Source organism: Polynucleobacter sinensis (genome assembly GCF_001595985.1).
GTDB lineage: Bacteria > Pseudomonadota > Gammaproteobacteria > Burkholderiales > Burkholderiaceae > Polynucleobacter > Polynucleobacter sinensis.
Genome location: NZ_LOJJ01000002.1, coordinates 169,743 through 225,926, shown reverse-complemented (window position 1 = coordinate 225,926; position 56,184 = coordinate 169,743). Strand labels below are relative to the sequence as shown.

The 56,184-nt window shown below is 42.2% G+C and carries 64 protein-coding genes (2 of these 64 running past the window's edge); 51 read left to right on the top strand and 13 right to left on the bottom strand.

What is annotated here, in order from left to right:
- Both glyA and nrdR read left to right on the top strand, forming a co-directional pair.
- Positions 1-606, top strand: partial view of a serine hydroxymethyltransferase gene (gene glyA, locus AOB49_RS03250; protein WP_062307876.1) — the end only. Its footprint begins 639 nt before the window's first position; only the last 606 of its 1,245 coding nucleotides appear in the window; its start codon lies off the left edge, out of view; its stop codon occupies positions 604-606.
- Positions 607-638: 32 nt separating this feature from the next.
- Positions 639-1,085: a transcriptional regulator NrdR gene (gene nrdR, locus AOB49_RS03245; RefSeq protein WP_046329561.1), complete on the top strand. Its 447-nt coding sequence runs from the start codon at positions 639-641 to the stop codon at positions 1,083-1,085.
- Here nrdR and AOB49_RS11980 read toward each other — a convergent pair.
- Positions 1,069-1,221, bottom strand: a complete 153-nt coding sequence (locus AOB49_RS11980) for a hypothetical protein (RefSeq protein ID WP_156471319.1) — start codon at positions 1,219-1,221, stop codon at positions 1,069-1,071. The two genes, nrdR and AOB49_RS11980, sit on opposite strands and share 17 nt — an antisense overlap.
- 136 nt (positions 1,222-1,357) lie before the next feature.
- Here AOB49_RS11980 and AOB49_RS03240 point away from each other — a divergent pair, with 136 nt between their 5' ends.
- Both AOB49_RS03240 and AOB49_RS03235 read left to right on the top strand, forming a co-directional pair.
- Entirely contained in the window at positions 1,358-1,660 is a 303-nt protein-coding gene (locus AOB49_RS03240; RefSeq protein WP_062307873.1) for a type II toxin-antitoxin system RelE/ParE family toxin, read from the top strand.
- Complete coding sequence (locus AOB49_RS03235; protein ID WP_062307870.1) at positions 1,661-1,963, top strand: addiction module antidote protein; 303 nt, start codon at positions 1,661-1,663, stop codon at positions 1,961-1,963.
- A gap of 49 nt (positions 1,964-2,012) precedes the next feature.
- On the opposite strand, the gene adk is transcribed toward AOB49_RS03235, so the two are convergent.
- The 6 genes from adk to AOB49_RS03205 all read right to left on the bottom strand — a co-directional run bounded on the left by adk (position 2,013) and on the right by AOB49_RS03205 (position 6,020).
- Positions 2,013-2,678, bottom strand: a complete 666-nt coding sequence (gene adk, locus AOB49_RS03230; RefSeq protein ID WP_062307866.1) for an adenylate kinase — start codon at positions 2,676-2,678, stop codon at positions 2,013-2,015.
- Positions 2,679-2,782: 104 nt separating this feature from the next.
- Positions 2,783-3,538, bottom strand: a complete 756-nt coding sequence (kdsB, locus tag AOB49_RS03225; protein WP_062307863.1) for a 3-deoxy-manno-octulosonate cytidylyltransferase — start codon at positions 3,536-3,538, stop codon at positions 2,783-2,785.
- Between the two features lie 16 nt (positions 3,539-3,554).
- Positions 3,555-3,743 (bottom strand): Trm112 family protein, encoded by a 189-nt coding sequence (locus AOB49_RS03220; RefSeq protein WP_062307861.1) that lies wholly within the window; start codon positions 3,741-3,743, stop codon positions 3,555-3,557.
- Between the two features lie 19 nt (positions 3,744-3,762).
- Positions 3,763-4,863: a tetraacyldisaccharide 4'-kinase gene (gene lpxK, locus AOB49_RS03215; protein ID WP_062307857.1), complete on the bottom strand. Its 1,101-nt coding sequence runs from the start codon at positions 4,861-4,863 to the stop codon at positions 3,763-3,765.
- Between the two features lie 39 nt (positions 4,864-4,902).
- Positions 4,903-5,358 carry an ExbD/TolR family protein gene (locus tag AOB49_RS03210; RefSeq protein ID WP_062307855.1) on the bottom strand — a complete coding sequence of 152 codons (456 nt, stop codon included), beginning with the start codon at positions 5,356-5,358 and terminating at the stop codon, positions 4,903-4,905.
- Positions 5,355-6,020: a MotA/TolQ/ExbB proton channel family protein gene (locus AOB49_RS03205; RefSeq protein ID WP_062307852.1), complete on the bottom strand. Its 666-nt coding sequence runs from the start codon at positions 6,018-6,020 to the stop codon at positions 5,355-5,357. The genes AOB49_RS03210 and AOB49_RS03205 overlap by 4 nt, the downstream gene beginning before the upstream one ends.
- A gap of 314 nt (positions 6,021-6,334) precedes the next feature.
- Here AOB49_RS03205 and xseA point away from each other — a divergent pair, with 314 nt between their 5' ends.
- Positions 6,335-7,546, top strand: coding sequence for an exodeoxyribonuclease VII large subunit (gene xseA / locus AOB49_RS03200; RefSeq protein WP_062307850.1), 1,212 nt, complete (start codon positions 6,335-6,337; stop codon positions 7,544-7,546).
- A gap of 129 nt (positions 7,547-7,675) precedes the next feature.
- On the opposite strand, the gene murB is transcribed toward xseA, so the two are convergent.
- Positions 7,676-8,716: a UDP-N-acetylmuramate dehydrogenase gene (gene murB / locus AOB49_RS03195; RefSeq protein WP_082784038.1), complete on the bottom strand. Its 1,041-nt coding sequence runs from the start codon at positions 8,714-8,716 to the stop codon at positions 7,676-7,678.
- A 119-nt stretch (positions 8,717-8,835) separates the two neighbouring features.
- On the opposite strand from murB, the gene AOB49_RS03190 reads away from it, so the two are divergent.
- The 7 genes from AOB49_RS03190 to AOB49_RS03155 all read left to right on the top strand — a co-directional run bounded on the left by AOB49_RS03190 (position 8,836) and on the right by AOB49_RS03155 (position 13,535).
- Positions 8,836-9,321, top strand: a complete 486-nt coding sequence (locus AOB49_RS03190) for a YajQ family cyclic di-GMP-binding protein (protein WP_062307848.1) — start codon at positions 8,836-8,838, stop codon at positions 9,319-9,321.
- Positions 9,314-10,237, top strand: a complete 924-nt coding sequence (xerD, locus tag AOB49_RS03185) for a site-specific tyrosine recombinase XerD (RefSeq protein ID WP_062307845.1) — start codon at positions 9,314-9,316, stop codon at positions 10,235-10,237. The genes AOB49_RS03190 and xerD overlap by 8 nt, the downstream gene beginning before the upstream one ends.
- 56 nt (positions 10,238-10,293) lie before the next feature.
- A complete protein-coding gene (gene plsY, locus AOB49_RS03180; protein WP_062307843.1) occupies positions 10,294-10,929 on the top strand; it encodes a glycerol-3-phosphate 1-O-acyltransferase PlsY in 636 nt (211 codons plus the stop codon).
- Positions 10,926-11,297 (top strand): MAPEG family protein, encoded by a 372-nt coding sequence (locus AOB49_RS03175; protein ID WP_062307840.1) that lies wholly within the window; start codon positions 10,926-10,928, stop codon positions 11,295-11,297. The genes plsY and AOB49_RS03175 overlap by 4 nt, the downstream gene beginning before the upstream one ends.
- Positions 11,298-11,348: 51 nt before the next feature.
- Positions 11,349-12,188, top strand: coding sequence for a GTP cyclohydrolase I (gene folE / locus AOB49_RS03170; RefSeq protein WP_082784037.1), 840 nt, complete (start codon positions 11,349-11,351; stop codon positions 12,186-12,188).
- Between the two features lie 378 nt (positions 12,189-12,566).
- Complete coding sequence (locus AOB49_RS03160) at positions 12,567-12,875, top strand: high-potential iron-sulfur protein (protein ID WP_062307835.1); 309 nt, start codon at positions 12,567-12,569, stop codon at positions 12,873-12,875.
- Between the two features lie 120 nt (positions 12,876-12,995).
- Positions 12,996-13,535, top strand: coding sequence for an HPP family protein (locus tag AOB49_RS03155; protein ID WP_062307833.1), 540 nt, complete (start codon positions 12,996-12,998; stop codon positions 13,533-13,535).
- Positions 13,536-13,553: 18 nt separating this feature from the next.
- Here the strand turns inward: AOB49_RS03155 and AOB49_RS11975 are convergent, their stop codons facing one another.
- Positions 13,554-13,700, bottom strand: a complete 147-nt coding sequence (locus AOB49_RS11975; protein ID WP_156471318.1) for a hypothetical protein — start codon at positions 13,698-13,700, stop codon at positions 13,554-13,556.
- A 94-nt stretch (positions 13,701-13,794) separates the two neighbouring features.
- Here AOB49_RS11975 and AOB49_RS03150 point away from each other — a divergent pair, with 94 nt between their 5' ends.
- The 6 genes from AOB49_RS03150 (at position 13,795) to fcl (ending at position 19,976) form a co-directional block, all read left to right on the top strand.
- Entirely contained in the window at positions 13,795-15,321 is a 1,527-nt protein-coding gene (locus AOB49_RS03150) for a mannose-1-phosphate guanylyltransferase/mannose-6-phosphate isomerase (protein WP_281177801.1), read from the top strand.
- Positions 15,318-15,815: a glycosyltransferase family 2 protein gene (locus AOB49_RS03145; protein WP_062307831.1), complete on the top strand. Its 498-nt coding sequence runs from the start codon at positions 15,318-15,320 to the stop codon at positions 15,813-15,815. The genes AOB49_RS03150 and AOB49_RS03145 overlap by 4 nt, the downstream gene beginning before the upstream one ends.
- Positions 15,809-16,300 carry a hypothetical protein gene (locus AOB49_RS03140; protein ID WP_062307828.1) on the top strand — a complete coding sequence of 164 codons (492 nt, stop codon included), beginning with the start codon at positions 15,809-15,811 and terminating at the stop codon, positions 16,298-16,300. Before AOB49_RS03145 ends, AOB49_RS03140 begins: the two co-directional genes overlap by 7 nt.
- A gap of 111 nt (positions 16,301-16,411) precedes the next feature.
- Positions 16,412-17,809, top strand: a complete 1,398-nt coding sequence (locus tag AOB49_RS03135) for an O-antigen ligase family protein (protein ID WP_062307826.1) — start codon at positions 16,412-16,414, stop codon at positions 17,807-17,809.
- 60 nt (positions 17,810-17,869) lie between these two features.
- Positions 17,870-19,000, top strand: coding sequence for a GDP-mannose 4,6-dehydratase (gene gmd, locus AOB49_RS03130; RefSeq protein ID WP_062307823.1), 1,131 nt, complete (start codon positions 17,870-17,872; stop codon positions 18,998-19,000).
- Positions 19,001-19,013: 13 nt separating this feature from the next.
- Positions 19,014-19,976, top strand: a complete 963-nt coding sequence (gene fcl / locus AOB49_RS03125; RefSeq protein ID WP_062307821.1) for a GDP-L-fucose synthase — start codon at positions 19,014-19,016, stop codon at positions 19,974-19,976.
- A 24-nt stretch (positions 19,977-20,000) separates the two neighbouring features.
- On the opposite strand, the gene AOB49_RS12220 is transcribed toward fcl, so the two are convergent.
- The gene (locus tag AOB49_RS12220; RefSeq protein WP_216634621.1) at positions 20,001-20,882 is read right to left on the bottom strand and encodes an alpha-1,2-fucosyltransferase; all 882 of its coding nucleotides are present in this window, start codon (positions 20,880-20,882) and stop codon (positions 20,001-20,003) included.
- Between the two features lie 41 nt (positions 20,883-20,923).
- Here AOB49_RS12220 and AOB49_RS03115 point away from each other — a divergent pair, with 41 nt between their 5' ends.
- Genes AOB49_RS03115 through AOB49_RS03050 form a run of 14 tightly spaced genes read left to right on the top strand, consistent with a single transcriptional unit; the run spans position 20,924 to position 33,872 of the window.
- The gene (locus AOB49_RS03115; RefSeq protein WP_062307815.1) at positions 20,924-21,919 is read left to right on the top strand and encodes an EpsG family protein; all 996 of its coding nucleotides are present in this window, start codon (positions 20,924-20,926) and stop codon (positions 21,917-21,919) included.
- 10 nt (positions 21,920-21,929) lie between these two features.
- The gene (locus AOB49_RS03110; protein WP_062307813.1) at positions 21,930-22,925 is read left to right on the top strand and encodes an FAD-binding oxidoreductase; all 996 of its coding nucleotides are present in this window, start codon (positions 21,930-21,932) and stop codon (positions 22,923-22,925) included.
- Between the two features lie 10 nt (positions 22,926-22,935).
- A complete protein-coding gene (rfbF, locus tag AOB49_RS03105) occupies positions 22,936-23,706 on the top strand; it encodes a glucose-1-phosphate cytidylyltransferase (protein WP_062307810.1) in 771 nt (256 codons plus the stop codon).
- Between the two features lies 1 nt (position 23,707).
- Positions 23,708-24,793 carry a CDP-glucose 4,6-dehydratase gene (gene rfbG, locus AOB49_RS03100; protein ID WP_062307808.1) on the top strand — a complete coding sequence of 362 codons (1,086 nt, stop codon included), beginning with the start codon at positions 23,708-23,710 and terminating at the stop codon, positions 24,791-24,793.
- A 4-nt stretch (positions 24,794-24,797) separates the two neighbouring features.
- Positions 24,798-26,123, top strand: coding sequence for a lipopolysaccharide biosynthesis protein RfbH (gene rfbH, locus AOB49_RS03095; protein WP_062307805.1), 1,326 nt, complete (start codon positions 24,798-24,800; stop codon positions 26,121-26,123).
- Positions 26,124-26,134: 11 nt separating this feature from the next.
- Positions 26,135-26,662, top strand: a complete 528-nt coding sequence (locus AOB49_RS03090) for a dTDP-4-dehydrorhamnose 3,5-epimerase family protein (protein ID WP_216634619.1) — start codon at positions 26,135-26,137, stop codon at positions 26,660-26,662.
- Between the two features lie 2 nt (positions 26,663-26,664).
- Positions 26,665-27,510: an NAD-dependent epimerase/dehydratase family protein gene (locus AOB49_RS03085; protein ID WP_062307801.1), complete on the top strand. Its 846-nt coding sequence runs from the start codon at positions 26,665-26,667 to the stop codon at positions 27,508-27,510.
- A gap of 18 nt (positions 27,511-27,528) precedes the next feature.
- Positions 27,529-28,254 carry a class I SAM-dependent methyltransferase gene (locus AOB49_RS03080; protein WP_062307798.1) on the top strand — a complete coding sequence of 242 codons (726 nt, stop codon included), beginning with the start codon at positions 27,529-27,531 and terminating at the stop codon, positions 28,252-28,254.
- Between the two features lie 5 nt (positions 28,255-28,259).
- Positions 28,260-28,991 (top strand): DUF5672 family protein, encoded by a 732-nt coding sequence (locus AOB49_RS03075; protein ID WP_062307796.1) that lies wholly within the window; start codon positions 28,260-28,262, stop codon positions 28,989-28,991.
- On the top strand, positions 28,992-29,990 hold the full coding sequence (locus tag AOB49_RS03070) for a glycosyltransferase family 17 protein (protein WP_062307794.1): 999 nt from the start codon (positions 28,992-28,994) through the stop codon (positions 29,988-29,990).
- A gap of 2 nt (positions 29,991-29,992) precedes the next feature.
- A complete protein-coding gene (locus tag AOB49_RS03065) occupies positions 29,993-30,682 on the top strand; it encodes a DUF3431 domain-containing protein (RefSeq protein ID WP_062307791.1) in 690 nt (229 codons plus the stop codon).
- Entirely contained in the window at positions 30,679-31,938 is a 1,260-nt protein-coding gene (locus tag AOB49_RS03060) for an oligosaccharide flippase family protein (protein WP_062307789.1), read from the top strand. Before AOB49_RS03065 ends, AOB49_RS03060 begins: the two co-directional genes overlap by 4 nt.
- Positions 31,913-32,938 (top strand): O-fucosyltransferase family protein, encoded by a 1,026-nt coding sequence (locus tag AOB49_RS03055; RefSeq protein WP_156471317.1) that lies wholly within the window; start codon positions 31,913-31,915, stop codon positions 32,936-32,938. The genes AOB49_RS03060 and AOB49_RS03055 overlap by 26 nt, the downstream gene beginning before the upstream one ends.
- Before the next feature lie 43 nt (positions 32,939-32,981).
- A complete protein-coding gene (locus AOB49_RS03050) occupies positions 32,982-33,872 on the top strand; it encodes a glycosyltransferase family 2 protein (protein ID WP_082784035.1) in 891 nt (296 codons plus the stop codon).
- 21 nt (positions 33,873-33,893) lie between these two features.
- Here AOB49_RS03050 and AOB49_RS03045 read toward each other — a convergent pair whose 3' ends face one another.
- The 3 genes from AOB49_RS03045 to AOB49_RS03035 are packed head-to-tail and all read right to left on the bottom strand — an operon-like array spanning position 33,894 to position 36,826.
- Positions 33,894-34,823: an NAD-dependent epimerase/dehydratase family protein gene (locus tag AOB49_RS03045; RefSeq protein WP_062307782.1), complete on the bottom strand. Its 930-nt coding sequence runs from the start codon at positions 34,821-34,823 to the stop codon at positions 33,894-33,896.
- A gap of 8 nt (positions 34,824-34,831) precedes the next feature.
- Positions 34,832-35,707 carry a glycosyltransferase gene (locus AOB49_RS03040; protein WP_062307779.1) on the bottom strand — a complete coding sequence of 292 codons (876 nt, stop codon included), beginning with the start codon at positions 35,705-35,707 and terminating at the stop codon, positions 34,832-34,834.
- Positions 35,708-35,746: 39 nt separating this feature from the next.
- The gene (locus AOB49_RS03035) at positions 35,747-36,826 is read right to left on the bottom strand and encodes an MraY family glycosyltransferase (protein WP_062307776.1); all 1,080 of its coding nucleotides are present in this window, start codon (positions 36,824-36,826) and stop codon (positions 35,747-35,749) included.
- Positions 36,827-37,348: 522 nt separating this feature from the next.
- Here AOB49_RS03035 and AOB49_RS12135 point away from each other — a divergent pair.
- From AOB49_RS12135 to AOB49_RS02945, 19 genes are all read left to right on the top strand, one after another.
- Positions 37,349-37,519, top strand: a complete 171-nt coding sequence (locus AOB49_RS12135) for a hypothetical protein (RefSeq protein ID WP_172793391.1) — start codon at positions 37,349-37,351, stop codon at positions 37,517-37,519.
- Between the two features lie 68 nt (positions 37,520-37,587).
- Entirely contained in the window at positions 37,588-37,860 is a 273-nt protein-coding gene (locus AOB49_RS03030) for a hypothetical protein (protein ID WP_156471315.1), read from the top strand.
- Between the two features lie 610 nt (positions 37,861-38,470).
- On the top strand, positions 38,471-39,529 hold the full coding sequence (locus tag AOB49_RS03025; RefSeq protein WP_172793390.1) for an MraY family glycosyltransferase: 1,059 nt from the start codon (positions 38,471-38,473) through the stop codon (positions 39,527-39,529).
- 164 nt (positions 39,530-39,693) lie between these two features.
- Positions 39,694-41,586 carry an SLBB domain-containing protein gene (locus AOB49_RS03020; protein WP_062307768.1) on the top strand — a complete coding sequence of 631 codons (1,893 nt, stop codon included), beginning with the start codon at positions 39,694-39,696 and terminating at the stop codon, positions 41,584-41,586.
- Between the two features lie 41 nt (positions 41,587-41,627).
- Positions 41,628-42,578, top strand: coding sequence for a Wzz/FepE/Etk N-terminal domain-containing protein (locus AOB49_RS03015; protein ID WP_062307766.1), 951 nt, complete (start codon positions 41,628-41,630; stop codon positions 42,576-42,578).
- Between the two features lie 571 nt (positions 42,579-43,149).
- Positions 43,150-44,487 (top strand): oligosaccharide flippase family protein, encoded by a 1,338-nt coding sequence (locus AOB49_RS03010; protein ID WP_172793389.1) that lies wholly within the window; start codon positions 43,150-43,152, stop codon positions 44,485-44,487.
- Complete coding sequence (locus tag AOB49_RS03005; protein WP_062307761.1) at positions 44,484-45,353, top strand: class I SAM-dependent methyltransferase; 870 nt, start codon at positions 44,484-44,486, stop codon at positions 45,351-45,353. The genes AOB49_RS03010 and AOB49_RS03005 overlap by 4 nt, the downstream gene beginning before the upstream one ends.
- A 27-nt stretch (positions 45,354-45,380) precedes the next feature.
- Complete coding sequence (locus AOB49_RS03000; RefSeq protein WP_062307759.1) at positions 45,381-46,217, top strand: class I SAM-dependent methyltransferase; 837 nt, start codon at positions 45,381-45,383, stop codon at positions 46,215-46,217.
- Positions 46,217-47,077 carry an FkbM family methyltransferase gene (locus AOB49_RS02995; protein ID WP_062307758.1) on the top strand — a complete coding sequence of 287 codons (861 nt, stop codon included), beginning with the start codon at positions 46,217-46,219 and terminating at the stop codon, positions 47,075-47,077. The genes AOB49_RS03000 and AOB49_RS02995 overlap by 1 nt, the downstream gene beginning before the upstream one ends.
- Positions 47,059-48,099 carry a glycosyltransferase family 4 protein gene (locus AOB49_RS02990; RefSeq protein WP_156471314.1) on the top strand — a complete coding sequence of 347 codons (1,041 nt, stop codon included), beginning with the start codon at positions 47,059-47,061 and terminating at the stop codon, positions 48,097-48,099. Before AOB49_RS02995 ends, AOB49_RS02990 begins: the two co-directional genes overlap by 19 nt.
- Positions 48,100-48,166: 67 nt before the next feature.
- Positions 48,167-49,078: a glycosyltransferase family 2 protein gene (locus AOB49_RS02985; protein ID WP_062307753.1), complete on the top strand. Its 912-nt coding sequence runs from the start codon at positions 48,167-48,169 to the stop codon at positions 49,076-49,078.
- 123 nt (positions 49,079-49,201) lie between these two features.
- Entirely contained in the window at positions 49,202-49,846 is a 645-nt protein-coding gene (locus AOB49_RS02980; protein ID WP_062307750.1) for an acyltransferase, read from the top strand.
- A gap of 45 nt (positions 49,847-49,891) precedes the next feature.
- A complete protein-coding gene (locus AOB49_RS02975; RefSeq protein WP_062307747.1) occupies positions 49,892-51,235 on the top strand; it encodes a hypothetical protein in 1,344 nt (447 codons plus the stop codon).
- A 76-nt stretch (positions 51,236-51,311) separates the two neighbouring features.
- Complete coding sequence (locus tag AOB49_RS02970; RefSeq protein ID WP_062307744.1) at positions 51,312-52,490, top strand: glycosyltransferase; 1,179 nt, start codon at positions 51,312-51,314, stop codon at positions 52,488-52,490.
- Positions 52,491-52,576: 86 nt separating this feature from the next.
- The gene (locus AOB49_RS02965; protein ID WP_062307740.1) at positions 52,577-53,218 is read left to right on the top strand and encodes a class I SAM-dependent methyltransferase; all 642 of its coding nucleotides are present in this window, start codon (positions 52,577-52,579) and stop codon (positions 53,216-53,218) included.
- Positions 53,219-53,259: 41 nt separating this feature from the next.
- Positions 53,260-54,327, top strand: a complete 1,068-nt coding sequence (locus tag AOB49_RS02960) for a glycosyltransferase (protein ID WP_062307738.1) — start codon at positions 53,260-53,262, stop codon at positions 54,325-54,327.
- Positions 54,320-54,838 carry an acyltransferase gene (locus AOB49_RS12430; protein ID WP_062307736.1) on the top strand — a complete coding sequence of 173 codons (519 nt, stop codon included), beginning with the start codon at positions 54,320-54,322 and terminating at the stop codon, positions 54,836-54,838. Before AOB49_RS02960 ends, AOB49_RS12430 begins: the two co-directional genes overlap by 8 nt.
- Positions 54,838-55,572: an FkbM family methyltransferase gene (locus AOB49_RS02950; RefSeq protein WP_082784034.1), complete on the top strand. Its 735-nt coding sequence runs from the start codon at positions 54,838-54,840 to the stop codon at positions 55,570-55,572. Before AOB49_RS12430 ends, AOB49_RS02950 begins: the two co-directional genes overlap by 1 nt.
- 6 nt (positions 55,573-55,578) lie before the next feature.
- Positions 55,579-56,184 carry the 5' portion of a glycosyltransferase WbuB gene (locus AOB49_RS02945; protein ID WP_082784033.1) on the top strand. 621 nt of this gene lie beyond the right edge of the window, so the window shows 606 of its 1,227 coding nt (coding positions 1-606); the start codon lies at positions 55,579-55,581; its stop codon lies beyond the right edge, outside the window.

Genomic DNA, 56,184 nt, shown 5'->3' with positions numbered 1-56,184 from the left:
CCAAATCCAGTACCCCATGCTGATATCGTGACTTCAACTACCCATAAGAGTTTGCGCGGCCCTCGTGGCGGCATCATCTTGATGAAGGCTGAGCATGAGAAAGCCATTAATTCTGCTGTATTTCCTGGTTTGCAAGGTGGTCCTTTGATGCACGTGATTGCTGGTAAGGCAGCTGCGTTTAAAGAGGCGTTAGAGCCTGGCTTTAAGGATTACCAAAAGCAAGTAGTCGCAAATGCTAAAGCCTTGGCTGAGACCTTGATTGAGCGTGGCCTGCGCATTGTTTCTGGTGGTACAGATTCTCATGTGATGTTGGTTGATTTGCGTGCCAAGAAAATGACTGGTAAGGAAGCTGAGCGCGTATTGGGTGAGGCACACATCACTTGTAATAAAAACGGTATCCCAAATGATCCAGAAAAACCGATGGTGACTAGCGGAATTCGTTTGGGTTCACCAGCAATGACAACGCGCGGTTTTAAAGAAGCTGAGGCACGTCAGGTGGGTAATTTCATTGCGGATGTTTTGGATAATCCAAATGATCCAGAAAATATCGCCAAGGTGCGCGCGCAAGTTGCCGAGTTGACTAAGCGTTTCCCGGTATACGGCTAAGAGTGAATTTCTAGAGCTAAAGAGAGTATTCATTGCGCTGCCCTTTTTGTCACAACGACGATACCCAGGTATTAGATACTCGGGTATCTGATGAAGGCGATACGATTCGCCGCCGCCGCCGTTGTGCTAAATGCGATAAACGATTTACGACCTACGAACGTGTTGAGTTGGTTCTTCCGGCAATCGTCAAAAAGAATGGCAGTCGCGTTGAATACAGTCACGAAAAATTAGTGAGCTCAGTTAAGCTTGCCTTGCGTAAGCGTCCTGTCTCCTCGGATTCTGTTGATGAATCCATTGCTCGTATCGAAGAAAAATTACTCAGCTTGGGCGAGAAAGAAATCCCAAGCGAGCGTGTTGGTGAATTAGTGATGCGTGAGCTTAAACGCTTAGATAAAGTCGCATACATCCGCTTTGCTTCTGTCTATAGAAGCTTTGCAGATATTGAGTCCTTTGAGAGCGCGCTCAAAGAGTTGAAGTAGGGGTTTTGAGGTCTGGATCTCTCAACTTTGATTTCTTGGTTTTTCCTCCAGTCTGTTTGATAAATTCTTCCAGGTCTTTTGTGGCTAGCGCTCCACAGCGGTAAAGACCATACATGGTTTCGCGAATTTCACGCATGATTCTGCTATCTGATTTTTGATCTGCGATAGTTCAAATTTAGCATCAATAAGTCATCCTCTGAATTGAAATAAATAGCTATTTCCATTGGGTGGTCTTTGAGCTTATACTGTAATTGATTGATTACAATTTAGCCATGTATAAAATCAAAAAAATGGCTGAGTTCGATGTTTGGTTTTCTGAAATACGTGATTCTTTGACTCAGCGCAGGTTGGGGGCTAGGCTACGCAAAGTAGCTCTAGGAAATTTTGGTGATATTGCTCCAATAGCTGATTCAAAAGGAATCTGGGAGATGCGTGAGCACTTTGGAGTAGGTTGGCGTATGTATTACGTTAAGCGTAATCAAGTGGTAGTGGTTATGTTAGGTGGAGGCTGCAAGGCTAGTCAAACTGCAGACATAAAAGCTGTCAAAAAATTACTGGAGTCACTGGAGGATTAAATGACAAAAAAGAAAAAGATAAAGATAGGTGATTTACCCGACTTTGATGTTGTGGATTACTTAAAAACGGATGCGGACATTGCGGAGTACCTAACAGTGGTTTTGGAGGACGGCGACCCCGCTTTATTTGTCGCCGCAATTGGTGATATCGCAAGGGCAAAAGGAATGACTGATATTGCTAAAAAAAGCGGGGTTACTAGGGAGTCTCTTTATAGAGCCCTAAAGATTGAGGCTCGCCCAAGATTTGAGACTGTCACAAGAGTAATACATGCTCTAGGTATGAAGTTGAGTGTGCATGCTTAAATAAAAAAAGGACTGCATTGCAGTCCTTTTTGCTTTTGCAGAAAAGAAATTATTTCAGTTCAGCAAAGATAGAAGCAGTGATATCTTCAACGCTACCTGTTCCGCTAACTTTACGATAGGCTGGAGCTTTTACTTTGTCGGCAGCATTGCTTTGGGTTGCCCAGCTTGAGTAGTACTCAACTAGTGGACGAGTTTGGTCGTTGTAGACCTGCAAACGTTTGCGAACAGTTTCTTCTTTGTCGTCATCGCGCTGAATCAATGCTTCGCCAGTGACATCATCTTTACCCTCGACCTTTGGCGGGTTAAAGGTGACATGGTATGTACGACCTGAAGCAGGATGAACACGACGACCACTCATGCGATTAATGATCGCATCAAAGGGAACATCGATTTCGAGAACGTAATCGATTGGTACGCCAGCATCTTTCATGGCTTGCGCTTGAGGAATGGTTCTTGGGAAGCCATCAAACAAATAGCCCTTGCTGCAATCGGGTTGAGTTAGGCGGTCTTTAACCAAGCCAATAATGATGTCATCGGAAACGAGGCCGCCTGCATCCATAATTTTTTTGGCGGCGATGCCAAGTTCGGTTCCAGCCTTCACGGCGGCACGCAACATGTCACCGGTTGAAATTTGTGGAATGCCAAATTTTTCGCAAATAAATTGAGCCTGTGTGCCTTTACCAGCACCCGGTGCACCGAGCAGAATTAACCGCATTGTTTTCCCCTTAGAAGACCTACATTGTCCCGTATTTTCCCCGGTTCATTTGTGACTAATTCCTAGGATTATCCCCGAGAAGCCTGCGGGCTCCGGATTCTGGCTTAAGCGGCCAAGATGCGGCGAACGCGCTCCAGATCCTCAGCAGTATCGACCCCAGCTGGCGGGGCTTCGCTAGCGGTATAGACGGCAATTCGATAGCCATTCCAGAGGGCGCGTAGCTGCTCTAAGGCCTCTGCTTGCTCTGGTGGGGCTGGCTCAAGACGGGTATATGCCTGTAAAAAGTCCGCCCGGTAGGCATAAATGCCTAAATGGCGTAAGTGGGTGATATTTTGGCTTGACTGTGGATCGCGTACAAAGGGGATGCTGGCTCTCGAGAAATAGAGTGCCTCACCGGATCGATTGAGAACCACTTTGACAACATTGGGGTTGCTAATTTCTTCGGCGTGACTGATGGGGACTGCCACAGTGGAGATAGCACATGCAACGTTGTCAGCCAAGGTTTGGGCAACCTGATTAATGAGTTCCGGAGGAATGAGTGGTTCATCGCCTTGAACGTTCACCACCAGGGTGTCTGCCGGCAGTTTGAGTAGTTGTGCCACTTCTGCAATTCGGTCAGTACCAGTGAGATGATCAGCGCTAGTTAACAAGCACTCAATACGATGTTCATCACAGACTGCTTGAATTTCGGCAGAGTCAGTAGCAACGACGACGCTTTGTGCCAAGGACTCTTGGGCGCGTTCAGCAACCCGAATCACCATGGGCTTGCCGCCAATATCAGCCAACGGTTTACGTGGCAAGCGGGTCGATCCCAACCTTGCCGGAATAACGACTAAAAACTCGGGAGGCTGATTACTCATCTGATATCAATGGGACTTAACTCAATTTACTGCATTCATCGGCGGAGAGGCTACGCGCCTCTTCAACTAACATTACTGGAATGTCATTACGAATTGGGTAGGCTAAGCGATCGGCTTTGCAAATGAGTTCATGCTGTTCGTTATCCAAATGCAGAGTACTTTTGCATAAAGGGCAAACCAAAATATCTAACAAGCGCTTATCCATGTCTTCTCTTTGCTATTTTTTATAAAGTGTATCGATTTGGATCGGGTCTTTGCAAAATCGACTGCAACCAATCTGCTAATGCATTTGGAATCTCTAGGCTCATTGGAACAACCCAAATACGCTCATCGCCTATTGAGGCACATTTTACGGCATCCTTTTCTGTGATGAGGATGCATTCAGCATGAATGGCAGAGAAAAATTCCGCAGTGAAGGTGCTGTGATCTGGCAAGCCAATGCATTTACCCGCAATGCCGTGTTGGAGTAAATCGTCAAAAAAGCTTTTTGGATTACCAATAGCTGCCACAGCGGTAATTTTATTTGGTAGATAGGTGTCAGCGATGGCCTCAAAAGACTGCGTATGACTTGGGTCTATGAGTTGATAGGGCGTTCCTAGTTGGCTGCTGAATGTAAATGCGCGGCGGCCCAAAAAATAATCGTTGCTTGCGCTTGGGACTGCATTCTTAGTAGTCATTAAGGTCGCATCACGATCTCGTGTGGCGCTCTCTCGTAGGGGGCCAGCTGGTAATAAAAATCCATTGCCTTCACCGCGTTGATCGCGCACTACGAATTCAATATCACGACCGCCCTCTCTGGCGGGCCAGCGAGCCAGGCCGCGATGTTGCAGGCCATCATCACTAATAATGACATTGACTGCGGGATGCGCCTTCAGGAGTGAGTCAATACTTTGCACCCGTTTTGAGTGCACCCAAATCGGAAATCGATCCTGGGTACGCTTAGCAATCAAAACAGGCTCATCACCTACTAATGCAGGATTGGAATTGCTATGCACATGAATGGGTTTGCTTGAAGAAGATGCGCCATATCCTCTGCTGATAATTCCGGGTGTCCACCCCATGCGCGCCAGACGTTCTGCAAGAGCAATAACGATAGGTGTTTTACCAGTGCCGCCAACGCGAATGTTGCCAACAATGATGACGGGTACCGCTTGAGGTTTGCGACTGGTAAAGCCTAAGTCATAGATGAGATCAAGGCCGCGATTGATTAAGCCGTAGAGCCAAGATAAGGGCCACAAGACTAGGCTTGTTGGGCCACGCCTCTCCCAAAAATGAGGAGCCTTATTCAAATGAAGTAGGCGAGAGGTGTGTTTGCTTGAGGACATTAAGTATTGATGAGAAAAATCATAAATGCTGATTGTGATTTATTTCTTAGTTTGGCTACTAAAAACAATATTAGATAAATTGGCATCACGTGCCGACTCTAAGGCAGTCATCACTGCTTGATGCGGTGCTCTCGTATCTGCATCGATATTGACTTGAATGTTGCCATCTTTGGAAGCATTTTGATTTAACGCATTAAGTGTATTGCTCAGTTGATTACGATCGGTCACTTTGCCGTTAATAGCAAAACGCCCATCTCGACTGACTGCAATATGAATTTGTCTCACTTCTGTTTGGCTGGTGCTGCCATTAGCGGTTGGTAGAGTGATGGCTAATTCCTGATAGCGCGTGAAGGTGGTGGAGATCATCAAAAAGATCAGCACTACTAGCAGCACATCGATAAACGGAATCAGGTTGATCTCAGGCTCTACGGGAGCGGGGCGCGTGCCAAGTGAGAAGCGTCCTGATGGTTGGGATCTCAGTGCTAACCAGTTCATTTTCCAGCGACCGAATTAGTATTAATATTGTTGGCGTTGTTAGGGTAGAGCTTTTTAAATAACTGGCGGGTGAATTCTTCACACTCGAGCTGACGCTGATTTGCCATCGCCCGCAAACCACGCCAAGCTGCTAAAGCAGGGATGGCGATCAATAAACCAAAGGCAGTGTTGTAGAGCGCCACAGAAATTCCATGTGCGAGTTGTTGTGGACTACCAGCGCCACCATTGATTGCGCCTTGGCTGCCAAAGATTTCAATCATGCCAACTACAGTACCAAAAAGACCTAGCAAGGGGGCAACGGTTGCAATGGTGGCTAGAGCGCCTAAATAGCGATCTAGCTTTAACCAAGTCGCTTGAGCGCTTGCTTGTAATTCTTCTACGGCGTCATCTGCGCAATTGCCAGCAAGCTTTTCCCGTAAAACACAGGCAAAGAGTGAGCCTATGGGTGAAAGCTGGCTTAATGCAGCAATTTCGTTATTGGAGATGGTTTTTTGCTGAGAAATAGCATCAGCCGCCCCAAATATGGATTCCAGGCTATCTTTGGGAAATAGATGAATTTGGCGCAAATACCAAGCCCGCTCCAGAATGATTGCTAGCCCGATGATCGAGATAATGAGTAGTGGCCAAATGGGCCAGCCGGCAGACAGTAAGATTGAGTACATAAGCTCAGTACTTTAGCTGAATTGATAATGGGTTTTCACAAAGGGGTCCTGTGGATAACTCTGTGCAAAACTTTTCAAGATGTGCGTTGTAAGTCCTTGATTAACCGTGAAATCGTGTATTTTGGGGGCATCTAGCTGTAAATGAGCCATAAAATTTATTTATATAAATCAATGACTTATATTGATATTGTTGGATTTATGAGACGTTTTGGGTCAGTAATTACTTACTTATGGGTAATAAAGTGAGGATGTATCAGCTTCTGTGGATATTTATTTGTCGCTAGGCCTTATGGTTGCGTAAAAGAAGAGAAAAAATGTCGGAAATATCAAGGGAAATTCTGAGTGTTGGCGATCTAAACCGTGCCATTGCGAGCTCTTTGGAAGAGCGCTTCGATGCTGTTTGGGTTAGCGGGGAGATTTCCAATTTCAAAGCTTATGACAGCGGCCACTGGTACTTTTCCCTTAAGGATGAGGAAGGGCAGATTCGGTGCGTCATGTTCCGGGGTCGCAATGGGCAGGTTGGGTTTATGCCCCAGTCTGGCGATTTAGTGGAAGTTGCTGCCAACGTCGGATTTTATGTTCCTCGGGGCGATATTCAGCTCACAGTTCAGAGCATGCGCCGCGCCGGCATGGGTGGACTATATGAAGCTTTTCTCAAGCTCAAAGCCAAATTGGCTAAAGAGGGTTTATTTGATGCTGAGAACAAACGCCCTATCCCTAGTCATCCCAGAGCGATTGGTATTGTTACCTCGCCTCAAGCAGCCGCACTCAAAGATGTCTTGAGCACACTGGCTAGAAGAGCGCCACATATCCCCATCGTGATTTACTCAACCTTGGTGCAGGGGCCAGATGCACCCCCTGGAATTATTGCTGCCCTCAAAGCTGCTGAACAAGAAAATGTGGTTGATGTCATTTTGTTGGTGAGAGGCGGTGGAAGCATTGAAGATCTCTGGGCATTTAATGATGAGAAGCTGGCTTACGCAATTGCGCAATCACCAATCCCCATTGTCTGCGGTGTTGGCCATGAAACCGATGTGACGATTGCGGACTTTGTTGCCGACTTGCGGGCGCCAACACCGACTGGTGCAGCGGAACTTGCGGCTCCGAGGCGCGATCAAATGCTGCAAGAATTAGATGCCATCATGCAAGCACTCTTGCAAAGAGTAAGCCAGCGTGTGGAGCGAGAGGCGCAAACCTTAGATCAACTGGCATTGCGATTAAGTCATGCTCTACCAAACCCTGATCGTATGCGTGAGCAAATTACCAGTTGGCAGCAGCGACTCAATCAAGCATGGGCGGTTCGTGTAGAGGGTTGGAAGCGTAACCAAGGACACTACCAATCCCAACTTGAAATGCTCAACCCCCAAAGAACATTAGAGCGAGGGTATGCGGTAATTCTGAGTAAAGAAGATCAGGCGATGCATGCGGTGCGTAATCCCAAGGAGCTTAATACGACAGATGCATTCCAGGTGCGTTTAGCTGAAGGTCAACTGGACGTTCAGTTTTCTAGGATGGATCCAAAGTAATAAATAACCATTTTTCGTTTGTGTCAATCGTATAGCTATGATCTATGGCGAGCAAGAAAGTTAGGCACACCAAAGGTGAAGCCAGTACACGTTGTTCTAAACCTTGCTTTGGCCTAAATTGTGCTGTTGTCAAAAAATATTTGGCTCAATCTCAAGCTCCACACCAAAGACTTCTTGTACCTTTACTTGAATCGATTTTGCTAGCTGGAGAATATTCTCAGCTGTGCCATCGCCATGATTCACTAAAACTAAGGCTTGGTTTTCATAAACACCAACAGGTCCAATGCGTTGACCTTTAAAGCCGCACTGATCAATCAACCATCCTGCTGCTAACTTACGTTTACCAACCCCCTCTGGATAGGAAATAAGTTTGGGGTGCTGTTCAATGAGATGTTTGTATTGAGCCTCGCTAATGATGGGGTTCTGAAAAAAACTTCCCGCATTGCCAATGACTTTGGGGTCAGGCAATTTCTTTGATCTGATAGCGCAGACCGCATCAAAAATCTCTTGAGCGCTTGGTGTCGGATCGGTATCTGAAAATTGCTTTACTAGATCAGCGTATTGCAGTCGCGGCTTCCAAGCTTGAGGGATTTTAAAAGCGACCTTTGTCACGATATATCGATGGGGATTTTGTTTAAAGTAGCTATCGCGATATGCAAAATGGCATGCCTCTTTCGAGAGAGTGACAAAGGCATGGGCCACAGAATCAAATGCTTCGATGCTATCAATGTAGTCGGCAATTTCTGCGCCATAGGCTCCAATATTTTGAATGGGCGCGGCACCAACTGTTCCTGGAATAAGGGCGAGATTTTCTAGGCCCGGAAGATTTTGCACCAGTGTCCAGGCTACAAAGTCATGCCAATTTACCCCGGCACCTACTGTAATGACAGTGTGATTTGCGTTTGACTGGGTAATGTCATGTCCTGGAATATTCATTAGGAGGGTTACGCCAGATAGCACTCTAGGCAAAATGACATTGCTACCCCCGCCGAGGACTCGCCAAGGCAATTTTTTCTCGCTAATTTGCTGCATGAGTCCCGGGATCTGTTCCGCTGCACTGATTTCATAGGCCAATTCGGCATAGACCTCAAACCCAAAGGTATTGCGCTGCTTGAGCGCCATATTGGGCATCAATTTTGGTGGGATGGGCGCATTTTGTGCGGAGTTCATGCCACAATCTTATTCGCAATCGTATTTACTGCGGTCTTTCCTCTGAAAATTGCCGAAAGCCCCAGTAGATTTGCCAGAATAAAGTAGCCAAGATTATCAAGATTACCCAAGGAGTTGATATGCCATCATTTGACGTTGTATGCGAACCTGACATGATTGAGTTGAAAAACGCAATCGAGCAGTCCAATAAAGAAATTACCAATCGTTTTGACTTCAAGGGCTCTGATAGCCGTGTTGAGCAAAAAGATGAGACTCTGATCTTGTTTGGTGATGACGACTTCAAATTAGGTCAGGTGCGCGATGTCTTGATCAGCAAGATGGCCAAACGTAATGTGGATGTCCGCTATCTCAAAGATGACAAAACTGAGACTATTGGTGGCGATAAGCGCAAGCAGACCATGAAAATTCAGAAGGGCATTACGTCTGAGCTATCTAAGAAGGTGGTGCGTATCATCAAGGATAGCAAGATCAAGGTGCAGGCCAGTATTCAGGGTGATGCAGTCCGTGTCACTGGCGGTAAGCGTGATGATTTACAAGAAACCATGGCCTTGCTCAAGAAAGAGGTAACTGAAGCGCCTTTGGGCTTTAACAACTTCCGTGACTAAAGATGCGTTAAAGATTGCGCCAGCAAGCCAGGAAGCCATTGAGCGCTTTTGCGATGCTTGTTGGCTTGAAGATGGGTTGGCTCAAAATAGTTTGTCGGCCTATCGTCGCGATCTTTTGCTATTAGCTCAGTGGCTCTTTCAAGACTCTGGCGCTGATCTCTATAGCGTCACAGAAAAAGATCTCACCGCTTATATTGCGCATCGACGCTCTGATAAGGCCACAACGGCTAATCGGAGATTGACTGTATTTAAACGTTTCTATCGCCATGCACTACGCATGAACTTGGTCAAGAGCGATCCCTGTATTGGTTTGCGTGCCGCCAAGCAAGCCTTACGTTTTCCTAAGACCTTAAGCGAAGATCAGGTCACTGCATTGCTGAACGCTCCTGATGTTGAGACACCTTTGGGATTGCGTGATCGCACCATGCTGGAATTAATGTACGCCAGTGGCCTGCGCGTCTCCGAGATTGTTTCTTTAAAGACGGTTGCCTTGGGACTTAATGAGGGTGTGATCCGAGTTGTGAATGGCAAGGGTGGCAAAGAGCGCTTAGTTCCGTTTGGTGGAGAAGCGGGTCAGTGGTTGCGTCGTTATTTAGCTGAGGCGAGAACACCATTACTGGAGGGTAAAACCTCAGAGGCAGTATTTGTAGGGCGGCATACGGGCACAGGGTTAACTCGGCAAGCCTTTTGGGCTCTCATTAAGCGTTATGCCACGATTGCCAACATCCCTGTGGCCTTGTCACCTCATACCCTGCGCCATGCATTTGCTACGCATTTGCTCAATCATGGGGCCGATTTAAGGGTGGTGCAGTTGTTGTTAGGACATGCCGACATTTCTACGACGCAAATCTATACCCATGTGGCAAGGGAGCGTCTGAAGACGATTCATCAGCAGCATCATCCTAGGGGGGCATGAGATGCATGTTGCACCAGGCGATTATCTAATGTGCAATAAGTGTTTAAGATAGCAATATGAATTTCACCATAGATCTTTTATTAATTCCAATCGCCTATTTGATTGGTTCTGTTTCATTCGCAGTGGTGGTGAGTAAGTGCATGCGCTTACCCGACCCTCATTCTTATGGTTCAGGTAATCCAGGCGCTACTAATGTGCTGAGAACAGGTAATAAGTTGGCTGCCGTCTTGACTCTCATTGGCGATGCTTTGAAGGGTTACTTCGCAGTGATGTTGGCGCGCGTTCTTCTAGGCGATGAGTCGTTAACTTCTACCTTAAATTCGTGGCTGTTGTGCGGGGTAGTGCTTGCTGTGTTCTTGGGGCACCTCTTTCCGATATTTCATGGTTTTAAAGGTGGCAAGGGTGTTGCTACTGCCTGCGGTATTTTGTTTGGCATTAATTGGATTTTGGGATTAGCCACATTAAGTACGTGGATGATTGTGGCCATGTTCATGCGCTATTCTTCACTTGCTGCCTTGGCCGCCGCTGTCTTTGGCCCAATCTACTTTGTATTTTTGTTTGGGTTTCAGCCGATGGGTATCGCGCTATTGGTGGTTTGCTGTTTGTTGATCTGGCGTCATCACAGCAACATTAAAAATCTCATGAATGGCACTGAATCCCGTATTGGATCTAAGAAGAAAGCGCAATCATGACAATTGCATACTGGTGTGTTCTTTTCATGGGATTATTTCCGTATGTAGCGGCTGGGATCGCTAAAAAAGGCTTTGAGGGGTATGACAATGCAGCACCGCGTCAATGGCTAGCACAGCAGACAGGATTTAGAGCGCGCGCTAACGCTGCACAAGCCAACCTCTTTGAATCTCTCCCATTATTTTTTGCTGCAGTAATCATTGCATCGATTGCTAATGCACCTCAATACAGAATCGATCTGCTGGCACTGGGCTTTGTTCTTGCAAGAGTAGCTTACTTAATTTGCTATGTTGCTAACTGGCCTACAACGCGATCCATTGTTTGGTTAGCTGGTTTGGCTTGTGTTGTAGCAATTTTCTTTCAGATCTAATTCGTAGCAATAAGTCACAACTGAACACTATAGAAATCACGAGACAACACGATGGCCACTAAAAAATCCTCAACAAAGACGACAAGCAAAGCTCCGGTTAAAAAGACTGTCAGTGCAAAGCCTGTTCAGAAATCCTCCCCTTTAACCAAGGCGGCAAAGCAAGTAACAGAGCAGGCAACAAAGCGGGTAACAAAGAAGGCAAATAAAAACGATAGTGGCACACCCTTATCTGTGGTGATTCGTCGGCGTATCGAAGCCCAGAAAGCGCGTTTTCATGCAAATGACAATATTGCCGCTTTTATTAAGCCAGGTGAGTTAGAGGGCTTGGTTGATGAGGTTGCAGAAAAAATGCAGGCAGTTCTTGAGAGCTTGGTGATTGATACGGAGAGTGATCACAATACCAAGAACACAAGTCAACGTGTAGCGAAGATGTTTGTTAAAGAAGTATTTAATGGCCGCTATATCGAGCAACCAACCTTAACTAAATTTCCTAATGTCAGCCGCTTAAATGAGTTGATGATTATTGGCCCTATTACGGTTCGCAGTGCTTGCTCTCATCACTTATGTCCCATCATGGGACGTATTTGGATTGGCGTATTGCCAAGTAAAGAATCTGCTTTGATTGGTTTATCGAAATACTCACGCCTAACTGAATGGGTAATGTGTCGCCCACAAATTCAGGAAGAAGCGGTAGTGGAGTTGGCCGATATGCTGGAGAAAAAAATCAAGCCAATCGGTGTAGCAATTGTGATGGACGCAGATCACTTCTGTATGCAATGGCGTGGCGTCAAAGATCGTGATTCCAAGATGGTCAATAGCGTGATGCGTGGAGCTTTCTTGAAAGACTCTAATTTGCGCAGAGAGTTTTTATCACTTCTGGATAAAAGATAAATTGAAGATAAGAGTCTTTGCTAGCCTATGCTTTCCCTTAATCTTATTGGGTTGCTCCTCATATCCTGATGTCAACCAGGACCCAGCCAAAAACAATAAGGCAACTTTTCAGCGTGATGCGCTCGATTGTGCGCAAGCCTATCCTGAGACTAGTTCTGGCACTCATGTTAGGCAACGTGTTAGTTGCATGAATCTCAAAGGTTGGCGTTAAGTCGATCAATAGCTGAACTAATTTCATTGATTTATTCTTTGAGAATAATTCTCAAGTAAATATTCATTTAAATCAATGGTTTAGCATGCCTATGGTCGAGTAATTTCATCTGCTCTATGATCCACTCAGATGCAAATTTTTGTTCTACCTTACTCACTGGAGTCCATATGAAAAATAGTCGTCGCCAATTTATGATTTTGTCCGCTGCTGGTGCTTGTACATTGGCCTTGAACGGTAAAGTTCAAGCTCAAGCAATGGTTGCAGAAACTGATCCACAAGCTGCAGCTTTGGGTTACAAGGCGGATGCCTCTAAAGTAGATAAGGCAAAGTTCCCTAAGTATGCCGCTGGTCAAAAGTGTGATAACTGCGCTTTATACCAAGGTAAAGCGGGTTCAGCTGCTGGCGGTTGCTCATTGTTTGCTGGTAAGCAAGTTGCTGGCCCGGGCTGGTGCTCTGCTTACGCTAAGAAGGCTTAATTGTTCTTCAAGGCTTGATGCGCTCTTTTTGAGAGCAGTCAGTCAAGATTGCCACCTTAGGGTGGCAATTTTTTTGCCTTTTGATTGCCTTACTTCCTAGAGGTTTATCATCTTCCCAGGATGAAACATACCCTTAAGTACTACCTAAAACATTACGCCTTTTATTTGGGTGGGGATCAGCCTCGTGTTGCTTGGGTGGAGAGGATTCGGTCTGTTTTTGGGGCATTTATTGGTTTGATGTTAGCGCTCACTCTCGCTAAGTACCTTGGTGAGCTTAGTGGGTTAGATGAGTGGCTTATGGCCTCCTTGGGCGCAAGTGCCTTACTTGTTTTTGCCCTTCCACAGAGCCCAATGGCTCAACCTTGGGCGGTAATTGCTGGCAACACTCTTTCTGCCTTGGTCGGAATTTCAGTCATTCATCTGGTGGGTGAGCCTTTAATAGCAATGCCATTAGCTGCTAGCTTGTCTATTCTGGGAATGTTCGTTTTACGCTGCTTGCACCCGCCAGCTGCTGCTGTGGCTTTAATTGTGGTGTTGGGTCACGTGATGCATTACCGCTATGCTTTCTTTCCGGTAATGGTTGATTCAGTGCTGCTGGTCTTGGCTGGGGCGGTTTACAGTAATTTGACCGGTAAACGCTACCCCAATAGACCAGGTTGATGCTTTTAAGGCTTTAGCTTACTTTCGCTTGGTAGCTGCAATTGAGGCTATACAGTCCTTAATGCCGTAGTTGTGATATTTGCCCGCATTTTCCTTTTTTAAGGACTGGGCGCACTCAACAACGGAGTTACGGACGTTGATTTTTGGGATGTTATTTGAGCTCATAGTGAAATATCTCCTAATATTTTAGTTATCGGTACTATGTACCAAATGACATTCTAATAAATCTGAGTGAATCTGATAAGCCTATAAAATTGGTATGAATTTTTATAAAAACGAGAGCTATCTTTATCTTATGACTCAAGTCACCCCAGTTATTCTCTGTGGCGGATCAGGCACTCGTTTGTGGCCTTTGTCACGTGCGGGCTTTCCTAAGCAGTTTTTGGTGCTTTCTGGGGATGATTCGAATCAAAGTCTATTTCAGCAAGTGGTTGAAAGAATTAATGCAATTGCGCAAATCGATTCTGTAAGTCTGATTTTGGGCGATACATTAATTGTGACCAATGAAGAACATCGCTTCTTAGCATTGGATCAATTACGAGAATTAAAGGCAATTAACGCCAGCCTACTACTAGAGCCTGTCGGGCGTAATACTGCTCCCGCATTAACATTGGCTGCCTTTCAGGCTGCCAATGATGTAGATCCAATTTTAGTGATTACGCCAGCGGATCAAACGATTAAAAACAAAGTTGCTTTTATTAAAGCGCTACAAGATTGCGTCGCTGTTGTTGATGCGGACGCTACCAAGCAAACAATTGCAATTTTGGGAATTACTCCTACCGCACCAGAAACTGGATATGGCTATATCAAGCGTCAAGGTCAAATCGGTGAGCATCGAGAATATGCTGTTCAAAAGTTTGTAGAGAAGCCCGACCTGAAAACTGCACAAAGTTATTTGGAGGATGGGAGTTATCTCTGGAATAGCGGCATGTTTGTAATGCGAGCAAGTGCATGGCTTGCAGCGTTGAAAGAATTCCGTCCGGATATTTTTGGGGCTACTGAGACGGCATGGGTTGCCAGAACGATAGACCAGTCTGGTGAAACTGCATTTATTCGTCCCGATAAAGAAATCTTCAAAACAATTCCAAGTGAGTCCATTGACTATGCGGTGATTGAAAAATGCCCAGGATCAGAGAAGTTCAATGTGAAGATGATCGAGCTTAATGCAGGCTGGAATGATCTTGGTGCGTGGGATGCGGTCTGGCAAGTGGGCAAGCAAGACGAATTTGGTAATGTGACCTCGGGCGATGCAATGACGAGCAATACGAAGAACTCATTGATTCATTCGAGCGGAAGATTAGTCAGTGCAGTCGGGGTTGAGAATTTGATTATTGTGGAGACCGCGGATGCAGTGCTGGTTGCCGATAGAAGTAATAGTCAAGATGTAAAAAATATCGTGACCCAGTTGGAATCGCAAAAGCGGGAAGAAAAAAATCTTCACCGTAAAGTGGCAAGGCCTTGGGGCTGGTATGACAGTGTGGATGAGGGTGAGCGCTTTAAGGTCAAGCGTATCCAGGTTAAGCCAGGCGCAAGTCTTTCATTGCAAATGCACCACCATCGTGCTGAGCATTGGATCGTAGTGAAAGGTACAGCAGAGATTACTAATGGCGATCAAGTCATTACGCTGACGGAGAATCAGAGTACTTACATTCCTCAAGGACAAACCCATCGTCTCGCAAATCCTGGTAAATCGCCATTGGAGATTATTGAGGTGCAATCCGGCAGTTATTTAGGTGAAGACGATATTGTGCGGTTTGAAGATAACTACGGCAGGAGTGGTGGGTGACCTTTCCTTTTGCCTCGGTCATTTTCTTGACGTACAACCAAGAGCATTTTGTTGAAGAGGCTTTTCTTAGTCTGTTGAATCAAGATACTGACAATATTGAGATTATTGTCAGCGATGACTCTTCCAGCGATGACACCTGGGGAAAAATTCAGAAAGTTGCTAGTGAATATCAGGGTCCTAAAAAGATCATTCTTGCGCGCAATCCCACTAATGTTGGCATTGTTACTAACTATGCCAAAGCCTTTGAAAAATCATCCGGTGAATTGATTTTCATGGCTGCCGGTGACGATATTTCATTGCCGGAAAGATGTTCACAATCAATTCGTTTTTGGATGGATGGTCGTCAAAAATATGATTTGGTTGCTGCCGATGCTTTAGATATGGGATATGACGGAACAGTTTTGGGTTTTAAAGAAAATAGTGATCTTGAGCACTGGACAATAGAAAAGTGGTTTGAGAGAAGACCTTATTTTTTTGGGCAAGTCACATGCTGACTAGAAGGCTACTAAGCCTAGCGCCATTAAATAATCAACTTCCCTATGAGGATCAGTGTTTAGTGTTTAGAGCCATCTTGATGGGCGGCGTGGCGCGCTTACCAGTTCCCTTGATCTCTCACCGTCGCGGTGGAATGACTCAATCAGTCAACTTTAAATTTGCTCATAGAAGGGCGGAAATTGCTCGTGATATGGCAAGGGAGATTTTGGAATTACAGCAATTCTTAAGCGATGCGATTGTTCTCGGTAAAAAATCACTAGTAGAGTCATTGATTGCTAAGAAGTCAGCCTATTGCTATGCACTTTTGCGACTGTTTCAGAATCCTATGTCGCTAGCATCGTTAAAGCAGTTTTGGGGTGATAAAGCCGTCTCAGTAAAAGATAAGCGTCGTTATGCCCGTTACTACTTGCTTTACCCAGTACTTGCAGTGGCTCATGCGGCGAGAGATTTCATTCGCATTCTTAAAGGCAGAGTGACTTCTTAGCAAAAACCACATTCACTGTGAAATTAACGCAGTAAAATGAGTGATTATTCAATTGACATAAGCGCACCATGACCTCGGGGCGTATTTAAATAGAGAGGGTAGTTCAGGTAGATGCAATCTCAGTCACCAACTAGCAATGTGGATACCTATCCCGTTCGCGTATCTGGGATGGTGAGAATGGCTTTGGTCTGTTCATTCGCGCTCTTATGGGCTATTTGGATTCAGCCGCATACAATCGCCTTGCGCCATGCATTATTAACTATCGGGTCTATTTTGGGGTTGTATGTCATCGTTCAAAATTATGAATTATTGAAAACCCGATTTGCATTGCCGATTTATCTCATTGGTCTTCTGTTTGTTTGGATTACTTTCCACTTGTTTTTCCTAAGTCATCAATATGAATTACAGCTAGCAGAATATTTAACTATTTGGAAGCGAATAGCTTGGGGTGCGCCATTCGCAATTGGCTTGGGAATAGCCCTTGGGGGTACAAGTAAAAAAATCGGTGTAGCTAGTGATGGGTATACAAGAGTTTGGTGGGTTTTTTATGCTGGAGTAGTTGCACCCACTGCCATTTATTTAACTAGGACTGTATTAATGTTGTTGGCAGGAAAATTTGACTTGCAACTTCCAAGCGCTGCAATGCATATGCCTGGATCCTCTTCATGGCATATAACTAAAATGAGCCTTGTATTTTTTTGTTTGCCTGCTCTGGCGATTGCTTGCAGTCAATGCATTCGATTAATCAATCAGAAATCAGAGCATCTAATTTTCTTGGGCATTCTATATGGCGGCACTATCCTGGCTGTGCTGACTGTTTTTTATCTTGAGAATACAAAAAATGGTATTGCATATTCAGTGATGTTGATAGCGGTAATGTTATTGAGGGTCGCGATACTCAGGAGATCTAAATGGGGGTGGCGTGATGGGATCATTTCGGTATTAGCAATTCTTGCCATGGTTTTTTTTCTAGCGCAACACATTCAGAAAAATGAGTCATGGAAAACTGTATTTGCTGATGTGAAGGTTGCACAGCGACTAGATGAAATAGATTCTTGGAAGTACTATGGGGCGAGGGGCTATCCTAATAATGAGTTAGGCAAGACTGTTTCTATCACAAACTATGAGCGTGCTGCATGGGCAATGGTGGCAGTTAGACTGATTGGTCAGCTACCTCAAGGTTATGGGCTTATATACAAATCATTTGGTTATTACGGTAAAGATAAATGGCCTGAATCTACATTATTTCAGGCCCACAGTGCATGGCTCGATCTGACTTTAGGTATTGGAATTCCGGGTGTATTTTTACTGGTGCTGGCTGGCGTCATTGCCCTAAAAAATGCCTCTAAAGCTTGGGGGGCAATAGCTTTGTGGATGCTATTAAGTATTACGCTCTTAATGACCACCACTGAAGTTTCCCAGCAGGTTTATATTGATGCTTTGGCGTTCTTGATTCTATGGACGGCAGGTTTAGGTTTGCATGACCATACTCAGTCTGACATCAATTAGTCAAGGTATTCTACGATTCGTTAGTATTTTTACACACTTTATATATAACAATAGAAACTCATGACTAAATCAAAGAAGGTTGCCCTTATTACTGGCATTACTGGCCAAGATGGCTCTTACCTTGCGGAGTTTTTGCTGGAAAAGGGGTATATCGTTCACGGCATTAAGCGTCGTGCCTCCTCTTTTAATACTGAGCGTATTGATCACCTCTATCAAGATCCGCACGTCAATCATCCAGATTTAATTTTGCACTATGGTGATTTAACTGACACTAGTAATTTGGTGCGAATTATTCAAGAGTGCCAGCCTGATGAGATATATAACTTGGGCGCACAAAGTCACGTAGCTGTTTCTTTTGAGTCTCCTGAATACACTGCAGATGTGGATGCAATGGGCCCCTTACGGATGCTAGAAGCAATTCGTATTCTTGGTTTGGAGAAGAAAACCCGTTTTTATCAAGCATCCACTTCCGAGCTCTATGGTCTAGTGCAAGAGATTCCTCAAAAGGAAACTACACCGTTTTATCCAAGAAGCCCTTATGCAGTAGCCAAGATGTATGCCTATTGGATCACCGTGAACTACCGTGAGGCTTATGGCATCTATGCTTGTAATGGTATTTTGTTTAACCATGAATCCAAGCGCCGTGGTGAAACATTTGTTACTCGGAAGGTTACTCGAGGTCTGGCTAATATTGCTCAGGGTCTTGAGCAGTGCTTGTACATGGGCAATATCGATGCTCTGCGTGATTGGGGTCATGCTAAAGATTACGTGCGCATGCAATGGCTCATGTTGCAACAAGATAAGCCTGAAGATTTTGTGATTGCAACTGGCGTTCAGTTTACTGTTCGTGAATTTATTATTCTTTGCGCTAAACAGCTTGGCATTACCCTGAAGTTTGAGGGTGTAGCGGAAAATGAAAAAGCGATCGTAGCAAGTATTCAGGGTGATAAGGCGCCAGCATTAAAAGTAGGCGATGTCATTGTGCAAATCGATCCACGCTACTACCGTCCGACTGAAGTTGAAACGCTCTTGGGCGATCCAACTAAAGCTAAGACAAAGTTGGGATGGGTGCCGGAAATAACTCTTGATCAAATGATTACCGAGATGGTGGCCAATGACTTAGATCAAGCTAAGCAACATGCTTTACTACATAAGCATGGTTTTTCTGTAGCGGTTGGTAAAGAGAATTGATTTGAATGACCTAATGACTAAGCCTGATCAAAAAATTTATGTAGCAGGGCATCGTGGCATGGTGGGCTCTGCTATTGTTCGTCACTTACAAGCTAAGGGTTTTAAAAATATTGCTGTCCGCACGCATGAGGAGTTAGATTTAACGAATCAAGCTGCAGTCCAAGAATTTTTTGAGGTGGAGCGGCCCGATCAAGTGTATTTGGCTGCTGCTAAGGTGGGTGGTATCCATGCAAATAACACCTTCCCGGCAGAGTTCATTTATCAGAACCTCATGATGGAAGCGAATGTCATTCATCAGGCTTTTGTTGGCGGGGTCAAAAAACTTTTGTTTTTGGGGTCTAGTTGTATTTATCCTAAATTAGCGCCACAGCCAATGAGTGAGTCAGCACTCTTAACGGGGACTCTGGAGCCAACAAATGAACCTTATGCGATTGCGAAGATAGCAGGCATTAAGTTGTGTGAGAGCTATAACCGTCAATATGGCCAAAGCCATGGCATTGACTATCGTTCAGTAATGCCAACTAATCTCTATGGACCCGGTGATAACTATCACCCAGAGAATAGTCATGTAATCCCCGCGCTCATTAGAAGATTTCATGAGGCTAAGGTGGCCAATGTCCCCGTGGTGACGGTCTGGGGCAGTGGGGCCCCAAGACGGGAGTTCTTGTACGTTGATGATATGGCTGCCGCTTCAGTTTTTGTCATGGAGCTTGAGAAAAATATTTACGACCAGCACACTCAACCGATGCAAAGTCATATTAATGTGGGTTTTGGTAGTGACATCTCTATTGCGCAATTAGCAGATGCAGTAGCAAAAGCGACCGGCTACAAGGGTAGAATTGAATTCGACCCATCAAAACCAGATGGCGCCCCAAGAAAGTTGATGGACTCTAATAGGATTAATAGCTTAGGTTGGAGGCCTTTGATTGATCTAGATCATGGTCTTCAGACAACATATAAGGGGCTAGCTCTCTGAATGAGATAGTGCCTACTGTGCTGGCTAAGGCGCTATTTTGAGCCAAGATTGTGGCAGTAAATTGCTTAAATTGATTTCTGCCTTATTAATCCATCTGTTAGGCGAAATAACTTTTTGTCCTTTGTCAGCATCTGATAGCCAGGCTCCCCACCAGCTTAAAGAGCTGTTGGCAATAATGTGATGCTTACATTGGGTCATTAAGAAGAGTTCATTAATTACCGAATCATGGTGTGGTTCGTTGTGAATAAATGTTAGGCAATACTCTTTTGGTAGATTTTTCATGGCCCATTCAATATCATCAGAAAAAACAAAAAAATGAGCTTTTGGTTGCCACTCTAGAATTTTTTTCATACTTTTGAGGTAGTAGTCTAGATCGAGAACCCCATTTAGAGTGTTTGCGCTTTTTAAGGTTACATAGTCACCCCTCCTAATGTGAATCATTACTGAGGTAGCGTTCTGAATTTCTTTTAAATATAGGCTGTAGTGCTGACTTATTTGGGAGCGAGGCTTTAAAATTTTTTGTAGCTCGGTTCTAATGCGCTCAAAGTATTTAAAGGACTGCCAATAGCCAATCAAAAAATAATTTTTATTGGGCGATAGTGCTCTATCAAAAAGGGAGTCGTCAAAGAAAAATGGGTCATTGTTGTGGAGGATTAGCTCCTTAGGCCTTGGAAAAAAAAGAGCTAATTTTTGCAGTAGGCTATTTTTAGGAAGAAATTTTCTGTATGTACAACTCTCTTCAGGAATCTTTAGAGAGCTAAGAAGGAGGTGACGTGGGGTTAAGTCTTTTGGGGTTGAGTGATACCAAGAGTCGTCCAGAATCAAGCTTGCATTATGATGTCTTGCCAATGCCTTGGCGGTAGCATATTGGAATAGTTGATTTCCTAGCCCACCCTTGAGGTGCACAATGATAGTCATTTTGCTATTGTAAAATAGCGCAAGTAAGTATGACTAATATATTTAAAAAAATCACCCAAGATTCAATATCAAAAATATTTATTTTTTTGATATTACTGCCAGCTACCTATAACTTTTACCCTGGTATAAAAAAATTCCCAGATTATGACGCATATGAAACTATGTTTAATACTTGGGATAATTTACCAAATATAAACTGGGGTCCATTATATATATTAATAAACCATGCTTTTAAATTTCTAGGATCAAGCTATTTTAATTTTAGAATATACCTATATTTAATCTCTGCTTTTTTCATAATAACCTCTTTCTTCATAATAAAAAAAAATTATTATAGTTTAGTTAAATTTAACTATTATCAGGTAATTGGATTTTTAGTAGCAATTGAATTTTATATTGAATTTCTATTAATTAGGATTAGGGCTGGCTTAGGAATAAGCATAGCAACTCTTGGTGTTTGTATTTTTATTGCTAATAGGAATTACTTTCTCACTTTTTTATTGATTCTTATCTCTTATTTTATCCATTCATTTTCTGCAGTTGTTGTGGCATGCATGTTAATTCCTGCTCTTTTGTCAAAAAATAATAATCATTTATATTTTAATATAAATCTGGTTTTTTTAGGTACTTTTATAATTTTTTGCGCTGAAATTGCAAGTGAATATCGAGGTTTTATGGCCTATTCAAAATTAAATATTTATCGATTCATTGCAATATCCCCAGTAGCTTTTTTTGTTTACATGGTTAATTGCAAATTTTTTGATAGAGATGAGAGTATTTTTGGTTTTGATGGCTTTATTAATAATTTATTAATTCTATATTTATCTTTAATGTTTGGAGTTTTTTTAACATATTTCTCCGGAGTATTAAATAACTCTGGGGAAGGGCTTCTTAGAATAATATACATATTTGATATTTTTTGGATTTTCGCTCTTGTTTTAACAAAAAGTAGATACAGGCTAACTATTGCATACATAGCGTCTATTAATGCAGTTTTTTTTGTTTATTCAGTATTTTTAAGATAATAATTTATAGATGAATAAAATTACACTATTTAACACCGGGAAGGTATTTGAAATTCGAAGTGGTCAATCAGTTTTGGATGCTGCACTTGATGCGGGCATACTTTTAGAGTACGCATGTAAAACTGGCAGATGTGGGTCGTGTAAATCTAGACTGATTAGTGGGAAAACCAAGCTTCTTTATGAGGAGACTTCCCTAACTAGCGCGGAATTGGATGAGGGGTGGTTTCTTAGTTGCTCAAGAACTTCATTTGATGCCGATCTCGAGATTATTGCCGAGGATTTATCAGGGTACCCAATTCAGAAACCTCAAATATTTCCTTGCAAAATTGATGATTTAACCTATCTAAGCAATGATGTACTGCGCGTCTCTCTTCGATTGCCCACGGGCAAAAAATTGAGCTATAGGGCTGGACAGCATATTGACATTACAGCTGCTGGTGGTTTGACTAGGAGCTATTCATTAGCGCGGGGGATCTCTTCGGGTGGCGCTCTTGAGTTGCATGTTCGTAAGGTTGGTGGCGGGTTAATGAGTAATTACTGGTTTAGTGAGGCAAAGAGTGGAGACTTATTAAGGATTAATGGGCCTAAGGGAACCTTCTTTTTGCGGGATGTAGGAGGTCTTGATCTCGTATTTTTAGCCACTGGCACTGGAATAGCCCCGATAAGAGCAATTCTTGAAGATTTGAATAGGGTGGGCGAGCTCGAGAAGCCTGCTTCGGTGAGTGTTTATTGGGGTGGTCGAAGATTGCAGGATTTATATCTCGATAAATCCGAGTTCAAAGAAGGCGTTAATTATTGCCCAACATTATCAAGAGGGGATGCTAGTTGGGATGGCCCTAGAGAGTATGTCCAAAATTTGGCTTTAATGCATGGAGGCCCACTTTCTAATGTTAGGGTTTATGCTTGCGGATCTTCTACAATGATTGAAGATGCGCGATTAAGGTTTGTTAATGCGGGCCTAAAGCCGGAGCACTTTATCTTTGATGCGTTTGTCCCCTCTTTCTAAGAGATAAATTATGAAAGCTGTCATTCTTGCGGGTGGTTTAGGTACCCGCTTAAGCGAGGAAACTGCCACGCGACCAAAACCTATGGTTGAGATTGGTGGCAAGCCAATGCTCTGGCACATACTTAAGATTTATTCCCACCATGGAATTAATGATTTCATTATTTGCTGTGGATATAAAGGCTATTTAATAAAAGAGTATTTTGCGAATTATTTTTTGCATATGTCTGATGTCACTATAGACATGAATAAGAATGAAATGCAGGTTCATCAGAAACGTGCAGAACCCTGGAGAATCACTTTGGTGGATACCGGCGATGAAACAATGACAGGTGGGCGGTTGGGTCGTGTTCAGAAGTATTTGGGTGAGGAGTCTTTTTGTTTTACCTATGGTGATGGCGTTGGCGATGTCGACATAGCTGCCAGTATTGCCTTTCATAAGCAACATGGAAAGTTAGCAACTTTGACTGCAACGTATCCGCCGGGAAGATTTGGCGCTCTTGAGATAGCAAATAATCAGGTGATTGAATTTAAGGAGAAGCCTCAGGGTGACGGCGGCATGATCAATGGAGGCTTTTTTATTCTTGAGCCCCGTGTGGTTGATTTAATAACAGATGACAAATGCATATGGGAGCAAGAGCCTTTAATGACGCTGGCCTCTAGGGGTGAGTTGATGGCATTCGAGCACCATGGTTTCTGGCAGCCGATGGATACCTTGAGGGATAAGCAGCATCTAGAAAATCTTTGGGCTAGTGGCACAGCTCCCTGGAAATTGTGGGATTGAGATGTCTAATTTAAAGGCATTTTGGCAGGGTAAACGAGTTTTAATTACCGGACATACCGGCTTTAAGGGCGGCTGGTTAAGCTTATGGCTGGGGAATTTGGGGGCTAAGGTCTCAGGCTTTGCTCTGGCGCCAGAAACAACCCCAAATTTTTTTACGATTAATGACATGCACTCTAGGATTGATAGCCATATCGGAGATGTTAGAAATTTTCACGATTTTCAGTCAACTATTGAGAAGGTAAGGCCAGAAATAATTTTTCATTTAGCAGCCCAGCCACTAGTGAGATTGTCGTATGCCCATCCAGTAGAGACGTATGCAACAAATGTGATGGGGGTTGTGCATTTACTAGAAGCGGCTCGTAATATTGGATGTGTAAAGGCAATTGTTAATGTCACCACTGATAAATGCTATGAAAATAAGGAATGGCTTTGGGGATATCGCGAAAATGAACCAATGGGTGGGTATGACCCCTACAGTAGTAGTAAAGGTTGTTCAGAGCTCGTTACACAGGCGTATCGCCAATCATTTTTAGCCAATGAAGGGATTAGGGTTGCCTCAGCAAGAGCGGGCAATGTTATTGGGGGTGGTGACTGGTCATTAGATCGGTTGGTGCCCGATCTTTTGAGGGCGCTTGAAAAAAATCAAGCTGCCTTGATACGCAATCCTCATGCGATTCGACCATGGCAACATGTTTTGGAGCCTTTATTTGGTTATTTATCCTTGGCTCAAAAATTATCTTGCGATGGTGGCGATGCTTATGCGCAAGCATGGAATTTTGGACCAAATGATTCTGATGCTCGCCCTGTAAGTTGGATTGCAGAGCAGTTAGTGAAGTCATGGGGTAATAATGCCAGTTGGATTTTAGATGGCAAAGATCATCCGCATGAGGCGAATTACTTGAAGCTAGACATATCTAAGGCAAAAGCTGGGCTGGGCTGGTCTCCTACATGGGACTTGTCTATTGCATTAGAAAAAATTATCGAGTGGCATTTGGCATTCCAGGCTAATAAGGATATGCATGAATTTTCTCTCGATCAGATTGAACAATATCAACAAGCAGTGTTGTTAAAAAAGAAGGTTCTTTAAGAAAATGAGTACAGCTAAAACTCCTGAAGAGTTAAGAAGTGAGATTGCTAAATTAGTGGGTCAATTTGCGGAAATTGCTTTTGCTGCAAAACCATTTGTTCCGGGTGAGACCTTGGTTCCGGTAACCGGAAAAGTGCTGGGCGCTCAAGAGGTGCAGAACATGGTAGATGCAAGCTTGGATGCTTGGTTAACCACTGGCCGGTTTAATACTTTATTTGAGGAGCGACTCGCCAAGTATCTAGGAGTAAAGCACACTCTTACTGTGAACTCAGGCTCCTCTGCAAATTTAGTCGCATTTTCTACCTTAACCTCCGCTAAGCTTGGGGCTAGAGCCATACAAAAGGGGGATGAAGTCATAGGGGTAGCGGCTGGATTTCCTACTACCGTAAACCCCATCCTTCAATTTGGTGCTATTCCTGTATTTGTGGATGTGGATTTAGATACGCACAATATTGACGCATCAAAAATTGAAGCGGCAATTGGACCCAAAACTAAAGCAATCATGCTGGCACACAGTTTGGGCAATCCCTTTAATTTAGATGTTGTCACTGCTTTGTGTAAAAAACATAATTTGTGGCTCATTGAGGATTGCTGTGATGCGTTAGGGGCAACTTATAACGGTAAATTAGTCGGTACTTTTGGAGATTTGGCCACCTTGAGTTTTTATCCAGCGCATCACATCACGATGGGCGAGGGGGGTGCGGTCTTAACAAATAATACTGAGTTAAAGCAGATAGCCGAATCTTTCCGAGATTGGGGCCGTGATTGCTACTGTCCGCCTGGAAAAGACAATACCTGTAACAAACGTTTCTGCTGGAAATTAGGCAATCTGCCTGAAGGCTATGATCATAAATATACCTACAGTCATCTGGGGTATAACCTAAAGATTACTGATATGCAGGCCGCTTGCGCCCTTGCTCAAATGGATCGTCTCGACGATTTTATAGCTACTCGGAAATTGAATTTCAAGTATCTCAAAGAGCGTTTATCTAGCTGCCAAGATTTTTTACATTTACCGCAAGCCACTGCGGGGGCGGATCCATCATGGTTTGGATTTCCATTAGTCCTTAAAGAGTCTTCTGGTGTGAGGCGGGTTGACCTTTTGCAATATTTGGATGACAACAAAATAGGTACAAGATTGTTGTTTGCAGGTAATTTAGTTCGTCAGCCATACATGCTTGGTAGAGAGTTTCGCATCAGTGGAGATTTAACCAATACTGATATTGTGATGAATCAAACTTTCTGGATAGGCGTCTATCCAGGCTTAAGCAAAGAACATCTTGATTACATGGCGGAAAAGCTCGAAGAGTTTTTCGGGGTGGGCTTCTAGGCATCATGAGATTGCTTGAAGAGTTGCTGCCTGGTGTGTGGGTTATAGAATTAAACAGACTTGCTGATGAGCGTGGTTTCTTTCAAAAGACTTATCTCAAGGAAGGGTTTTTGGATATGGGAATTTCTTTTGAGTGCATGGAGGAATATTATTCGATATCAAAAAAAGATGTAGTGAGAGGGATGCATTTTCAAACACCTCCTTTTGATCATGCTAAGTTAGTCTACTGTCCAGTGGGGAGTGTGCTCGATGTGTTGCTAGATATCCGCAGCGGAGCCGGATATGGAAAAACAGCAAGTATCGAATTAAGAGCCACACAACCTCTGGCAGTGTATATGCCGCCTGGTATAGCGCATGGATTTAAGGCGCTTGAAGACCAGACAATGATGGTGTACAAAACTAGTACTGCTTATGAACCCAAGAATGATGCAGGGATTGCTTGGGATAGTTTTGGGTTTGAGTGGGACGTAAGTGAGCCTATCACCTCTGAAAGAGATCAAAGCCATCCAAGATTTGGTGTATTTAAGACCCCATTTTAATTATGAAAATTTTCTTAACTGGAGGCACGGGATTTGTTGGAAGCCATTTTCTTGCCCAGGCGCTAGCAGATGGTCATGAGGTAATTGCGCTAAGACGCCCAGGTAGTTTGACAAGAATTCCATTGATGGTCCAGCCGCGTTGGATTGAGGGATCTCTAGATGAGAATTATGAGGGGCTATTCGAAGAGGTTGATGTATTTGTTCATATGGCATCTCATACCCCAAATCCCCCTTATGACTCTTTGGAACAATGTACGTACTGGAATGTTTACGCATCCCTGAAATTAACTACTCAGGCAATTAAGCAGGGTGTAAAAAAATATGTGATCGCTGGATCTTGTTTTGAATATGGAAAGTCGGCTGAAAGATTTGATTACTTAGATATAGATACTCCCTTGGAGCCTACATTGTCGTATCCAACCTCAAAAGCTGCGGCATCAGTAGCATTGATGGGTTTAGCACGCGAAAAGGCTCTCCAATTAAAGTTGCTGAGAATATTTCAAGTGTATGGTGAAGGCGAGCCAGCCAATCGTCTTTGGCCATCCCTGAGGGCTGCAGCTGACAGTGGCGCTGATTTTCCAATGAGCAAAGGCGAGCAACTCCGTGATTTTATTCGGGTTGAAGAGGTTGCAAAAGCATTTATTCAGGCCCTAGATTTTTCAAATTGCACCTTCGGCAGTCCTTCAATACAGCATGTTGCAACTGGATGCCCTCAATCGGTATTAGAGTTTAGTCAGTATTGGTGGAATCGTTGGCAGGCAAGAGGCCGCCTAATTGTTGGCGCAGTGCCTTATCGACATAACGAAATGATGAGAGTTATTACGAGCAAACAAACAATAATAAGTTAATTGATGAATTGAGTGAATGTGAAAAATATAAAAAACCATCTTAAGGATATCCTCAAAGAGGAGGGGCTAAATCTTACCGAAAATCCTCGTGGAACCGATAAGGGAGATAAAAAATCTTACGTTGATAAATTTTACGAAAAAAAGTTTTTTCCATTTCGTGAAAAGCAATTGCGACTAATGGAAATTGGATTTAGACACGGAGCTTCTTTAGCTCTTTGGTCATCTTATTTCGTAGATGGAAAAATTTTTGGATTGGATAACTTATCAGATGCTTGTATTCAAGAAAATCTAACCATTAATCAAAATTGGTTAAATAGGCAGAATGTAGAAACAATTATAGGGGATGCTTATAGCGAAAATTTTTCTAAACAAGTTCAAGGACCCTTTGACATCATTATTGATGATGGACCGCATTCGATATGGTCTCAAAAGAAGGCCGTAGAACTCTATTTGAAAAAAATGAATGATGGCGGATTATTTATTATTGAAGATATTTTATTAGGGGGCGTAGCTATTTTCCCTTTGCTAGCATCTGTTCCGAGTGGATACATCGCCAAGTTTTATGATTTTAGATTACATAAACTATCTGGAGATAACTGTCTCTTCGTGATTCAAAAAGAGTCTAGGATTCTTATGGTGATATTAAATCGTTTGCTTGTTTCATTGACTGGTGTAATGTATTTATTAACTGAAGGCTCTTTGCGTTTATTGCGTAAGGTATTTAAAGTGGCTGGAGTCTTTTAGTAGCCATGCCTCAAAAGATGTCCAATATCACTTTAGTTGCTGTAGCCACCAAAGAGATTGAAGAAACTGCAAAAGCTCTTGAATATAGCCAACGAGGGCTAGAGTTTGAAGAAGTCTTATTTTTTGCAAGTCATGATCCTTGCCTTGAAGGGGAGAGGAATTACAGTTTCCATAAAATCCCCGCTTTTAAAGATGTCGGTGAATGGGGTAAGTTTATTGTTTTTGAACTGCATAAGTTTATAAGAACAGATTACATTATTTTGATTCATGCTGATGGATTTATTGTGCATCCTGAGGAATGGGCTCAGGAATTTTTAGAGTACGATTACATCGGTGCGCCATGGCCGCTTCCCAAGGACGCATTCTCATATAGAGATGGATTAGGGAATATTATTCGGGTAGGTAACAGCGTGTCTTTGAGAAGCAAGAGGATATTAGAGCTTCCAGAAAAATTTGGGCTTGAATGGAGTAATGCAGATCATGGATATTTTCATGAGGATGGATTTTTATGCGTTCAGCACAGGGACGTGTTAATGAAGAACGGCATTAAATTTTCACCGCTCTCAGTGGCCTGTCGGTTTTCTAGGGAGCGAACTATTCCAGAAAATAAGGATATTAAGCCTTTTGCCTTTCATAAGTGGCAGGGTAAAAATAAAAATTATCCGAGATTCACCAGAAGGGCGACATTGTGGGACGTTCTTAAGAGGCTAATCAATAAATACAAGAGAAGTGTCTAGATGACTAAGATTATCGATGCATTCCTTTTTTTTCAGGAATTAGATTTACTTGAGATTAGGCTAGAGCAACTTGATCCTTTTGTGGATTTATTCGTAATTTCAGAGGCCGGTCAGACTTTTAGTGGGAAGCCAAAAGAGTTCAATTTTGAGAAAAATAAAGAACGTTTTGAAAAGTATCTTCATAAAATACATTATCAAAAAATAGAAGATTGTCATGAAAATTACCAATCGGTAATTAAATATCTAGAAAACTCTCAAGATCCAAGTCATCATAAGGTTCGTCGAATTTTAGAGTTCCACCAGCACTACCCAAAATCTGAAATTCATTGGGTGTTGGACACTTATCATCGAGAGTCATTGCACGTTGCCCTAGACAAAATGGCGAATCACGGTGATATTGTACTTATATCCGATTTAGATGAAATTCCTTCAGAGTTTATTTTTAATGAAGATAATTTGCGAAAGATGATGGCTCGACCGCAGGTGTTTCAACAGTATGAGTTCAGATATTTTCTAAATTACTATAAGGATGGTGAGTGGCTCGGAACTATAGGTGCCAAATATCAAGACATAACAAATTATTCGTTAAATAGTTTAAGGATAGATTCTAAAAAAGAGCGAAACATTATTAATCCAAGCCCGATCAAAAATGCGGGATATCATTTCACCACCTGTGGTGGAGTTGAGGAAATAAAACGAAAGATTGCAGGCTGGGGTCACCAAGAATTTAATAACTCCGCTGTGTTAAAAAATTTAGAGGAGAATATTAGCAAGGGTAAGGATATTTTTTATCGAGAGTCTGGCACTAATCTGAAGTCAATTTCGATTTTAGATTCTAAATTCTTTAGCCCAAGATTTTCTAAGATCTTAGCTAAATATCCTCATTTGATCTCTCAGCGAGCCATAGATCATCAAGATTCAAAAAACTTTTCTGATTATTTGGCGTTATTAGCTTTGAATCTTAAAAAAGTTAGAACAAAGCTGATGAGGTTGTTATAAAGATGACTGCTGTTGAAAATGATATTTTCTGGGTAATTAGTAATTACCGACAAGATCCGAGTGCTGTAATTGAAGCCTTGTGCGGAGAGTATCAGATTTCTAATCAGAGTAAATCTGATTGCATCCCTCCAGAATTTATTAATGATGGAAGACTTGTGGATACTTTACATAGCGGCCACAATCTTAGCGACTACTTGCAATACATTATAGAAAACTATGATCGCCTTCCTTGTCGTATTGGTTTTGTAAAGGGGAACCTATTTCCTCGCCATATTTCGAAAGAAATTTTCTTGGAGCGTAAGAAGTGTTCTGGATTTGTCTCGCTTTATGGCGATGAAAAAAATTTTTCTCCGCAATATAAATTTCACGTACCACTTTTTTATATTGGGCAACAAGTCGCCCCAGGATCTTATCTAGAGATAGCGAATAACTGGTATGCTAAGCAGCGAAATCCTGGCCATTACTATCCTAAGTTAAATGACTTATTTCAGGCAATTTTTAAACGGTCGGCGCCTAAATATGTCATATTTACTCCGGGTGCCTGCATGATTGTTCCTAGGGAAAATATTACTCGATGGCCATTGAAGCTCTATCGACACTTGTATGAAGTGGTAACTTATGAGTTCTTTCCGGTCGAAGCTTTTCATCTTGAGCGAATTATGTTGTACCTATTCCAGCACTCTAAGATATGAAGTTTACTGGACGTCTTGGAAGAAATATTTTTGGGCTAGGGGCCCTACAGGGCATGAATCTAGTCGTTACCTTTCTTACTTTGCCATATTTGACTAGAGTATTAGGTGTTCAGGCGTGGGGTAATATTGTTTTTGTATTGTTGATCGTAAATTATGGCATCTGGGTGGTGAACTGGGGTTTTTATTTGGGCGCTACTCAGAGAATTGCAGCGTCAAGAGATCATAAGGAGCGTGTATCTAAAATTGCATGTGAAGTTTGGGTTGCACAATTTCTTTTGGCTATCATTTCGATCACAATTTATTGGATATTTATTAAATTATTTGCTGAGCAAAAACTTCAGTCAGTATATTTTGCGGGTTATGCTATGCTGATTGGGAATTTATTAACTCCCTTGTGGTTTCTACACGGCTTAGAAAAGGTATGGGAGGCTTCCTTCACCCTGTTAATGGCAAAGATTGTGGTCTTGCCTTTTATTTTTATATATATTAATAGCGAAAATGATGCCTTTTTATATTTACTGTTCAATGGGGTTGGATCTATCGTTATAGGAATTGCTTGCCTATACTGGATGTACAGGGGTAATTTTGTTTATTGGCGTAGTCCAAAAATTAGAAATATATTAAAAGTGATTGTTGAGGACTCTTCCTTTTTCTTTACATCCATGACCTCTAATTTAACTGCTTCAATTATTCCTACTGCGCTTGGTATATGGGCCAGCCCGTCGGATTTGGGTCTATTTAACATCGCTGATCGTATTAAGGCTGCTGCAATCACTATTTTTCATCCAGTTGTTCATGCGTTATATCCAAGAATGGCTTATCTGTTTTCGGCAAACAAGATGGCGGCGATAAAGTTATTAAGAATAAGTGGAATTGCGATATTTGGATCATCTTTACTAGTCTCTTTTATATTATTTCTACTTGCCCCTAAACTGATTTTATGGATAGGGGGAGAAAATTTTTCGGGAGCCATTCCTTTGTTGAGGATCCTTGCATTAGTTCCACTAGCTAGTACTATTTCCGCGTTTATTGTTCATCAAGTACTGATCCCCTTACAGCAAAGGAAATTTTATTTAATTTCATCGCTTATTATTTTGATGACTACATTGCTATTAATATACCCAAGCATTACATATTTTGGTTTACGTGGTGCGACGACAACAATGCTCTTGGCCGAGTTAATGGGTTGTTTTTGCCTAATTTTTTTCACGTGGCTCCTTCGCGGGGCGCTTGGAAAGCCTAATATATATGTCTAGTCATATCTTATCTACTGAATTTCTTGATGGTCAAGGCCTGGGAAATCAGCTCTGGGCTTATGCTGCGACTAGAAGCCTGAGTGAGCGCTTAGGTTTTGGTTTCAAATTGAGAGGTTTTGAGCGTTTTAAGGGTTCTGCATTTTTATCAATATCAGAGCACGTTAATATTTCTATCGAGCGGGATAATTGCACTAGTAAATTAATCCTTCCCACCTATCATGAGCGTCAGTACTATGATCCAGAATTGAAATTGCTCTCGACATATTTTGACGAAGAGGTGTTGAATTTACGTAGTAGTCATGATCTCAAAGGTTACTTTCAAAGTGAGCAATATTTTTTTGGAGATATTGAAAAGCTTAAGCATTACTTCATAATTGACGCGAAGATTTTAGAAAAGAACTCTATTCCAAGTGACATTTGCGTGCTTAATTTGAGGGGTGGAGAATATAAACGCTTTAAAGATTTAATTCTTCCGCAGTCATATTGGCAGAATGCGCAGAAAAATATGATGGAATTGTATGGCATCAGTAAATTTTTAGTTGTTACGGATGATTACCGGTATGCAAAAAAAATATTTCCTCAATATGAGATTGTTAGCGGTAATGTTGGGGACTGTTACGCGGTATTAAACAGTGCTAAATATGTGGTCGCATCTAACTCCAGCTTTTCCTATTTTCCCATTAAGACTAACCTAAACTCTCCTATAGTAATTGCCCCTCAATACTGGTCACGCTTCAATAACTCTTACAAAAGATGGGCTGCACCAGCTAATTTTTATGCTGATTGGTTATGGCAGGGGGCTGATGGTGAAATACAGGGTATAGAGGGGTGCATCGGATGTGTTCAAGACACCATTCAGTTTTATCGAAGTGAATATTTCGTTTCTTGCCCCCCTTCACAACTAAATCAGGGTTTTAGTTGGAAGATTCTTATTCCGACCATGCTTCGCCCTCATATTAAAAAATTTCTCTCTTATTTTTTCCCCACTAAGATTGGATGATTGAGAAATTCTTTCATCACTAATGCATTTTGATAAGCAATAAATGAATAATTTAACAGTACTAACTTCGCCTATAAAGTTAAGCATACTGCTTCCTTCTTATAACTATAAAGATGGTCTTATGAGGATTCTTCGTCATTTAGAGCCATGTATTCAGGATGATATTGAGATATTGATTGGGGATAACTCTACCAATACTGAAATTAGCGAAGCTATTGCGCCTTGGTTGGAAAAGTATCCAAATAAGATTCGTTATTCTTGGAATAATCCAATTAAAACCCCAATTGAAAATTGGAATTATTTAGTTGATGAATCTACCGGAGAGTATGTTTGGATGATTCATCATGATGAGTATCCAGAAAGTCATCACATTGTGAAGGAATTGCTCAAGTCATTGAAGGTAAATCCATCAGTAGATATTTTTTTGCTCCATTGTCATCTTACCTTTGCTGGTGGTTTTTTTTCTAGATCACACTTTAATGTCAAAATCAGAGACTGGTTAATTAAGAGAAACCCATTCTATTTATTGCGTAGGAATGTTATTGGCCCTACTGGGATCTTGGTTGCTAGACGTAGTTTATATCCGCGCTTTGATTTGAAGCTTATTTGGTTGGTAGATGTTGATATGTATGTGAGGCTTTTTTCCAAAACATCAAAATGGATATCATGCCCTCACATAGCAATTTATTCTGAGCAAGAAAGAACAACCAGCCTGACAAGGGGATTAGGGGGTTCAATCAAAAATATTCGTGTAGAGGAGCTAGGATACTTGCAGAAAAAAATGCATTCTCATGATATTTGGATTGGTCCATATCGAGGCGAGGGGCTGACCAGGAAGCTATTACGTTCAATTGAAACAATGATTTGGTATACCTACAGATTTCTTACTAAAACAATCGCTTCGGCTTCATATAGGTTAAGCCTCAAGAAGTAATATTTCTTTTTTAAGACTAAACTACGGGTGTTTTTTAGTGGGAGATTTTCCGGTCAAACACTCAACAGTTCTTATGATACCTTCGTCAATATTAATTTTCGGAGACCAATCAAGTGCTTTCTTGATTTGATCATTAGAGAGAATACATTCTTGAATATCAAAAGATCTAGCTTCTTTGTATTGAATCTCCGGGTTCGCGCCGGTAATTGAGAGAACTTTTTGAATGATCATATTTACTGAGAGACCTACACCTGAGCTGACGTTGGCGACCATAAATTTCTCGGTGTTATTCAATGCACTTACTAATGCATTACCTACATCATCTATGTGAATGTAATCTCTAACAATACTGCCATCTCCCCATATGGTTACTGGAATTTCATGTGTGATATTGAAGCACAGTGTATTAATAAGCCCCTGCATTTTTTTGATATTGTGGTGTGGGCCATAAGGATTTGATATACGAAGTACAACAGCATTAATGTGCGAATTCAATGCAAATAGATGTAGATATTTCTCAATGGATAGCTTGGTAATTCCATATGAACAAATTGGATTGGTGGGATGCTTTTCGTCTAGCGGTAAATATTCAGGTTTTCCATATACTGTGCCGCCGGATGATGCAAAAATAATTTTCTTATTTTTAGCATTAGTCATGAGGTTTAAGAGTCTGATAGTTCCCAGTAAATTATCCTCAATATCTTCTGAACTTTTTGTATGGGGAAGGTTTGGAAGCGTATTGCATATGAGGTGATAGACAACGTCAATTTCTTTAAGTGCTAGCTCTAAGTTTTCACCAGTGCTAAAGTTGCCTTGAATGTGTTTAACAGTTGTCGACTCAGAAGAGTTTTGGCTTGAGGAATATGTTCTTACAAAATGCCCTTGTTGCTCTAACTTTGCAACTAAATTTTTACCAATAAATCCTGTTCCACCCAGTACTAGACATCTCATATTATTGTTTACTTTCTGAGATGGCTGTAATAGAGGTGGCGCTTAAAATTGGCAGGCATTAGGGAGATAACTGCTCGTACTGAGGCCCAAGTCATTGCACCAGCCCAAGAGCGGAATTGATATTGGGCCATCAAGCTGTGTAATTTGAATTCATCTTTGGCGATTTTAATTCCTCCGCGTCTGCGGAACATATCGTCACCTGTAGTGGCATATACCAGTGGCTCAGGAATATTGAGCGCTTTAGCTCCTTGGCCAAGAGCCTTTATCCAGAGCCCATAATCTTGGTACGCGATATTTGGATATCCGCCAATCTTACGCATAAAGTGACTGTCGTAAATAACGGACATATGGTTGAATGGATTTCGAAAAGGGAGAAATTTTTTTATGGTCTCCAAAGTTTCGGGAACCGTTCTTTGGGAAAGGATTTGCCCTTGATGATTCACCTCAGTAATAAAGGAGCCAATTAGCTTGACATCCATATTTTTTTGTAAGAAAGAAAGTTGTTTTTCAAATCGATCTAAGTAGTTGATGTCGTCTTGATCGCATCTTGCTACCCATCGTGTTTTAACGATAGCTAGTCCCTCATTAAGGGCTGTTGCTAATCCTTTATTGTGCGTAAGTGGTAATACTCTAAAGTAAGAATATTTATCTTGAAATAGTGAAAGAATCGATTGAGAGTCACTTTGGATGGGGCCATCAATGACAACCAAAACTTCATCTGGTTGGACGGTATTTTGAAAGATGCTATCAAGAGCGCGATGAAGTAACTGATTATCGCAATTCCAATAAATAGACATTAAGGCCGTTAATCCCCCAGGAAATCCCGATGAAAAAACCTGAGGACTATCGATCATATTTTCTTGTGCTGCGATGCTATTCCCCATTTTTTTCGCTTATAAGAAATCGTATCAGGTTAATCAATCTTATTTGAGCCATTTGGGTATATTGAAGCGCACTAAAGCCCGATAAATTGCAATGTAACTTATACAAAATAGAAACGAAAATCCGATTAGCATTGGAGTGTTATTCCAAAATAGAATTGCGGGAGCAGTTGCTAGGCAAGAGAGCCCCCATAAGTATGGTGATGTACGTGCATTCGATAAAAAACCTTTACTAGGATCTTCGGCCCGGAGCCATCTAGCAATTCGGCCATAAACTAACATATGTAAATGCACTCCATCTGGTACTCCAGGACTGATTTTTTTAATTACCTTTTTTCTCCATATGGAAAAAATAGTTTCAAATATTGGGTAGATATTGATTAAGCAAGCAAACCATGGTGAGACTTCAGGGTTGCGTGATACCAGCATGATGGAGAGTATGCCAACCCAGAAGCCTATGAAATAAGCGCCGCCATCACCAAGAAAAATTAACCCTTGTGGATAGTTCCAAATAAAAAATCCAACAATCGAACCAATCATGACCAAAGAAAAAATAATGGTTACAGAGTCATTGACTCTAAAGGCAACATAGCCAATTGCACATAAAGTAATTATGGCAATCATGCTGGCTAACCCATTAAATCCATCAATAATGTTATAGGAATTAGCGAGGCCGGCAACAGTGATGCAAGTAAATAGAATTGAAAAAGCTGGAACTGTAAAAATTGGATCAATCCAGGAAATTCCAATTCTTGGTATTCCGATATTTAGAAAATAGCATGCTAGTGCCGCAGACATAAAGGTCGCAACCAGCCTTGTCATGGCGCCTACTTTTTTTGTGAGATCTTCTGCTAAACCTGTCATCAACGCGGGTAAGGCGCATAAAATTAAAGTGCCTAAATGTACCCCTGAATTAGGATCTTGCCACAAGCGAAACAAGAAGGCGACCGTAAGGCCTGCTGCGATAGAGATACCGCCAATCCGTGGAGTTGGCGAAGTATGAAATTTTTGTACGCCCTCTAGATCTGAGTCACTCGAAAACTTTTCATGTAAAAATTTATATCTTATGAGTAATAAGGTGATAAATGCTGAAGTGAATAAGGCTAAAAAGGTGGGAATCATGATTAAACCAAGCGCTCTATATTCCGCTTATTAAATTTCGAAAATGTCACTAAAGGCTGAATAATGATTAAAGATATTTTTAAATAAGGAGTAATTCATTTCGTGATGTCATTATTTAAAAGAATGGGTTCCTGGGTCTTGGGTAGAACCTATTTTATCCCTATGGCCCGGGGTATAGGGATGTCTCTAGATTATTATTGAAGTGACATGGGTTAGCCGATCAGCATATGGTTTGGGCCATTTGTACGTGATTTTGCAATCTCAGGCTCTAGTTGGCGGACTATGATTCGTAAATGCCCAGCTTTTTTGGGCTAAGAGTCGTCCAAAAATCCATAATTCGTCAATTTTGGTAATGTATTCATTGACTCCTGTTGGTTTTGACACTTTCTCTATCTAGTAGCGCCAAAATGTTCGGTGGCGGCAGTGATGATAGCCTTCTGGGTAGTATGTTCCAAAGGCTGCCTCGACCCAGTCTCCGATAAGTTTTGGCATTGTAGCTCTAGCTGTGGAAGTGCCAGCACTGTGGACCATGAGTCCTCGATAAAGCAGACGGTAATTACTGCTGGCGCCGATCAAAACCCAGAAGATCCCAGTGAATTCCAAAAATACGTTGAGAGTGTAGCTGGTGTTCTAGTGCCATATTTTGGCTCTAAATTCTTTGCTTTAACCCCAGCGACTTTTGCCCCGATGTAAAATATTCCAGTGCCTTCTGACTATGAGTATGGCCCAGGCGATGAAGTATTGATTCGGGCATGGGGTGTGTGAATATCGACTATCGTGCATTTGTTCATCACAATGGCATCATTACGATTCCGACAATTGGTACCGTTCCGCTCATCGGCGTTAAGGCCAGTCAGGCTGAAGGTGTGGTGCGCATTGCAATTGGCAAGGTTTTACTAACTTCCAAGTCAGTGTTTCTCCAGGCCAGATCCGCGCCATTCGCATCTATGTGGTTGGTCAGGCGCAAAAGCCTGGAACCCATACGTCAGCTCACTTTTATGATTAGCAAACGCCTTTTTGTTTCCAGTGATTGAGATCCTCACGCGTCTTTATGCCATCCGTAGCTTGAGTATGCAGCGAGGATTGTGACAACATTTAACCCGATATGAGTAATTTATTAAATAACCTGAAAGGGAATATCGAAACACAAGAAATAGGCCTGCGCCCTGGGGAAAACTCTATGAAGAACTCTTAATTGCGGGAGACCCAGCCCCAACGGAGCGCCCCAGAATCTTTAAGTCCCATGAAGATTTTCTTGATTGGGGGGTGTTTGGCCCCAAAATTAACCAAATTGAGGTAGCTTTGGCTAAAGGGGATGAAGAATTCGTTCTAGAGATGCTCAAGGGGCTAGTGTCTGGCTACACCCCTACGTCCATTTCCTAGGAAGGAATTCCATAAAAAGAAATACAGAATTATTGCGATAATGATGTATTTCAGAATGATTTTTCACTAGATGCTAAAGGTTGACCAGATGATCTCATTGGGCGCCCTTGGGTTTTTATCTAGTTTTAGCTAAATTGAATACTCTTTAAAGTAATTATAGAAATTATAACGGTGTACGCCCTAGGGCGTATAATGTAAAACATGTATGTGCCATTCTTATACTCTTCAAGTATCTCTCTAGCTTTGGGGGCGGTTACCATCATGACGTTGCGTTGGCACGGCAAGGTTAGCAAGGACATGGGGCAAAGTGTCCAAGCTGTTCACGAAAGTCCGGTGCCTAGAATAGGTGGCCTCGCTATTTTTCTGACCCTGTGCTTCTCATTTCAGTTCGTCCATTTTTTTTGGAATCGACTATTTCCTATATTTGATATCCAGCTCTCGGAAGTGTTATCTTTTTTAGCGGCAATGCTCATTGCAGTGAGCCCCATCTTTTTGATTGGCTTTATTGAAGATTTAACAAAAAAAGTTTCCGCCAGAACTCGTCTTTGGGTATCGGTGGCGTCAGGCTTGCTGGGCTGCTGGCTGCTTCAGACGAAAATTACGACTCTTGGATTCAATTATTTGGATGAAATGTTGGCTATACCTTTGTTCGCTATCGCTTTCACTGGATTCGCTACTGCAGGTGTTGCTAATGCGTTTAACATTGTTGATGGATTTAATGGTTTAGCTTCTTTCTTAGCTCTTCAGGCGTTGCTAGGTATTGGTTTGTTGTCCTACTGGTATGGTGACTCATTATTACTTTTAATGAGCTTGCTAGTAGGTGGAGCTGTGTTTGGGTTCTTGGTATTGAATTGGCCTTTTGGGAGAATTTTCTTAGGCGATGGCGGTGCATACCTCATTGGTTTTATGATTGCCTGGGTCTGTGTATTATTAAATGAGCGACATGAAGTGATTTCTCCTTATGCTTGCTTGCTACTGTGTGCCTACCCCGTCATTGAAGTTGCATACAGCTCTTGGCGCAGAATTCGCAGAAAGCAAACATCTAGTCGCGCGGATTCGCTTCATCTCCATCAGTTAATTTACAGGCAGCTCATATGCAAATGGCTAAAAGGCTCCTCAGCTAATACTAAAAATTCAGCGGCAGGATTGTTTTGTGCAATGTTGGCGTTGCCAACCACTATTAGCGCAATTTTGTTTCACAATAGTCAGACCTTGCTCATTTGTATTTTTATTATTTATTTTTGTCTGTACGCCTTTAGTTATTTATTTTTGGCTAACTTAGACGCAAGAAAAACTGCTCGCAGCAGTGTGGTGGCTTGATAATTCCCAATTAGGTATAAAAGATATAATGCCTATAGTTATCTGTAATGCCTAAAATTTAGGCTTTAATAGCCCTAATGTAACTGAGAATTACTTTTCATGGATTTATTCTTGTGTCTATTAAATTGACAAGCTTCAGAAGTCTAATTTTTGCAGCTACCCTAATGGTAACTACTGGGTTAGTTTTTGCTCAAATTGATCCAAGTGCTGCCTCTGGTGATGGATCAATGTTCGGTGGGGCTCTAGGTGGTGGTCGCCCCACTACCCAGACTCAAAACTTAGGCCCCGCGATATTGGGGGGTACTAGCGCATTAGATCGCGCAGCTATTCGCGAGACCATCGCCAATGGATCTTCTCAGCAAGCTGAAAAACCAACTGATATCAATGGCGAGCCTAGTGAATTTCAAAAATATGTCCAAGAAAAAGTAGGATCTATTGTGCCCAATTTTGGTGCCAACTTTTTTGAAAAGGCTCCCACAACCTTTGCGCCAGCGCTCAACATCCCTGTTCCTGCTGATTATGAGTTTGGGCCTGGTGATGAGGTAATTATCCGTGCATGGGGTGGCGCCAATATTGACTACCGGGCGGTTATTGATCGCAACGGGATTATTAGCATTCCGGCGGTGGGTACTATTCCATTGAGCGGTATCAAGGCGAGCCAAGCTGAAGGTGTGATTCGTAATGCAATCGGTAAGAGTTTTAGTAACGTGCAGGTGAGTGTTACCCCAGGGCAGATACGCGCTATTCGAGTGTATGTAGTAGGCCAAGCGCAAAAGCCGGGTGCCTATACCGTCAGCAGTCTTTCAACGCTGATTACGGCTATCTTTGCAACCGGTGGTCCGAGTACTACCGGCTCCATGCGTAATGTTGAGCTAAAGCGTGGCGGCAGAACAGTGACCAAGGTGGACCTGTATTCCTTTATCGCTAAGGGCGACAAAAAAGAGGATGTGCAATTACAAGAGGGTGACACGATCGTGTTTCCCCCAATCTTTGGGCAAGTGGCAATCATCGGCGCAGTAGAAACCCCCGCAATCTACGAACTTAAAAATGATTCAGAAACCATTGGCAGTCTCATTTCTTTGATTGGTGGCTTGCCCGTTACCTCTGATCCTCAGACGGCAACCCTGCAAAGGCTGGATCCAACCTCAAAGCCTGCTGCCATTCAGCAATCAGTTTCTCTTGATCAGTCAGGCCAGAAAATGGCCTGGATGCGAGGTGATATTTTGACCGTGATCGGCATCTCGACTGCAGTACCGATGGCCAAGCGCAATATCTTGGTGCGCATCGATGGCGAGGTCAATAAGCCTGGTATTTATCAAATGAAATACGGTCAAACCACCCAAGACTTAATTGAAAAAGCGGGTGGCCCAACGCCCCAGGCCTATATCTTTGCCACCAGCTTTTATCGCAACAGCACGCGGGTCCAGCAGGTCGATGCTTACAAGAGGTTACTGTTGCGCATGGAAGCGTCCGTCAAGTCGCAGGCGGCGACCCTGTCGCAAAATATGTCTGGCGGTGTTGGTACAGAGGCAGCTATCTTGGCGCAACGAAATCAGGCAGCCTTAGCTGCTGCCCAAGGGCAAATTGCACGCCTCAAACAACTCAAACCCGAGGGCCGTATCGCGCTTAATATTAATCCTAACGCCGATAGCGTGGAAGCTATCCCAGACCTGCCTCTAGAGCCTGGTGATCGCTTGAGTATCCCAGCTATGAGTGACTTTGTGCAGGTCTATGGCTCTGTCAATATTGAGTCCTCCTTACTCTATAAACCGAGTGCTACGGTTTCTGACTATCTCAAACTATCGGGTACCCAAAAAGAGGCCGATATGGATGCGATCTTTATGTTGCGTGCCGACGGCACGGTGTTGTCTGATGATGGCAGTTACTTCTCCAGCATCATGGGTCAAAAGGTGAACCCAGGTGACACCATCGTCGTCCCTGAAAAGCTTGATCGCGAGACCAAGTACAGCGCCTTTATGCGCGGACTAAAAGACTGGTCAATGATCTTGGGTCAACTCGGCTTGGCAGCAGCAGCCATCCACGTCTTAGCTAATTAACAAAGCAAGTAACTAAATAAGTAAGACCGGAAAACCCACCAATGTCAGCCACTGAAAACTCACAAGCTAATCTTGCAATCGATCAGGACGATGACGAAATATCTCTAATCGAGATTGCGACCACGCTAGGCGAAGAGAAGTTTTTTATCGCCAAATTCGCCGGCGCTATTACGCTGATCACTCTGTTGATTAGCCTGATCATGACCCCGATCTTTACAGCCAAGACCACCTTCCTGGTGCCAAGCAACAGCGGTGGTGGCCTGGCCGGAGCCATGGGGGCGTTGGGCGCCTTGACTGGTGGGGGTGGTGCAGTATCAGGGCTGCTCGGTGGTAAGACCCCGGAGGACCAGTACATCGAGCTACTCAAGTCCGACACGATTGCGAACGAACTTATCGATGAGTTTGATCTGCAAAAGCGCTACGAGAAAAAGTTTCGCTTTGAAACACAAAAAGCATTAGAAAAAAATACGAAGATCACCTCACTCAAAAAAGCGGGCATGATTGACCTCGAGTTTGATGACAAGGACCCCGAGTTTTCTGCCAGGGTTGCTAACGCCTACATTGCCAAGCTCAAAAAAATGATGGAGACTTTTGCTATCACCGAGTCACAACAGCGCAAAGAGTACTTTCGTGCTGAGCTTCTAAGAGCCAAAAAAGACCTAGATGGTGTGACTGAGTTTCGGGAGATGAAGATCCGCGAGTCCATGGTGGCAATGATCCAGGCCCAGTACGAGATGGCGGTTCTAGACTCTTCTAAAGAAAGTCTGATTCAGGTGGTCGATGTGGCGCAGATCCCCGAGTGGAAGAGCAAGCCCAAGCGCGCCCTGATGGTGCTCATCGCTGCGGTGGCCGGCCTCTTTCTGGCGACACTGATCGCATTGGTAAGAAGGGCCTACCGCAATGCTAAGGCCGATCCCGACGAGGCGGGGCAGTGGGCCCGCCTGGCCAAAGCCTGGACCATGCCCAAGCTGCGCTGGAATAAGAAGAAGTAGTGCAAATCTTGGACGCCGATGCTTGTAAAAGCGCGGCATCGGGAATTAGCGTTCCCGATTATCTAAAGTAGATTGATTTAGAAGGCTTCTTCATGAAGTCTGTTCAATCACTGAACAAAAGCGTAGAATGGGAAATCATTCTAAATTTTAAGATCGTTATGAAGAGCTGGTACCTCGTCTACACCAAGCCCAGGCAAGAAAAGTTAGCTCTGGAGAATTTGCAGAATTAGGCGGATGAGACATATTTGCCGCAAGTTAAAATCAAGATCGTCAAATGTCTTTGGGTAAAAAGGGTCGTGAAAATAAAATCCAACGAACCGGAACTTTTAACTTTACGTTAAGTTATCCCAAGCCGGGGAATGGTATAAATCACGAATAATTCTGTCAATAACTTATTTCTTTGCTTGCAGAAGGTCCAAATGTTGGACGGTTAAAAAGTAAACACCTAATCGTCAGGGGCGCGTCTTGTTAGCAATTCTTAAATCTTTATCAATAAAGTTGTTTTGCGCGCTAGATGCCATTTTGGACTGACCATATTTTGATCAAAACGAAATTCAAAGAATTCTGCACAATGTTGCTAATCTCTCCCTTCGATAAAAAATTTTCGCAGAGTAGAGTTGGAGAGAGGTATACCCGCATTTTTCGGACAGTTCTAAGCTCACTTGCAATTAGAGGTTTCGGCATAGTTGCGGCAGTAGTAACAACGCCGCTAACTTTGGGATATCTCGGGGCTGATCGTTTTGGTATTTGGATGACGATCAACTCCATTACGGCACTGCTTAGTTTTGCGGATTTTGGAGTGGGTGGTGGGTTATTAAATGCAATTTCAAAGGCCGATGGTCGAGGTGATAGAGTGGAAGCTCAAAGGGCGGTTTCAAATGCTTTTGTAGTGCTGGTAATAGTCGCACTAATTTTGGCAACTTGCTCCTTGCTGGCCTACGAATGGTTGTCATGGGGAACGATTTTTGACCTCAGTAATGAAGGCGAAGTTGATGAGGTTAGAAACGCCGTCGCAATTTTATTGGCCTGCACCGTCGTCAGTCTGCCACTCAGCACTGTTCATAGAGTGCAGCATGGATTTCAAGAGGGTTTGCAAAACAATCTTTGGCAAGCAGTCATTAATATCGGTTCTACGGTAGGGATAATATGTGCGGCCTTTTCACAAGCAAGCTTGCCTTGGCTTGTATTGGCTTCAAGCGGGGTCCCCGTGCTAGTTACCTTGGTGAATTGTATTTATGAATTTTACTTCAATCGACAATGGTTACGTCCGCGAATCTCTTTCTTTAGTTCTAAAATTGCTCGGGATTTTTTGCAAACCGGCAGTTATTTTGCTGCCTTGCAATTGCTCGCATTTGTTGGATTTTTTTCAGATAATTTTGTGATTGGGAAAATACTGGGTTCCGGTGCTGTTGCAGCTTATGCGGTAGTTTTCAAGTTATATAGCACTATCTTCATAGTTCAATTTATTATGGTGCCGCTCTGGCCTGCACTTAATGAAACAATTTCACGAGGTGAACTATCTGAAGCTCGTCAAATTTACGAGCGTGCAAAGATATACTGCTTAATTGGAGGTGTTGTTATTGCGAGCATTCTGATTATATTTGGTCGTCCACTAATTGAAGTTTGGGTCGGAGGTGATTTTATTCCAAGTTGGGCGCTAATCACTGGTTTTGCAGTATGGAGTTTAATTGCAAGTTACTATGCAACAATTTCAGCCTTGTTAAGTGGTCATTCTCTTAATAAACTTCTGCGTGTAATTTGTGCTGCAGCAATAATTTCCTTTGTTTTAAAAATTATTATGATCACCTGGTTTGGGGTTTCAGGCGCAATTTGGGCTGCAGTATTGGGATATGGCATATTAATTTTTTACGCGAGACAATTGACTCAAAGAGTCTTGGGGTATCTATGAATAAAGCAATGCTAATAAAAAATGTAGACCAACCTATTTCTCGTTTGGAGCTTGTCAAGAAATTTTGCAAAGGCAGAGATGTTTTGGATGTTGGCTGTGTCAACCACGATATCAGCAACATATCAAATGATTCTTGGCAACATGCGGCAATTAAATCAGTAGCTTCCAATTTACTGGGTATTGATTACTTGGAAAGCGAAGTAGCTGAACTTAATAAACTTGGCTACAGAGTGATTGCCGCAGATGCGACCAAGCCAATTGAAATTGAAGAACGTTTCGATGTAGTTGTGGTTGGAAATTTGATTGAACACTTATCAAGTTTTGAAGGGCTTTTTAAGAATATCGAAAAACTACTCAAGCCGGGTGGCTGCGCCCTAATTTCTACTGCAAATCCATTCTATTGTGAGCAATATTTTTATTCGGCTTTTAAGAATGATATTGTGGTGAATCAAGAGCATACTTGCTGGCTTGACCCTGTCACGCTTGATCAATTATCCCAACGATTTAGTCTTGTTACCTGTGAGGTACATTGGGTAAAAGAAAAATGGAAACTCAGCCGGGTCATTATGAACAGCAGTTCTCGAGCTTTGGATATATACACTGGACAATGGAAATTTGTTGGTCCCCCATCTTTATTGGAGAGGCTAATGACACCAGCCTTAATGTTAACGTTTAAGATTTTTGCTCCAAAAGACTACTACCATAGGGTGTTAAGAAAATATAGGGGCGACACTTCACGACTCTTGTATCTACGTATTGCTGAGCCATTATTTAGTATATTCTGGGCTGTTTATCGAAGAATAATCGTCACGTCCCCCTTGAACCAGCATGAGCTCTTTGTGTCAGTGCTTAAGCGCAAGCATTAAAAAAGCTACCCTACATGAAAAATCAATATGCGTAATTCATACATTCAAAAATTATTAGGAAAATTAAATTGGCTTGTGATGCAGATGCAACTTCAACGTTATTCTCGATATCAAAAACGATTTGACATAGATTTATCTTTCAGTCAAGCTGCGAATAGATTTTCTACTAGAAATGAGCTTCATGCATATGCCCATCATTATTTTCACCATGTTTGTCATCAAGAGTTGCGTGAACATAGGCGATATTTTTCTCAGCAAGGAAGAGGGTTTGGTGAGGATGCATTCCATGCAATGTGGTGGATGATATTCCGCGAATTTCGCCCTGAAATGTGCCTTGAAATAGGAGTTTTTCGTGGGCAGACAATCTCTCTATGGGGTTTAATAGCAAAACTGATAGACATGCCAGCTTATGTTCATGGTATTTCACCATTCTCCCCGATTGGTGATGCTGTAAGTAGGTACAGTTTGAATGTAGATTACCTTAGGGATGCCCTTGATGCCTTTTCGCTATTTGCACTAAGGGCGCCGACGTTGCTTAAAGCTCTATCAACAGACATGACCGCCCTTAGTCACATTAAGAGTCGTGAATGGGATTTAATATACATTGATGGCTGTCATGATTATGAAGTGGTGCATTCAGATTATATTGAATGTGTTGCACAACTAAAGGCTGGTGGTATCTTGATCATGGATGATTCAAGTCTGTTCTCGAATTTCATTCCTCCTAAATTTTCATTTGCAGGTCATCCAGGGCCATCTCTAGTGGTGACTGAATTGGCGATGAAAGAGATGGTTTTTCTTGGCGCGGTCGGACATAACAATGTCTTTAGGAAGCTTCCTGTTAGCCAGGGTTGGAATGTCTGATGTCGATGATTGATGTATTAAAAAAAACAATTAAAAAGTACCCGCACATGCGGGCGCTAATACGACCGATTTGGATTGCATTAAGGAATCGAATTTGGGACATTAAGAAAGTACTTCAAATACCGGTTGTATATTCCGCTGGTCTTGGGCGCGTCCGGCTGTATCCTAATGGGCAGATTCCTGAAATGTTGTTTAAAGGTAATTTTGAAGCTGTTGAACGAGACTTTGTTGCTTCGTTTCTAAGGTCTGGAATGAATGTGTTGAATATCGGGGCAAATGTGGGTCTATATACCATCATGGCTGCCGAATTGATAAAACCAAGTGGTATTGTGTATGCTTTTGAGCCGTCCAGCGAAAGTTTCACGAGGCTTCAGAAAAATTTAGAACTCAATGGCTGCCAAAATGTAATCGTAAATAAGGCGGCTCTCTCGAATGTGTCGGGCCAATTACTGCTGAGAGTGGATTCAAAAAACCCAACTTGTGACGGTCATCGGTATGTTGAAACCCCAGAAGATGCGAATAGGGCGCTCTCTTCCGATGAGTTGGTCGAGTCAATGACTTTGGATTGCTATTTGGCTGAGCAAAACTATCCGCTAATAGATTTGATTATTATGGATGTGGAGGGGGCAGAAAAGCTTGTCCTAGAGGGTGGCATGAAGACATTCGCGCGGTTGAATTCAACAATTCTTTTGGAATGCTCAAAAAATCAGCTGGAGGTGGAGAGGATTTTGAATGATTTGGGATATAGATTCTGGCGATGGAATGTGATTGAGAAGAAACTAGAGTCTGTGGATTTTAAGGATGCAGCCTTGCTGGGGGACGTTGTGGCGAGAAGAGAGGCGTGGCGGTTTCTACCATGAAAGTTCGGGTGCTGCCGTATCAGCCACATTGCTTTGCATATGGTGGATTTGAAGTGCAAATGCTTCATGCTCTTCTAGCTGCAAGATCAGCAGGTGTTGATATCCAGCCGCTGGATGTATGGAGCCGAGATGCGAGTTTTGATATTTTGCATGTATGGGGATTGAGTGAAATTCATCTTAAGGCTGTGACTTGGGCAAAAAGGTCGGGCAAAAAAGTGGTTATCTCAACACTCCTCCCATATTCAAATCCTAGAGTGCGTATGAGGTTCCTGATCAATAATTTTTTAGGGCGAGATCGATCTCTTAAGCTTATAGCCTCCCTTTTGGATTCGCTTGTGGTTGTAAATGAATCTCAAGCAGAAGTTGCAAAAACTCTTTATGGTATTCCGCAAAATAAGATATCTAAGATTCCTAACATCGTTCAGGATAATTTTTATTTGCCAACAAGTGATGACAATTCCATTAAATTTAGGGTGAGAGAATATCTTATTTGTGTTGGTGGAGTCTCAGTCAGAAAAAATCAACTGAAATTAGCTAAGGCAGCGATTAGCGCTGAAGTGCCTTTGTTGTTAGTGGGTCAAACAGTAGCAGGTGAAGAGACGTACGCAGAAATGCTAAGGAAGCTAGTGGTACAAAATGATTTCATTCAATGGCTTGAAGGAGGATTACCTGTTGGATCCGCAGAGTTGGTTGCTGCATACCAAGGGTGTATTGGGTTTGCGCTGCCTAGTTACAATGAAACTCAGCCTATTAGTGCGCTTGAGGCTGCGGCATTGGGTAAGCCTCTATTGCTGTCTGATATGGATTGGGCAAAGCAAGATCTTTATGCCGGCGCTTATTTGGTCGACCCTGGCTCCGAGAAATCCATTCTCAAGGGAATTCGGCGGATGCGTGATGAAATTAGTAACACAAATCGATTAGAAGCACTGACGCAATGCAGAAGTCTGAATGTTGGTCGTGCATATGCCAATATTTATGAGCAGGTTCTTGGAAAGAAAATAAACATTGAGGCGGGATTTTAATAGTGACGAGTATTTTATTAATAGTGTGCATGTCTCATCAAAATAAACAATTGAGGGCACAAGATTAATGCCGGCAAAGAACAAAATTCATTTGCTTGATAGCAACAAACGGCATAGATCCAAGATTTTCTTAAACCCAGGTAATTTGGAGATTGATGCTCTGGCATCAACCATGCCCTTAGTAACTATCATTACAGTCGTCTACAATGCCGTAGAATTAATCGAAGAGACAATTAAAAGCGTAATAAATCAATCATATAAAAATATTGAGTATCTAATCATCGATGGCGGCTCAAATGACGGAACGCTTCAGATTATCACGCGCTATAAATATAAAATCAAAACATTGATAAGTGAGAATGATGCCGGTATTTATGATGCAATGAACAAGGGAATCAAGCTCGCAAGAGGTGATTATGTGGGGATTATTGGAGCGGGGGATTGGTATGAGAAGGATGCAATTTCAAGTGCAGTTGCTACATTTCTTAAAACAGAAGCCGATGTGGTGTTCGGTGATGTTGAAATCGTTGATGAAGAAACTGGCATATCCCGGAGGCAACTCTCCAGAAAAGATTTGATGCCAATAACCATGAGCTCAATTAGTCATCCATCAACATTTACAAGAAGATCGCTATACCTAGCAAGTTTTTTTGATACAAAATTTAAAATCGCGGCAGATTATAATTTATTTCTTGCGTTGTACATTGGGGGTTATCGATTTGAGCATAGCCAAGTTGTACATGTACATATTATTGGTGGTGGAGTTAGCAGCTCGTTTGCAACGCAAAAGGAGGTATTTTGGGTCCATTGGAGTCAGTTGGGTGTAATCCATTCTATACGCTGCTTTATCTTATCTGTAGCCCGATACAGTTTTTATAAGGCGAGGCGTTGGGTTTTAGTATCCATACTGACGCGAAAAAAATTTGACACTTTACGTGTCAAATGGCTCCAATTAAATTCTAAGAAATCAAGATTCTAGCCTTTAAAAATTCTGAGTTTTAGCGACAATAGATGATATTCGATTTTTCAAAAAACTCTGGATATACCAATATATTGCTGCAAATTTTCGCCGATTTTCAGTCCCTGCAATCAAAATAAGAATATGCAATTAGCTAATCTGAAAAAATTCTACAGTAAGTGTAGAAAAGTTGAGACCCCCATTTTCATGGCGGTAATTATGTGGTTCCTGTTTCGGCTTTGTAAGAAAAGAATAATCATTAGCAATGGTGTAAGAATACGGGGATTAAGAAATATAGAGACTCGAGGTTTGCTACAAGTTGGGTTGGACTATGCTGGATTTATGAATAATCGCGACCTGACTTATATAAGGGTTGACGGTCATTTAATTATCCGCGAATCCTATTCAATAGGTAAGGGGTGTAGAGTTGATGTGGGCAGAGGAGCGATAGTCGAAGTTGGAAGAGGTTACATGAATGCAAATTCAAGCTTTGTTATTATGCACGGCCTAAAAGTTGGAAATGATTGCGCAATATCATGGGGGGTTCAAATTCTTGATGATGATTTCCACGAAATTCAGTACGCAGGCAAAAAGAGAAAATCAAATCCTATTGAAATTGGGAATCATGTATGGATAGGCAGTAATGTGACGATACTAAAAGGGGTAATTATTCCAGACGGTTGTGTGGTTGCCTCAGGCGCGGTAGTGATTTCTCGGTTTACTGAAAAAAACTGCTTGATTGGAGGAAATCCAGCTCGAGTTATAAGGAAAAGTATTAATTGGTCATAATCTCATTTAATGTTGATTAATTTCTGCTCGGGTAAAACGTAAGCAATGTTTCATGTTACCTTCGCTTGCGTGATTTTGGCCATCTTTTTTAAGGGCTTTGGAAATCAAATTTTTGGTTTTACACTTTCTAATAATGTATCTACCTACTTGATTTACTTCGCCCTTCTCTTTCAGTTGACAAGAGCAAGATTCAATATCCCTGTAATTTTGCTCATATTGTATGCAGTAATTGCCATCCATACTTTTTTAATAAACTACTCGCCTACAACATTTATTGCTTCGCTAATTCATCTGATTGGTGTTGTAATAATGTCCATCACCTTATTTGGCTTTGTATCCTCAAGCAAATATCGAATTGCAGAAATCGTTCGCATCTATTATGGCTTTGCTTTTTTTGCTGCATGTTTTGTAATTTTTCAGATTTTGATCTTTATGCTATTTGGTGAGTCTATACATTTGCAAAATTTACTGGGTGGGCAGCAAGTAACTACAGGTAGGTTAGCAGCGGATATCTTGAATTTTTTTCCTCGGGCTTCAGGATTTTCGTCAGAACCAGCCCATTTCGCATTGCTTCTTACTCCGGCGGTTTTTATCGCAGTTTTGGTCTTATCTGGAAGAGCTGCGGCCTTAGGCTTAAAAAGCAAAATCATCGCCCTAATAATAATTTTTGGTTTACTACTTACATTTTCTCTGGTTGGTTACTTTGCTTTGATCTTAGCAGTGTTGATGAAATATAGAAATCTAAATTTCAAGACAATTCTGAGTAGACTATTGTTGGTTACAGTAATTGGCGGGCTGGTAATTTCACAAATTCCTCAAATGCAGACTAAACTGAATGTATTTGCTAATATTGGTCCTGAGTTGGTTGCCTATGAATTTACTCAAAATGACCTCTCTGGGTTTGCTCTTATTTCAAATGCGATAGTTGCCCAGGCGGCGCTTCGAGATAGCTACTTTCTGGGTACTGGCCTAAGAACTCATGAAAATAGTTACAACAAGTATTTATACAATACTTACGATGAGTCGCAAGTGCTTCTGGAGTTGAATAGTATTGATGCGGGCTCGTTATTTATTCGGCTGCTTTCGGAGTTTGGGGTCCTTGGAATTATTGGATTTTTATTATTCTTATTTAGATATAAATCTTCGGTGGGGGGAAATCTTTTATTGCCACAAATTGTTAATGATATGGCCTTCGTTTTTATCGTGACATATGCTATTAGAAACGGGGGGTACCTTGACCCAATGCTTTGGTTATTTGTGGCCCTTTATTACTATAGTCATAAAGAATTTAGTTTGACGCTAGTTCTTCGCAGAACTGACAACTCTAGAGGCTCCGCAGGTAGCCGTGGACCAATTAATTTATATCAAAAGTCCCATCTCCGTGATTGATTGGCGATTATGAGTGCATGCAAATAAATGAGCTCAGTTGCCCTCAAGTGTAGATACTTTTTTTATCATAGCGCATATGTCCAACGATCTTAAACCTCATATTTTATTTCTCCCCTCTTTTTATATTGATCCAGACAGGCCTGTTCTTGGCATTTTTTTTAGAGAGCAGGCTCTAGCACTCCAAAAGGTTGGGTGTCAAGTTAGTGTTGCTTATGTAGAGGCGCGAAGGATTGGCGTATTTAGACTTAAACATATTATAGAAAATCACGGTCAAATTTCAGTTGAAAACGAGGAGGGCATTCCAACAATGCGTCTCCATGGGTGGAATACTTTGACTCAGACATTTGTTGGCGGTTTGATTTGGGCTGTCCTAACCAAAATTTTGGTTAATCAATATATAAAACGCTATGGACGACCAGATATTATTCATGCACACAATGCTTATTGGGCAGGCTATGCAGGTTACTTGGTCTGGCGTATGGTGAAAATACCTTATGTTTTAACAGAGCATAGTAGCAAGTTTTTGCTGCAAGATTTTAGGGGGCAGCCAAAATGGTTCTGTAGGGTAGCCTACCAAAACGCATCTAGGGTATTAGCGGTTAGTAATGCAGAGAGAGGGGCTATTGCGCGCTATGTGGCTGAAGAAAAATGTGATGTAGTTCCAAACTGTGTGGATACTGAATTTTTTACCTTCCCACCGGTTCAGGCTAAAAGTGATAATTTTGTATTTCTAGCCATCGCTCACTTTTCTAGCAATAAGGGTTTCGATGTTTTATTAAGAGCTTTCGCTCAGAAATTTAAAGGCGATAAACGAACGTATTTGAGAATCGGTGGCGATGGAAGTATTAGAAATCAGCTTGTGTCTCTTTGTTGTGAATTGCAGATTCAAAGTCAGGTTCAATTTCTTGGGGCGCTATCGAAACAAGAGGTAAGAATTGCCATGTGGAGCGCTAACGCTTTTATCTCATCAAGTTTTCATGAGACTTTCGGAGTAGTGCTTATTGAGGCTATGGCAACCGGTCTGCCTGTAATAGCTACAAAATCAGGAGGGCCAAATGATATTGTAACTAACAAAGTTGGGATGTTGGTTGAAGTAGGTGATGTCAGCGCTTTGGCCAATTCAATGCAGAATCTTCGGTATGATAACCATTTTGATCGTGAAATTATTCGCAATGAGATCATTTCAAAGTATGCTCCTCCGGTATTTGCAAAAAAAGTAGTTAATGTATATAAGGGTATCCTAGAAAAATATTAAAAAATGTTGTTTTGTATGTCTTGTTATGTGGCAAATGCCTAAATGTTTCTACTTATATGCTGTTTCTCCCATGAAAAGAGTGGTTAATGAATCTTAGTTCCTGTTATGTTCAATATGGTTGTGCTTGGACGGCGCCAGAAAGTTGGCGAAACTTTGATGCTTCTCCAACGTTAAGATTTGAACGTCTTCCTTTAATCGGAAAATTGTATGTGAAGAATGAGAAGCGTTTTCCCTCAAATGTCGAATACGGCGATATCACCAAGGGATTACCAGTTAATAATAATTCTTGCGATGCGGTCTATTGTTCGCATGTGTTAGAGCATTTATCTCTAAAGGATTGCAAGATAGCATTAATAAATACTTACAAAATATTAAAGCCTGGGGGGGTTTTCAGGCTAGTGTTGCCAGATCTAGAATATTTAATTCGAATTTATATTGAAAAGTCGCGCGCTGGTGTGGGCTTTCCTGCGCTTGAGTTTATGAAGGCTTCTGGTCTTGGGCTGGAGTCGCGTAATCGGGGTATAAAAGGGGTGTTTCTTTCCGCTTTTGGTAACAGTCAGCATTTCTGGATGTGGGATTTTCAGTCACTTGCACGAGAGCTCGAGCATGCTGGATTTGGGGGTATAAGAAGGGCGCAATTTGGTGACTCATCGACGAAGCAATTCCATGAGGTTGAAAATAAAACTAGATGGGAAAATTGTCTTGGCATCGAGTGCAAAAGAATATAAATCAAAAATTTGATTTATATACCATCTGACAGTTATTTGACATGAAACTAGTAATTCTTCAAACCTCTGTAGGTGATTATAGGGCAGAATTCTTTGATCTTATGGTGAATATTTTTGGAGCAGAATTCCTCTTGCTTACTGGAGAGTGTTACTTCGATGGTACAACCATAACGCGTGTCAATTTAGGTCGCAACCAGAAAACCGTACGAAATATTTTTCTGTTTGGCAGACGATTCTCTATTCAACTGGGTTGCTGGGAGGATGTATTGACTGCTGACTGCGCGGTGCTAGAGTTAAATCCTCGAATCGTTAGTAATTGGATCTTTCTCTTTGTGCGGCGTGCCTTGGGATTGAGAACTGCCGTTTGGGGGCATGCTTGGTCTAGGCGGGGCAAAGGTAAGGGCGGAACTCTTTTGAGGGATTTAATGGTGAGATTGGCTGGTAATGTCATCGCCTATACAAAGGAAGAGGCCGCTACATTCAAAATGCGTTTGCCTTTGGTAAAGACTTTCGCTGCGCCTAATGCACTTTATCGGGAGGCAAAAATATATGACCGTAACACCGGATCAGTTGATTCTTTTATCTATATTGGACGACTTGTTCCTGCCAAGAAACCCGAATTAGCTATTTTTGCTTATGCAAAGTCTCTGCCATTGATTGGCGGGTGCAAGTTAATTATTATTGGTGATGGCCCAATGCGGGCGGAATTAGAGGCTCTGACTGGGTTGTTGGGGATGTCGGACAGAGTACTTTTTTTCGGGCATATTGCTGATGACTATTTGCTATCTAGATTATTTGGATGCGCGGTGGCCAGCCTTTCACCCGGATACGTTGGCCTATCTGTGGTTCAGAGTTTTTCATTTGGTACACCTGTAATCGTCGCCGACGAAGAGCCACATTCTCCTGAAATCGATGCAGTTTTTGAAGGGGAAAATGCTATTCTGTTTACTTCAGATAGCGTTGATGATTTAAGTGACGCCTTAACTAGGGTTTGGAAAGATCGTGAATGGTGGCAAAGTAATCGAAGGTCGATAGCTATGAGTTGTAATAAAAATTATTCAGTTGAGAAAATGACGCAAGGATTTCAAGAGTTTTGTTCAGATGAATAGGCCTGATAAGCCTATTAACAGCTGGCTTAGGCAGGCTCGAAGGATCTTGCGTTGGACGCGGCTAGCGTTTTGGCGCTTACGGCTAATTGGAAAAATTAAGGTTGGCAGAAACGTTTTTTTGGGACGCAATTGTTACTTGGCGCCAAGTTCCTATTTGAGTATTGGGGATAATGTTGCAATTGGGAGTTCTTTTTATCTTGAGTCTAACCTCAAAGTTGGCAATGATGTGCTGATCTCTAGCCATGTTTCCATGGTGGGGAATGATCATCGTTTTGACAGCCCTGATTTCACGGTATTTTGGGCTGGAAGGCTACCCCCCTCGGCTGTTGTTTTGGAGGGCGATAATTTGATTGGACATCGAGTGGTTATTGTTGGAAGTGTGCACATTGGGTATGGTTGTATTGTTGGGGCCGGGTCTGTAGTGACCAGAGATCTACCATCAAATATGATTTGTTATGGTGTCCCGGCCAAGCCAATGAGGCATAGATTTAAGCTAAAGACGGATAATTAATGAGATTCTTTTCCTGTCTTAAACTCAGAATCCATAAGCTGAGAATTGTATTCAATTACCCAACCTTACGAAGGGCTTTGTTTTTTCATCGAATCCTAGCGGGTGTAGAGCATAAAACCGCATTAAATCGTCCAATATCCACTATCGTTGATATTGGCGCTAATCGGGGACAATTTTCGCTTGCTGCAAAAATATTTACTGATGCAAATATCATTGCATTTGAGCCGCTACCGATAGCGGCAGGAATATTTCGCAAAATTTTTTCTCATGATCCTTCGGTTACTCTATTCAACGCAGCTATTGGAAATTGCCATGAGAGGATGAAGCTACATTTGTCAGCTCGCGATGATTCTTCCTCTCTGCTGGAAATTGGAGACGCTCAATCAAATTACTTTCCTGGAACTCATGAGATTGGTTCAATAGAAGTAGATGTTGGGACCCTTGATGATTTCATGACTAAGGAGGACATTATTCGCCCAGCCTTACTTAAATTGGATGTACAAGGATTTGAATTACAAGCGCTTGATGGATGTCAAAATTTATTAGAAAATTTTGATTATATTTATTGTGAGTGTTCTTTTGTTGAGCTTTACAAAAATCAAAAATTAGCTGGAGATGTTATTTTATACCTTGGCAAACTAGGTTTTCGTTTGTCTGGGTTATATAACTTATCGAATGATCGAAATGGGAATTGCATTCAGGCTGACTTACTTTTCACTCAATTTTCTGATTAGTTGGTGATGCGCATACTCATATATTGCATGAACTATTCTCCGGAGGAGGTTGGTGTTGGTAAGTATGTGTCTGAAATGACTGAGTGGCTTGCTTCTCGGGGCCATGATCTAAAAGTAGTCACTACCTCTCCACATTATCCCGAATGGAAAGTGCGCAACGGTTACAACAGTAGGATATACAGTTATCAGAGTAAAGCTGGAGTAGGCATATGGCGTTGCCCATTTTTTGTGCCATGCAATCCCTCGGGGATAAAGCGAATTTTGTATATGACTAGTTTTATATTTTTTAGTTTTCCAGTTATGTTGTGGCAGGTTTTTTGGCGACCAAATGTGGTTTGGGTGGTGGAGCCGGCTTTGATTTGCGCTCCCACTGCTTTGCTGGTTGCTAAGCTTGTAGGAGCAAAGACTTGGTTGCATGTGCAAGATTTTGAAGTGGATGCAGCATTTGATTTGGGGATTTTGAGAGGTGCACTTATTTATCGTTGGGTATTAAGCGCAGAACATTTAATACTTAGATCTTTTGAACGTGTGTCGACAATATCGCGCCGGATGTTGATGCTTTTGGATAAAAAGGGGGTTTCAGGAAATCGCAGTTTGTTATTTCTGAACTGG

What these genes read in the sequence shown, in the direction of transcription:
- rfbH (WP_062307805.1), top strand. Translation starts at nt 24,798, where the DNA reads ATGAGTACAGCTAAAACTCCTGAAGAGTTAAGAAGTGAGATTGCTAAA.
- AOB49_RS02980 (WP_062307750.1), top strand. Translation starts at nt 49,202, where the DNA reads ATGCAATTAGCTAATCTGAAAAAATTCTACAGTAAGTGTAGAAAAGTT.
- AOB49_RS03010 (WP_172793389.1), top strand. Translation starts at nt 43,150, where the DNA reads ATGTTGCTAATCTCTCCCTTCGATAAAAAATTTTCGCAGAGTAGAGTT.
- AOB49_RS03110 (WP_062307813.1), top strand. Translation starts at nt 21,930, where the DNA reads ATGAATAAAATTACACTATTTAACACCGGGAAGGTATTTGAAATTCGA.
- AOB49_RS03115 (WP_062307815.1), top strand. Translation starts at nt 20,924, where the DNA reads ATGACTAATATATTTAAAAAAATCACCCAAGATTCAATATCAAAAATA.
- AOB49_RS03190 (WP_062307848.1), top strand. Translation starts at nt 8,836, where the DNA reads ATGCCATCATTTGACGTTGTATGCGAACCTGACATGATTGAGTTGAAA.
- AOB49_RS03005 (WP_062307761.1), top strand. Translation starts at nt 44,484, where the DNA reads ATGAATAAAGCAATGCTAATAAAAAATGTAGACCAACCTATTTCTCGT.
- AOB49_RS03020 (WP_062307768.1), top strand. Translation starts at nt 39,694, where the DNA reads ATGGTAACTACTGGGTTAGTTTTTGCTCAAATTGATCCAAGTGCTGCC.
- AOB49_RS02960 (WP_062307738.1), top strand. Translation starts at nt 53,260, where the DNA reads ATGAAACTAGTAATTCTTCAAACCTCTGTAGGTGATTATAGGGCAGAA.
- AOB49_RS02985 (WP_062307753.1), top strand. Translation starts at nt 48,167, where the DNA reads ATGCCGGCAAAGAACAAAATTCATTTGCTTGATAGCAACAAACGGCAT.
- murB (WP_082784038.1), bottom strand. Translation starts at nt 8,716, where the DNA reads ATGAACTCCGCACAAAATGCGCCCATCCCACCAAAATTGATGCCCAAT.
- AOB49_RS03040 (WP_062307779.1), bottom strand. Translation starts at nt 35,707, where the DNA reads ATGGGGAATAGCATCGCAGCACAAGAAAATATGATCGATAGTCCTCAG.
- AOB49_RS03160 (WP_062307835.1), top strand. Translation starts at nt 12,567, where the DNA reads ATGAAAAATAGTCGTCGCCAATTTATGATTTTGTCCGCTGCTGGTGCT.
- AOB49_RS02995 (WP_062307758.1), top strand. Translation starts at nt 46,217, where the DNA reads ATGTCGATGATTGATGTATTAAAAAAAACAATTAAAAAGTACCCGCAC.
- AOB49_RS03175 (WP_062307840.1), top strand. Translation starts at nt 10,926, where the DNA reads ATGACAATTGCATACTGGTGTGTTCTTTTCATGGGATTATTTCCGTAT.
- AOB49_RS03135 (WP_062307826.1), top strand. Translation starts at nt 16,412, where the DNA reads ATGCAATCTCAGTCACCAACTAGCAATGTGGATACCTATCCCGTTCGC.
- AOB49_RS11975 (WP_156471318.1), bottom strand. Translation starts at nt 13,700, where the DNA reads ATGAGCTCAAATAACATCCCAAAAATCAACGTCCGTAACTCCGTTGTT.
- kdsB (WP_062307863.1), bottom strand. Translation starts at nt 3,538, where the DNA reads ATGAGTAATCAGCCTCCCGAGTTTTTAGTCGTTATTCCGGCAAGGTTG.
- adk (WP_062307866.1), bottom strand. Translation starts at nt 2,678, where the DNA reads ATGCGGTTAATTCTGCTCGGTGCACCGGGTGCTGGTAAAGGCACACAG.
- lpxK (WP_062307857.1), bottom strand. Translation starts at nt 4,863, where the DNA reads ATGTCCTCAAGCAAACACACCTCTCGCCTACTTCATTTGAATAAGGCT.
- AOB49_RS03060 (WP_062307789.1), top strand. Translation starts at nt 30,679, where the DNA reads ATGAAGTTTACTGGACGTCTTGGAAGAAATATTTTTGGGCTAGGGGCC.
- xseA (WP_062307850.1), top strand. Translation starts at nt 6,335, where the DNA reads ATGTCGGAAATATCAAGGGAAATTCTGAGTGTTGGCGATCTAAACCGT.
- AOB49_RS03050 (WP_082784035.1), top strand. Translation starts at nt 32,982, where the DNA reads ATGAATAATTTAACAGTACTAACTTCGCCTATAAAGTTAAGCATACTG.
- rfbG (WP_062307808.1), top strand. Translation starts at nt 23,708, where the DNA reads ATGTCTAATTTAAAGGCATTTTGGCAGGGTAAACGAGTTTTAATTACC.
- gmd (WP_062307823.1), top strand. Translation starts at nt 17,870, where the DNA reads ATGACTAAATCAAAGAAGGTTGCCCTTATTACTGGCATTACTGGCCAA.
- AOB49_RS03155 (WP_062307833.1), top strand. Translation starts at nt 12,996, where the DNA reads ATGAAACATACCCTTAAGTACTACCTAAAACATTACGCCTTTTATTTG.
- AOB49_RS11980 (WP_156471319.1), bottom strand. Translation starts at nt 1,221, where the DNA reads ATGCGTGAAATTCGCGAAACCATGTATGGTCTTTACCGCTGTGGAGCG.
- AOB49_RS03205 (WP_062307852.1), bottom strand. Translation starts at nt 6,020, where the DNA reads ATGTACTCAATCTTACTGTCTGCCGGCTGGCCCATTTGGCCACTACTC.
- AOB49_RS02970 (WP_062307744.1), top strand. Translation starts at nt 51,312, where the DNA reads ATGTCCAACGATCTTAAACCTCATATTTTATTTCTCCCCTCTTTTTAT.
- fcl (WP_062307821.1), top strand. Translation starts at nt 19,014, where the DNA reads ATGACTAAGCCTGATCAAAAAATTTATGTAGCAGGGCATCGTGGCATG.
- rfbF (WP_062307810.1), top strand. Translation starts at nt 22,936, where the DNA reads ATGAAAGCTGTCATTCTTGCGGGTGGTTTAGGTACCCGCTTAAGCGAG.
- AOB49_RS03150 (WP_281177801.1), top strand. Translation starts at nt 13,795, where the DNA reads ATGAATTTTTATAAAAACGAGAGCTATCTTTATCTTATGACTCAAGTC.
- AOB49_RS03065 (WP_062307791.1), top strand. Translation starts at nt 29,993, where the DNA reads ATGACTGCTGTTGAAAATGATATTTTCTGGGTAATTAGTAATTACCGA.
- AOB49_RS03045 (WP_062307782.1), bottom strand. Translation starts at nt 34,823, where the DNA reads ATGAGATGTCTAGTACTGGGTGGAACAGGATTTATTGGTAAAAATTTA.
- AOB49_RS03070 (WP_062307794.1), top strand. Translation starts at nt 28,992, where the DNA reads ATGACTAAGATTATCGATGCATTCCTTTTTTTTCAGGAATTAGATTTA.
- AOB49_RS03140 (WP_062307828.1), top strand. Translation starts at nt 15,809, where the DNA reads ATGCTGACTAGAAGGCTACTAAGCCTAGCGCCATTAAATAATCAACTT.
- AOB49_RS03210 (WP_062307855.1), bottom strand. Translation starts at nt 5,358, where the DNA reads ATGAACTGGTTAGCACTGAGATCCCAACCATCAGGACGCTTCTCACTT.
- AOB49_RS03000 (WP_062307759.1), top strand. Translation starts at nt 45,381, where the DNA reads ATGCGTAATTCATACATTCAAAAATTATTAGGAAAATTAAATTGGCTT.
- AOB49_RS03240 (WP_062307873.1), top strand. Translation starts at nt 1,358, where the DNA reads ATGTATAAAATCAAAAAAATGGCTGAGTTCGATGTTTGGTTTTCTGAA.
- AOB49_RS03075 (WP_062307796.1), top strand. Translation starts at nt 28,260, where the DNA reads ATGCCTCAAAAGATGTCCAATATCACTTTAGTTGCTGTAGCCACCAAA.
- AOB49_RS02965 (WP_062307740.1), top strand. Translation starts at nt 52,577, where the DNA reads ATGAATCTTAGTTCCTGTTATGTTCAATATGGTTGTGCTTGGACGGCG.
- AOB49_RS03235 (WP_062307870.1), top strand. Translation starts at nt 1,661, where the DNA reads ATGACAAAAAAGAAAAAGATAAAGATAGGTGATTTACCCGACTTTGAT.
- folE (WP_082784037.1), top strand. Translation starts at nt 11,349, where the DNA reads ATGGCCACTAAAAAATCCTCAACAAAGACGACAAGCAAAGCTCCGGTT.
- AOB49_RS02950 (WP_082784034.1), top strand. Translation starts at nt 54,838, where the DNA reads ATGAGATTCTTTTCCTGTCTTAAACTCAGAATCCATAAGCTGAGAATT.
- AOB49_RS03015 (WP_062307766.1), top strand. Translation starts at nt 41,628, where the DNA reads ATGTCAGCCACTGAAAACTCACAAGCTAATCTTGCAATCGATCAGGAC.
- AOB49_RS02975 (WP_062307747.1), top strand. Translation starts at nt 49,892, where the DNA reads ATGTTTCATGTTACCTTCGCTTGCGTGATTTTGGCCATCTTTTTTAAG.
- AOB49_RS03035 (WP_062307776.1), bottom strand. Translation starts at nt 36,826, where the DNA reads ATGATTCCCACCTTTTTAGCCTTATTCACTTCAGCATTTATCACCTTA.
- plsY (WP_062307843.1), top strand. Translation starts at nt 10,294, where the DNA reads ATGAATTTCACCATAGATCTTTTATTAATTCCAATCGCCTATTTGATT.
- AOB49_RS12430 (WP_062307736.1), top strand. Translation starts at nt 54,320, where the DNA reads ATGAATAGGCCTGATAAGCCTATTAACAGCTGGCTTAGGCAGGCTCGA.
- AOB49_RS03085 (WP_062307801.1), top strand. Translation starts at nt 26,665, where the DNA reads ATGAAAATTTTCTTAACTGGAGGCACGGGATTTGTTGGAAGCCATTTT.
- AOB49_RS03025 (WP_172793390.1), top strand. Translation starts at nt 38,471, where the DNA reads ATGACGTTGCGTTGGCACGGCAAGGTTAGCAAGGACATGGGGCAAAGT.
- AOB49_RS03220 (WP_062307861.1), bottom strand. Translation starts at nt 3,743, where the DNA reads ATGGATAAGCGCTTGTTAGATATTTTGGTTTGCCCTTTATGCAAAAGT.